Below are 56,050 nucleotides of genomic sequence, written 5' to 3'. Positions count from 1 at the left end.
GCCGATGATCCGGATGCCGCCCTGAAATAATCCCAGGGCATCGACCAGCGCCAGGGTGCCCGCCAGGTCGAGGCCATGAGAAGAAAGCGAGGACAGGGACGCGGCGGTCTCTGGGAGTTCCCCTGGCGCGAAGCCCCTGAGGGTGCCGGGCGGGCCCTGGCCGCGCATGGCATCGACCAGCAGCAGGCGGTCGCTCGCCGTCGCCGCATGGAGGAAGAGATCGACGGGCTGAGCGAGGCAGTCGACGCTGACATCGTCGCGGCCTGCCAGCGCCTCGCGTAACTCGTCGGCGGCGAGCCAGCCGAGCCGGTCCCCGCCATGGGGCGAGCCGAGCCCGAAGAGGTAGGCATGGCCCACCGGCCGGTCGTCGGCCCCGTCCTGCCTGGCCATTTCCGCCCCGGTCTCGCCCTGCTCAGTCTTGGGTGATTCAGTCGCGGGTGACTCAGTCTCGCGTGGCTTATTCTCGCAAGACATGGAAGTCGAGGAAGTGGGTGGCGCAGGAGATGCAGGGGTCGTAGTTGCGGATCACCATCTCGCCGTGCAGCCGCAGGGCGTCGTCGTCGCGCGCCAGGCCGAACCGCGTCAGGCTGGTCACGAGGTCTTCCTCCATTCGCGCCTGGTTCTGGCTGGTCGGCGGGACGATCCGGGCCTCGACCACCCGAGCCTCATCGTCGAGCGCGTAGCGATGCCAGAGAATGCCGCGGGGAGCCTCGGTGCAACCGAAGCCGACCCCGGCCCGGGTCGGCACCTCGACATGGGGCTCGGCGGTGGGGTCATAGTCCTCGGTTAGACGCAGCGCCTCGGCGAGGGCTACATGGATCTCCACCGCCCGGGCCACGATGCTGTGGAACATGTTGCGACTGGGGAAGGCCACGCCGCAGTCGTCGATCAGCCGCCTCAGGTCGGCGGGCAGCCGGTCGAGGTTGTTGTTGAGCCTTGCCAGCGGGCCGACCAGGTAGGGGTGGCCGTCGAGTTGGGCGTGCAGGGCCGTCGAGTGGGGAACCTGGAACTCCCGGAAGTGCTGCTCGAACTCGGCCGGGTCGATGTCGAGCCCCTGGTCGGAGACGATCCGGCCCGCGGTGATGGGGTAGTCCCGGGGATGGCGAAGCGAGACCGAGACGAAGTCCTGGTCGTCCTCGGGGATGGGGAGTCCGGCCGTCCAGGCGATCAGCTCGCGGGCCTCGTCGAGGCCCTCCGACATGCGCTCTCGCAGGGTCTCCATGGTCGCCATGTCGGGGGCATGGAAGAAGCCGCCCGGACAGAGGCCGACCGGGTGCACCGAGCGGCCGCCGAAGGTGCGGATGATCTCGTTGCCGAGCCCCTGGAGCCGCAGGCCGCGACGGACCTCGTCCGGATGGTCCTTGGCCATCGCCGGGGCACTGTCGTAGCCAAGGAAGTCGGGGGCGGCCAGCAGGTGGATGTGCAGGCTGTGGCTCTGCAGCCACTCGCCGCAGTACATCACCCGACGCATCGCCTCCACCCAGGGGGTGGGCGTGACGCCGAGGATCGACTCGATCGCCGCCACCGCGCTCATCTGGTAGGCCACCGGGCAGATGCCGCAGATGCGCGCCACGCTGTCGATCACGTCCTGGGTGCTGCGCCCCTCGAGCAACTTCTCGAACAGCCGGGGCGGCTCGAAGATGCGCAGCTTCAGCGCCTCGATCCGGCCCGCCTCGATGCGGATGTCGAGGGCGCCTTCGCCCTCGACCCGCGCCAGGATGGGCACATGGATCTCGCCGGTTCGCGTGGTGTGACTCATCCCTGTTCCCCCTCGCTGCGCGATCGTTGGATGACCCGTGCCTCCCAGTCCAGGCCCTCGCTCCGGAACGGTTCGGCATGACCGTTGATGAACAACAGGCGCCGGGCAACCTCATCGGCCGGCATGCCGGTATCGGCCAGGTGGGTGGCCAGGGCCGAGACGTTGGCCTGGACGGCGGGCCCGTAGCAGGCGTAGCAGTCGCGTTGCCAGCGCGGGCAGATCGCCCCGCAGCCGGTGCTGGTGACCGGGCCCATGCAGGGCCGGCCCTGAGACACCATCACGCACACGGCCTTTTGTCGCTTGCACTCCATGCACACCGCGCTGTGGTCGACCCGGGGCAGGTGGCCGGCCAGCATCGCCTTGGTGGCGCCGAGCACCTGTTCGCCGCTGACGGGGCAGCCCCAGAGTTCCAGGTCGACCTTGACGGTATCGGCGATGGGGGTCGAGTCGGCGAGCAGGTCGATGTGCTCGGGCTGGGCATAGACCCCGGATACCCACTCGTCGGCGTCATGGAGGTTGCGCAGTGCCTGGATGCCGCCGGCGGTGGCGCAGGCACCGATGGTGACCAGGAAGCGACTGCGCTTGCGGATGCCGCGCAGGCGCGTGGCGTCCTGTGAGGTGGCCACGCTGCCCTCGACGAAGGCGATGTCGACCTCGGCCTCCTCGTCGATCGGCCCGGCCTCGGCGAAATGCAGGATGTCGACGGTCTCGGCCAGGGTCAGCAGGGGCTCACCCAGGTTGAGGAAGGCCAGCTGGCAGCCGTCGCAGGAGCTGAACTTGTGCACGGCGATGCGCGCGCGGCGGGTCTCGTTGGTCATGGTCAGACTCCCCTGTGCGACAGGTAGGGCGCCAGTTCCCGGCAGGTGAAGACCGGGCCGTCGCGACACACGAACTTGGGCCCCAGCTGGCAGCGGCCGCAGGAGCCGATGGCGCAGTGCATGTTGCGCTCCATGCTGAGCCAGATCCGTTCTTCCGGCACCTGGCGCTGGCGCATCGCCTTGATCACCGCCCGCATCATGCCCTCCGGACCGCAGATGAAGACCGAGCAGTGCGCCGGGTCGATGTCGATGCGGTCGAAGAACTGGGTCACCGGGCCGACATGCCAGGGCCAGAGGGTGTCGCCGGTATCGGCGGTCAGATAGACCTCGACGTCCGGGTGCTGTCGCCAGGCATCGTAGCGCTCGCGCCAGATCAGGTCGTTGGAATGCTTGACCCCCTGGATGATGTGCATGCGGCCGAAGCGGCCCCGCCGGTGCAGGACGTACTCGATCAGCGAGACCGACGGCGCGCAGCCGAGCCCCCCCGTGACGATCACAAGGTCGGTGCCCTCGGCCTCCTCCGTCGGCCAGCCGCGGCCGTAGGGGCCGCGCAGGCCGAGCCGGTCGCCGACCCTGAGTTCCCCGAGGTTGCGGGTGACCGAGCCGACCTTGCGGATGGTGTGATCGATCATTTCCCGCTCGTCGGGATCGGAGACGATGGAAATCGGCACCTCGCCCATGCCCGGCAGGTAGAGCATGTTGAACTGGCCCATCGAGAAACGATAGGCGGCCTGCACAGCGGGATCGGTGAAGCGCAGCTGCAGGCTGAACATGTCCGGGGTCTCGTCCTTGCAGCCGACGACCTCGGCCTCGAAGGGCACCAGCGCGCTGGTCATGGCGTGTCCTCCCCGTCTGCAGGCCTAACGGGCGTCGTGGCGGCCGCGTCTTCGGGCGCCCTAGAAAGCGCGGCCAGCTCATCGATCACGTCGATGCCCACCGGGCACCAGGCGATGCAGCGGCCGCAGCCCACGCAGCCGCTGCGGCCGTACTGCTCCACCCAGGTGCCGAACTTGTGGGTCAGCCACTGGCGATAGCGCTGGGGCCGCTCTGCGCGGATGACGGTGCCGTGGATGTAGCTGTGGTCGGGGTCGAAGCAGCTGCCCCACTGCCGGCCGTGGTCGGACGCCTTCCCGTCCAGCGAGAGTTCGTCGACGTGGGTCTGGCAGAAGCAGGTGGGGCAGACCGCGGTGCAGTTGCCGCAGGTCAGGCAGCGGTCGTTCAGGCTCTGCCAGTGCGGGTGCTCGACGGCCGCCTGCAGCATGTCCGGCAGCGAGCCCTCGGGCAGCCGGCGCGTCTGCTGGTGGGTGGCCCGCTCGATCCCGGCCTCCATCTGCTCGAGCTGGTCATGGGTGGCCGGGGTCGTCTCCAGGGCGTCGAGGATGGCCTGGCCCTCCTGGGTGTGGGCCTCCACCACGAAGCCGGCATCGAGCTCGGACAGGGCCAGGTCGAAGCCGTGCTGGGCCCGCGGGCCGTCCCCGGTGGCGGTGCAGAAGCAGGTGGCGGCGGAGCGCATGCAGTTGACGGCGACCAGGAAGAGGTTGCGGCGCCGCTCCCGGTAGTGCGGGTCGGGATGGGCGTCGTTCAGGAAGTGGCGGTCATGGATCGACAGCGCGGCGAGGTCGCAGGCGCGCACGCCGATGACCGCCGTCGGTTGGGCCTCGGGGGGCTGCTCGCGGAAGACCAGCCGGCCGTCGGGCTGCCGCTCGCTCCGCCACAGCGTCTCGCGGGGCGCGAAGGTCAGCGGCTTGATCGCCTGGGGGCCCGTGGCCCAGTCGAAGAAGCGCCCGCTGTCGGAGCGCTCGAGCCGGTAGTGGCCGGGGGCCTGGGCGTCGGTGATCCCCTCGGGGAGCTGCTCGACCCGCGAGAGAGGCTCGAAGAGGATGGCGTGATCGCGCACCCGGGGGCCGATGACCTCATAGCCTGCCTCCACCAGACGGTCGAGGAGGGTCTGGAAGCGGTCCCTCGCCAGGAAGTGCCGTACCTTCATGGTGCCATGTCCCGTGCAATCGTCGTCAGTATGACCGGCGCGCAGGCGCCGGACGGGTCTCAGCAGATGCGGGGCAGGGGGTCGTCCTCGAGCTCCTGCAACAGGCGCTCGCCTCCCCACTCGTTGACCAGCAGCAGCCGGTCGTGATGCGGATCGAGCGTGCCGATCCGCTGCGCCTCCCGCCCCTGGGGCAGCGTCTGCCAGCGCCGCAGGGCCTCGTCGGCCTGGTCCTCGGCCACGATGGCCACCACCCGCCCCTCGCAGGCGATATAGAGCGGGTCGTAGCCCAGCATGTCGCAGGCGCTGCGCACGCTGCCGCGGATCGGCAGTCGCGATTCATCGAGGGTCACCCCCTGGCCCGTGGCGTGGATCACCTCGTGGAGCACGGTCGCCAGGCCTCCGCGGGTCGGGTCGCGCATGAAGCGCAGACCGGTCAGTCCCAGCAGCGCCCGGGTCAGGGGCACCACGCTTGCGCTGTCGGAGGCCAGCGTGCCGCTCAGGCCGAATTCCTCCCGGGCCAGCATCACGGCGATGCCATGGTCGCCCACCGGCCCACTCACCAGCACCGCATCGCCGGGGCGGATGCCCTCGGCGCCCAGCGCCAGGCCGCGCGGGCGCAGGCCGATCCCGGAGACCCCGAAGTAGGCGCCGCCGCAGAGGCCGCGCGGCAGCACCTTGGTATCGCCGGCCACCACCTGGACATCGCAGGCCCGGGCGGCGGTGGCCAGGCTAACGACGATCCGCTCGAGCTGCTCCAAGGGCAGCCCCTCCTCCAGGAAGGCGTTGAGGCTCAGGTATCGCGGCATGGCGCCGGCGACGGCGAGGTCGTTGACGGTGCCGTGCACGGCGAGGCTGCCGATGTCCCCCCCGGCGAAGAACAGCGGCTGCACGGTGACCCCGTCGCTGGTGAAGACCAGCTCCTGGTCGTCCTCCAGGGACAAGGGCAGCACGGCGGCATCGGCGAGGGGGGTCAGCCAGGGGTTGCCCAGGTGGCGGACGAAGACCGATTCGATCAGCTGGCGCATGAGGCGTCCGCCGTTGCCATGGGCAAGGGTGATGGTGTCCGTGTCATATACGGGCTGTGTCACTCACTGCTCCTCATTCCTGGCCAGTCGTGCCGGGCCTGTCCTGTAGCGCCAGAGTCTCCATGACCTGGCCGACGCTGATGGCGGCGTCGTTGCAGGGCAGCCGCTCGTGCAGCAGCACCGTGAAGCCGTCGCCTTCCAGCGCAGCCATGGCCGCCTCGGTCAGGCGGCGGTTCTGGAACACCCCCCCGGTCAGGCCGAGTGTCGTCACCCCCGAGCCTTCCCGGGCCGCCCCGGCCTGCCGACGGAGCACCTGGACCAGGGTGGCATGGACGTCTGCGGCACGCTGGGCGGGGGCGAGGGCAGCGTCAGCCAGGTGGCGGATCAGCGGGCGCCAGTCACAGCGTAGCACCCCGGCCGCGTCGTGATGCTGAGGCAGGTCAAGGCCCTGGCCGGCGCCGTCGGCCCTTTTCTTAGCCAAGGCCTCGAGCCGCATGGCGGCCTCGGCCTCGTGGCTGATCCGGCGAATTGGCAGCAGCAGCGCCGCGGCGGCATCGAAGAGTCGGCCCACGGCGGAACAGGTCGGGGCGTTGATGCCTCGCTCCCAGACCCCTCGCAGCAGGGTCAGCTCATCGTCGGTGCCGGGAACGTCCGGCGTCGCGAGGCCGCTCTGCCAGCTCAAGGTGACGGCGAGGCGCCAGGGCTCACGGATCGCCGCCTCGCCGCCGGGCAGGTCGAAGGGGGCGAAGGAAGCGTGGCGCTGCCAGCGACCGGGGCGTCCGAGCAGGGCTTCGCCGCCCCACAGGGTGCCGTCCGGGCCCAGGCCGGTGCCGTCCCAGGTGAAGACCAGGGTCGGCTCCCGGAAGCGGCCATGTTCCCCGCACAGCGCGGACGCATGGGCATGGTGGTGGGCGACCTCGTCACAGGGCAGGCCGCTGTCGCGGGCCCAGCGGGTGCCGTGATAGCCGGGGTGGGAATCGTGGAGGACCCGCGCCGGGTGCACGCCATAAAGGCTCGACAGGGTCGAGATCTGGCGCTCGAAGGCGCGCTGGGTGCCAAGGCTCGAGAGGTCGCCGATGTGCGGCGACAGCACTAGCCGGTTCCCCCAGGCGAGGCAGATGGTGGCCTTCTGATGGGCGCCTACGGCGAGCACTGGCTGCGATAGGCGATAAGGCAACTCGAGTTCCAGAGGGGCGGCGCCTCGGCCGAGGCGCAGGGGGCGCGCTCGCCCGGCGATGGGCCGACGGACGCCGTCGTCGACGCGCTGCAGGATGGGGCGGTCATGGTGCAGGAAGGCGTCGGCGACCCGGCCGAGGCGCTCTTCGGCTTCCTCTGGGTCGGTGATGATGGGCTCCCCGGCCAGGTTGGCCGAGGTGGCGACCAGCGGACGCCCCAGGGCCTCCAGCAGCAGGTGATGCAGGGGCGCGTAGGGCAGCAGGACGCCGACCTCGTCGAGCCCGGGGGCGATGCCTTCCGACAGGCACGCCCCCAGGCCGTCGGTGAAGCCGCCGGTGAAGCCGGTGAAGAGAGAGTCGGCCCGATTCGGCAACAGCACGACCGGACGCTCGTCCGCGAGGAGGGCCTCGGTGGCCGCCGGGTCTAGCCGGGCATGCTCGCGCACGGCGTCCAGGCCGTCCTCGCCCCGCCAGGGAAACATCACGGCGAGCGGCTTATGCGGCCGGTGCTTGCGCTCGCGCAGGGTCGCAATGGGGGCCGGTCGGCCGGCATCGGCCATCAGGTGATAGCCGCCGACACCCTTCACGGCGACGATCCGGCCCGCGTCGAGGGCCGCAATCGCGGCGGCCAGCGCCTCCTCGTGGGTATCGGGGGCGGCCGTGAGTGTCCGCTCGCCCTCCACGAAGTTCTCTACAAACGTCAGGCGGGGCCCGCACTGCGGACAGCCGATCGACTGGGCATGGAAGCGCCGGTTCTCCGGGTCCTCGTATTCCTTCTGGCAGGCCGGGCAGAGCGGAAACGCCGTCAGGCTGGTGCGCGCCCGATCGTAGGGTAGCCGCTCGATCACGCTGTAGCGCGGGCCGCACTGGTCGCAGTGGGTGAAGGGGTAACGGTAGTGGCGATCGTTCGGGTCGTGCATCTCCGCCAGGCAGGCCGGGCAGACCGGGGTGTCCAGCGGCAGGTGGACCGGGCCCGCCTGTCCGCCTTCGTCATCGCTTGGCTGGATCACGAACGGTCGGGCCGCGTTCGGTCGGGCCGCGCTGGGCCCCGCCTCGATCGTCTCGCGGCTCGCGATACGGGGGCTCGCCAGTCGCGGGGCCTCATCGAGCAGGGCGCGCTCGAACGCTTCCAGCCGACCGGTGGTGCCCCTGGCCTCGATCACCACCTCGCCGCCCCGGTTGCGCACCTGGCCCGCCAGCACCAGCCGGCTGGCCAGGCGCTGGACGAAAGGACGAAAGCCCACCCCCTGGACGACGCCGGCCAGCACCCAGCGGCGCGCCACCAGGTCGGACGTTGGCCCGACCGTGGCTGTCTCGTCAGGGGCTGTCTCATCGGGGGCAGCGTCGATGGCGGTGGCGGCGATCCGCCGAGCGGACGGCGCCTGTGTCGACCGGACGCCGCTCGCCCACCAGATCCGGCAGGCGCCCTCGTCGGAGACCATGCAGGGGCCCACCGGGTGGTTCGGCTGGCAGGCGATGCCGTAGAGCCGGCACTCCGGTGGCCGGATCCGGCCCAGAACCACCTCGGCGCAGTCGCAGCCGGCCGGCATCTCGCCGCGTCGTGCGTAGGCGGCGTCGAACACCTCGGGAAACTGCCGTCGGGCGTCGCGGTGGGCGAGGGCCTCCGTGCAGGCATAGCCCGAGTCGGCAAGGGTGCCGATGCCGCGCCAGTTGGCCGCGGTGATGTCGAACGTCGCGGCCATCAGCTCCCGCGCCCGAGGGTTGCCGTCGGCGTTGACGCACTGCGGATAGGCGTTGTCCAGCCGGGGGGCCTGGTCGAGCGCCTGTCGGAGCACTGCGTGCAGGCCCTCCAGGATCAGGCCGGGGGTGAAGCCGGCCACGGCGGTGGGCAGACCGTGTGACTCGGCGACGAAGCGCCACTGCTCGGCGCCCATGATCGTCGCCACGTGTCCCGGGGCGATCAGCGCATCGAAGCCGGCCCGGCCATCGTCCAGCAGGTGGGCGATGGCCGGCCAGGTCTGGCGGGCGCTGAGCAGCAGCAGCAGGTTGTCCGGCAGGTCCGCTCGCGAGAACAGGGCAGCGAGGGGCGCGGTGGTCGTCTCGAAGCCGGCGGCGAAGAAGACCACTCGCTTGCCGGGATGCCGGCGGGCCAGGGCCAGCACCTCGCCGGGGGAGGCCACCGGCACCACATTGCCGCCCAGGGCCCTTGCCGCCTGAAGGGAGCGTGGCTCCCGCTTTGGGGCATTGCAGGGTACGTGCACCATGTCGCCGAAGGTGGCGACGATGACGTCGTCCTGAAGGCTGAGGGCCACCGCGGCATGGATATCCTCCTCGGGACAGACGCAGACGGGGCAGCCCGGCCCGGGGATCAGTTCCAGGTAGTCGGGCAATACCTTTCGCAGGCCGGCATGGGTGATGGTGCGCTCGTGGCCGCCGCAGACGTTCATGATCCGCAGGCTCCCCGACGGGGGCCGGGGCAGGGCGCGTATCCGCGACAGCCAGTCGCCGGGAGACGGTGTCGTCATGGATGGGCCGGTGAGGCGGGGCGGAAGACTCGCCGGCGCCGCTCGGCCAGGCCGGCCTCGAGCCACTCCAGCCAGGCATCCAGCGGCCCCGACTTGCTGCTCAGCGCCATCACAGGGGTGGCGGAGGCGAGCCTTCGCATGTGCTCCGCCACGGCCTCGACGTCGAAGTCGTCGAGGACCGGCAACAGGTCGGTCTTGGTGACCAGCACCAGGTCGCTTGAGCGGAACATGACCGGGTACTTGAGTGGCTTGTCGTCACCCTCCGGGGTCGAGAGCAGGGTGACGTTGGCATGCTGGCCCAGGTCGAAGCTCGCGGGGCAGACCAGGTTGCCGACATTCTCGATGAACAGGATGTCCAACTCGTCCAGCGGCAACGCATGAGCCGCGCGGTGCACCATGGCCGCATCCAGGTGGCAGGCGCTGCCCGTGGTGATCTGGACCGCGGGCACGCCCTTGGCGCGGATTCGCCGGGCATCGTTCTCGGTCTCCAGGTCGCCCTCGATTACCGCCAGCCGGTAGCGTCCACTCAGCGCCTCGATGGTGGCCTCCAGCAGGCGGGTCTTGCCGGCGCCGGGCGAGGACATCAGGTTGACGACCAGCAGCCCGGCGCGGTCGAAGTGCTCGCGGTTGTGACGCGCGGCCTCTTCGTTGTGGGCCTTCAGGCCCTCGAGCACCTCCACGGTGTGGACGTCATGCTCGGTCGAGGCATGCTGCAGGTGGTCGGGAATGGCGCAGCCGCAGGTCTGGCACACGATGGGGCTCCTATGGGATCGGATGGACTAGGGGCTCGAGGGGGAGGTCGGGCAGCCCGGCGAGGTCGACGCTGACCAGCAGCAGTTCGTCGCCACCAGTCAGTCGGGTCTGCCAGTGGCCACAGCGGGGACAGGTCAGGTCGTTGACGCTGGCGTCGGCCTCCCGCTGGCAGCGGGGGCAGTGGACCCGAACCGGCGAGGTCGTCATCTCGAGCCGCGCGCCCTCGGCGGGGGTATGGCGACTGGCCAGCGGAAAGGCCTCGCGCATCAGCTCGGCCTCGACGCCGGAGAGCGGTCCGAAGCGTACACAGACACGTCGGATGCGCGGCGCGCCATGCTCCGCGGCGACACGGGTGGCCTGGCGGACCAACGACCGGCACAGGCTCAGCTCATGCACCTTCCGGGGCTCCGTCGTCATCCGTGTTGCCGGGGACGTCCATCTCGTCGAGCAGTCGCCAGGTCGCCAGGGCATCATCGGGTTCCAGCCGCTGCAGGGCGTAGCCGACATGCACGATGACGAAGTCGCCTATGGCGAGGCCCTGGTCCTGAACCAGCATCAGGTCGATATCGCGCTCGATGCCGCGGGAAGCCGCTCGCGCCGTGTCGCCGTCGATGCGGGTGATCTGCATGGGTATCGCCAGGCACATGATCGGTGGTCGGGCTCCCTCGTCGGGTGGCGTGAGCATCGTTATATTCACTATAGATGAACTGTTGCCTTTTCGGCATGGCCGTTCCGCGTGTCCGCGTGAATACGTCCGATCCGGGTGATGGACGGCACTTTCTGCTACGATGGCCGCCTTCCATCATGGCTCCCATGGCTCCACCCGACGGCGCTCGGTGTCCTTGCGACTTGTCCCGCTGTCCGCCTTCTCCTGCAGGTCTATCCTCGTGTCTGATTCCTCTGCCGACTTCGCCGCACTGCCGCTGGCGCCGGAACTGTTGTCCAACCTCGCCACGCTTGGCTATCACACCATGACGCCGATCCAGGCCGAGAGCCTGCCGCCGATGCTGGCGGGGCGCGACGTGATCGCCCGGGCGAAGACCGGGTCTGGAAAGACCGCGGCCTTCGGCCTGGGGCTGCTGTCGCGGCTTTCGCTCTCGAACTCCTCGGTGCAGGGTCTGGTGCTCTGCCCGACCCGGGAGCTGGCCGACCAGGTGGCCGGCGAGCTGCGTCGCCTGGCGCGCAGCCTACCCAACGTCAAGGTGCTGACCCTTTGCGGTGGCGCCCCCCTGAGGCCACAGCGCGCCTCGCTGGAGCATGGTGCGCACCTCGTCGTCGGCACACCGGGACGAGTGGAGGAGCACCTGCGCAAGGGGTGGCTCATGCTGGACGGGCTGGAGACCCTGGTGCTGGACGAGGCCGACCGCATGCTCGACATGGGCTTCCAGGCCGCCATGGAGGCGATCATTGCCGAGACCCCGGCGAGCCGCCAGATGCTGCTGTTCAGCGCCACCTATGCCGAGGCCATAAGGCCCATCGCCGAACGCCTCATGCGTGACCCGGTCACGGTGGAGGTGGCCGAGCCACATGACGAGACCACGATCCGCCAGCACTTCTACCGGGTGGCCGACGAATCGGTCCGCTTCGAGGCGCTGCACCGTCTGTTGCTGCAATATCGGCCAGCGTCCAGCGTGGTTTTCTGCAATACCAAGCGCGAGACCGACGAGGTCGCCGATGCCCTCAACGAGGTGGGCTTCAGCGCCCTGGCGCTGCACGGCGACCTCGAGCAGCGCGACCGCGACCGCCTGCTGGTGCTGTTCGCCAACGGCAGCGCCTCGATCCTGGTGGCCACCGACGTGGCGGCCCGGGGGCTGGACATCGATGCCCTTGACGCGGTGTTCAACTACCGCATCGCCCGCGAGCTCGAGGTGCACGTCCACCGTATCGGGCGAACCGGTCGGGCCGGGGGCTCCGGAATGGCCTGTACCCTGGTCGCCGAGCAGGAAGACTACCGGTTGGCGCGACTCGCCGACTTCCTCGGCGAGTCCCTCGAGACGGAGCCGTTGCCCTCCCGCGCGGTGCTGGATCGTTCACCCTTCACCCCGGCCATGACGACGCTTGAGCTCGGTGGCGGGAAGAAGCAGAAGCTGCGCCCCGGCGACATCCTCGGCGCCCTGACCGGCGAGGGCGGGATCGCCGGCGATCAGGTGGGCAAGATCAAGGTGCTCGCCAACAGCGCCTATGTCGCCGTGCGACGCGACGTCGCCCGAGCGGCCCTCGACCAGCTGGGCAACGGCAAGCTCAAGGGGCGCAGCTTTCGTGCCCGTCGCATCAGCCGCTAGCCATCAGGGCGTCCCCACTCATTGCTATCAGGAGGCGTTCATGGCGGAGCCATCATCCCCCGATGACTCGCTTACCCTGACTCTGGGCCATGAGGAGCTGATCATTCGTCAGCGCTACGAGGCGCTGAGCAGCGCCGGATCGATGCGCGTGGAAAGCCCAAGCAGCGGGGCCTCGGGGGTGGCGAAGGTCTCGCACTCTAAGGGCAGCGGCAGGTTCTGCGCCAGCTTCTGGAGGAATAGGCAAGCATCGCACAGGATCGCCTGTCGCGAAGAGGGGCCGGGAGCCCCATAATGGTCGACCCTCATCATCCGCATGAGCCCACACTCTCAGGAGCACACCGAACCCATGAGCCATCAAGCCAAAGGTTATGCCGCCCATTCGGCCGAGACGGACCTCGCTCCGTTCAGCTTCGAGCGTCGCACGCCGCGCCCGGACGATGTGTCCATCGAGATCGACTACTGCGGTGTCTGTCACTCCGACCTGCACTTCGCCCGCAACGACTGGGGCATGAGCAAGTATCCCCTGGTGCCGGGCCACGAGATCGTCGGCCGCGTCACCGCCGCCGGCAGCGAGGTCACCCGGTATAAGGTCGGCGATGTGGTCGGCGTCGGCTGTATGGTGGATTCCTGCCGCCACTGTCGTGCCTGCCAGGATGACCTGGAGCAGTACTGCCTGAAAGGCATGACCATGACCTATGGCAGCCCGGACCGTCATGACGGCACCATGACCCAGGGCGGCTACTCCGACTCGGTGGTGGTCAGCGAGCGCTTCGTGGTCTCGGTTCCCGACAATCTCGATCCGGCCGCGGCGGCACCGCTTCTGTGTGCCGGCATTACCACCTACTCGCCGCTGCGCCACTACGGCGTCAAGGCCGGCGACCGGGTCGGCGTCATCGGCATGGGTGGCCTGGGCCACATGGGCGTCAAGTTCGCCAAGGCGCTGGGCTGCGAGGTCACGCTGTTCACCCGCTCGGAGGCCAAGGTCGGCGAGGCCAAGAAGCAGGGCGCCGATCACGTCATCGTCTCCACCGACGACGACCAGATGGCGGCCGCAGCCGAGCAGTTTGACTTCCTGCTCGACACCGTGCCGGTCCCCCATGACCTCAATCCCTACCTCGCCACCCTGAAGTACGACGGCACCCACATCCTGGTCGGCTTGATGCAGGAAGTGGATCCGGCCCTGATGGGCGGCAACCTGGTGATGAAGCGCCGCGTGCTTGCCGGCTCGCTGATCGGGGGCATGGCGGAGACCCAGGAAGTGCTGGATTTCTGTGCCGAGCACGACATCACCTGCGACATCGAGATGCTCGACATCAAGAACATCAACGAGGCCTACGAGCGCATGAAGAAGGGCGACGTGAAGTACCGCTTCGTGATCGACATGGCCACCCTCAAGGACACACAGCCGGCCTGATCCGCCCGGTGACTCACCCTGCGCCCGCCCCCGGTCCTGCCGCGGGCGGGCGCTGTCGTGTTGTGCCCTGTCGCGAGCAGGCGTCCTGGCCTCGTGGCAAGATGGGCATGTGGAGGGGGGGAGATCGTGCCCGCATGTACGCTTCCGCCTCGATCATGAGAAGATGTATCAGGCGCCTGGTTCGAGGGCGCGTCACCGGCAAGGCAGGGCCCCGTTCAGGCGTTATGAAGATACCGAAGAGACTACAACCGCTGGTCGACGATGGCTTGATCGACGAGGTCGAGAGCCAGTTGATGAGCGGAAAGGAAGCCCAGGTGTTCGTGGTGCGCTCCCATGGCGAGCGACGCTGCGCCAAGGTCTTCAAGGAAGCCAAGCAGCGCAGCTTCAAGCAGGCCGTTCAGTACCAGGAAGGGCGCCGCGAGCGCAACAGCCGCCGCTCCAGGGCCATGGCCAAGAAGACGCGCTACGGCCAGAAGGAGCAGGAGCAGGCCTGGCTCAACGCCGAGGTCGATGCCCTCTACCGGCTGGCCGCGGCGGATGTGCGGGTGCCCAAGCCCTATGGCTTCATCGATGGCGTGCTGCTGATGGAGATGATCAGCGATGCCGAGGGTCTCACCGCCCCGCGCCTGGACGACGTGACCCTGAGCGCCGAAGAAGCCCGCGAGTACTACGCCAAGATCCTCGCCGACGTGGTGAAGATGCTGTGTGCCGGCCTGATTCACGGTGACCTGTCCGAGTTCAACGTGCTGCTGGCCTCCGACGGGCCGGTGATCATCGACCTGCCCCAGGCGGTGGACGCCGCCGGCAACAACAGCGCCGAGTGGATGTTCGAGCGCGACGTGGACAACATGCGCCGCTACTTCGGACGCTTCGCCCCGGAGCTTCTGGCCACCGACTACGGCAAGGAGATCTGGGCGCTCTATGAAGCCGGCGACCTGCACCCGGATAGCCAGTTGACCGGCTGCTTCGAGCACGATACCAGCACCGTTGATGTGGACGAGCTGATGACCGTGATCGATGACGTTCGCGAGGAGGAGGCCGAGCGTCGGGCCGCGCTGGACGGCGACCGGGAGCCCGGCGTGGAGGAGGCCGCGGAGGCCTGGCGGGAGTCCCACGACGAACGATGATGCTGGCGCTACCCACCGCTCTCCCGAAACCCGCCATAAGGCGGGTTTCTGCTGTCTGGCCCTGCCTTCGCCACGAGGTAAAGGAGCCGACCATGCCCCGGACGCCTGCCGTCTTTCGATGTGTCGGGTGATACTTTCTACTGGTTTTTCCCCCTTCCACTACTGGTTTGCCCCCCTTCCACTGGTTGGCGTGAGCATTTGGGGCTGTACTTAATCATCGCGAAAGCGATGAAGCCGCAAAGGGAGAGCCCCGGATTTCCGGGAGGGCTTTTGCCCTGCCGGCGATGACCTGCCTGACGGCGCGGCCACCGCGGTGATGCTCCCTAGCGCGTAAGGGAGGACAGCTGCAATGAAGAACCTGCATGGTGGTATGAAATGGATGGTCGGACCGGGCCTGGTCGCGCTGCTGGCGAGCCTGGCCGGGAGTGGTGTGGTCATGGCCGACCAGGCGATGGTCGATGACGCCCTGGCGGCCACCTGGCCGGGCATGAAGAGCGGGGCCCAGGTGGTCGATTGGGAAGGCAATGTGCTGCAGGAGGGCGACAACGGCTATACCTGCATGCCGACGCCGCCGAGCATGACGGGGACGGCGCCGCTGTGCCTCGACGAGGCCTGGATGCACTGGGCTAAGGCCTGGCAGAGCAAGCAGCCGTTCGAGGCCGGGTCGATGGGCATCGCCTACATGCTGGCCGGCGACGAAGGGGCGAGCAATGTCGACCCCTACGCCGAGGGGATGACGGACGACAACGAGTGGATTAAGGAAGGGCCGCACCTGATGATCATCGCCCCGGCGGCGCTGCTAGAGGGCTACCCGACCGACCCGGACAATGGCGGCCCCTACGTGATGTGGAAAGGCACCGACTACCAGCACCTGATGGTGCCCGTCGGGGCGCGTGACTGAGCGTTCCTGGGCATCCCATTGCATGATTCGCCACGGCCTTTCATGAACCACCACGGCCTTCCATGAACCACCACGGCCTTTCATGAACCACCACGGCATGGCGTGACACCCATGCCCCTCAATGACTACGGCCGGCCCCCAGGGCCGGCCGTAGTCGGAGTGCGGCGGTGGAAGCCCGCATCACGCCTCCTGCTGGATCTCGGCGTTGTGGAAGACGTTCTGCACATCGTCCAGGTCGTTCAAGGTGTCGAGCAGCTTCTCGAACATCGCCACGTCGTCGCCCTCGACCGGGGTCACGGTCTGGGGGACGAACTGGATCTCGTCGACCTCGAATTCGAGTTCGCCGAAGGCATCGATCAGTGCCTGCTTGGCCTTGGCGTACTCCGTATGAGGGGCGAAGACGGTGATGTGCCCTTCCTCGTTCTCGATGTCGGTGACATCGACGTCGGCCTCCATCAACGCCTCCAGCGTGGCCTCCTCGTCATCGCCCGGGAAGGCGAGGATGGCGCAGTGATCGAACATGTGGCTGACGCTGCCCGGCGTGCCGAGCTTGCTCTTGGCCTTGTTGAAACAGGCACGCACGTCGCCGAAGGTGCGATTCGGGTTGTCGGTCAGGCAGTCGACGATGACCATGCAGTTTCCCGGTCCGAAACCCTCGTAGCGCGCCGTAGAGAAGTCCTCGCCGCCCACGCCGCTGGCCTTGTCCAGCGCCTTGTCGATCACGTGGGAAGGCACCTGGTCCTTCTTGGCACGCTCGATCAGGCCGCGCAGGGAAAGGTTTCCCGCCGGGTCGGTGCCCCCCTGCTTGGCGCAGACATAGATCTCGCGGCCATACTTGCTGTAAACCTTGGTCTTGGCGTCGGCCGTCTTGGCCATGGATTCCTTGCGGTTCTGGAAGGCCCTGCCCATTGCATTGTCCTGTGGCGTCGAAACACGAAGCTGGATTCTACGAAACCGACGCGGACGGTAACAGGGATATTTTCCTGCCCGCCGCGGTGTCTTGGCGCCCGTCACGGCTACACTGCCAGGGAACCTCGTTCCCCCTGGAGTCTCATTAGATGGATCACCACGCCTACCGCCATGCCCTGGCCGACTGCCTCGCCGAGAGCGAGTTGCCTTTTGCCCCCGAGGAGTTCGACGCCCGTCGCCGTCGCGTACGACAGGCCATGCGGGGTGCCGGGCTCGAGGCGCTGCTGCTCACCGATCCCGCCGACATCTTCTATCTGACGGGTTATCACACCTTCGAGGTCTCGGTGTTCACCTGCCTGGTGGTCTCGGCCGACCGGCTGGTGTTGCAGGTGCCTTCCATCGAGACCGGTCCGGCCGTGGTCACGGCCAGGGTGGACGAGATACTGGGCTATCGCTGGGAAGGGATGGAGGAGGTCATCGATCCGCTGGCCGAGGTGCTCGCGCCGTTCCAGGCCATCGGCGTGGACGCCTTCGGGGCCGGCCTGCGCCATGGCGTCATCCGCGAGCTGCAGGCCCGCCTCGGTGTCGGGCGCTTCCGCGATGACGGCGGGGAGCTTCTCGACCGACTCCGCATCGTCAAGACGCCGGCGGAGCTCGACTGTCTGCGCGAGAGTGCGCGGATCACCGCCATCGGTCTTGAGGCGGCCATGGCGGTCATCGCCCCCGGCGTCACCGACAACGAGGTGGCGGCGGAGGGCAGCCGGGCCCTGCTGGCCGCAGGCAGCGAGTTCATGAGCCTGCAGCCCATCGTGACCACCGGCCGTCGCATCAGCATCATCCACGTCAACCACAAGCGACAGGTGATTGCCGCGGACGAGCCGGTGTTCCTGGAGTTCGGTTCCGCCTACCAACGCTATACCGCGCCGATGATGCGTACCGCCGTGGCGGGCCGGGCCAGCGCCGAGATGCAGGCGTTGCGCGATGTCTGTCGCGGGATGTTCGAGGCGCTGACCGCCAACATGCGCCCCGGGCACTCCTTCGACGATGCGGCCCGGGCCGCCGAGGCCGTGCTGGCCCCCCATGTTGACCGGGCGTTCTTCTCGGGCGTGTTTGGGTATGCGGTGGGGGCCCAGTTCCCGCCCAGCTGGGTCGAGGGGACCGGCTACATCGCCCGCGGCCAGGACCGCGAGTTCGAGGCCGACATGGTCTTCCACCTGCCGCTCTGCCTGCGGCTGCCGGGCCAGTGGGGCATCGGCCTCAGCGATACCGTGCTTGTCACGCCCGAGGGCGGGCAGCCGCTCACCGACAACGACTGGCAATTGCACGAGCGGGCTTAAAACTCGCGCGAGTGCCCTCACTGTCGAGTACGTTAGCAAGCTATTAATTGAGCTGAATCAGGAGGCAGCATGCAGGTCGTCACTCTCAAGGCCCCGGGCGGGCTCGACAAGCTCGAACTCGGCGAGCAGGCGGCACCCGGCGAACCCGGCCCCGGCGAGATCCGCGTGAGGCTGCACGCCAGCTCGCTCAACTTCCATGACTACGGTGTGGTCGCCGGCGTGATGCCCACCGAAGACGGCCGCATTCCGATGTCGGATGGTGCCGGAGTGGTCGAGGCGGTCGGCGAGGGCGTGAGCGAGTTTGCCGTCGGCGATGCGGTGGTCTCCACCTTCTTCCCGGAGTGGCTGGATGGCCCGGCGCGCCACGGCGACTTTACCACCGTGCCGGGCGACGGCATCGACGGCTATGCCCGCGAGGCGGTGGTGCGCCCGGCGACCAGTTTCACCCGTCAGCCGGAAGGCTGGTCCCACGCTCAGTCGGCAACCCTGACCACCGCCGGGCTGACCGCCTGGCGGGCGCTGGTGGGTGACGGTGGCCTCAAGGCCGGTGATACCGTGCTGGTGCTGGGCACCGGCGGCGTGTCGATCTTCGCCCTGCAGTTCGCCCGCATGATGGGCGCGCGAGTGATCGCCACCTCGTCGTCCGACGCCAAGCTCGAGAAACTGCGCGAGATGGGCGCCGAGCATGTCATCAACTACCGCGACGAGCCCGAGTGGGGCCGCAAGGTGAAGGAGCTTACCGACGGCCGGGGCGTCGACCACGTGGTCGAGGTGGGTGGCCCGGGCACCCTGTCCCAGTCCATCGAGGCGGTGCGCATCGGCGGCCATATCTCGCTGATCGGTGTGCTGACCGGTCGCGGTGGCGAGGTGCCCACGGCCAAGCTGATGGCCAAGCAGGCGCGCCTGCAGGGGCTGATCGTCGGCAGCCGCAGCCAGCAGCAGGAGATGATCCGCGCCGTCGAGGCCAACGGCATGGTGCCGGTGATCGACCGCGAGTTCCCGCTGGCCGAGATCGCCGACGCCTTCCGCCACCAGGAAGCCGGCCGCCACTTCGGCAAGATCTGCCTGACCTGGTAACCCATACTAGTACATCGCTCGGGGCGGATTCGTCGAAAGCTCCGCGAGGGGCGCTGTGAACCCTTCCATGGGCGCTACCGATGCCATCCATGGCATAGGACCCCCTCTACGACCTGTCCCCGACGCCCCTCCAGTATCAAGCTCCGCCCCCTGGCAACAGGGGGCGGCCACTTCGCGTTTCCGATGGGGCCAACGCCTCACGGGTATTATCATCATCGAGGTGGGGTTGCTGTCATGATGTGGTCTCATCCCCGGCACCAAGGAGGCGACACGACGCTACTCCGCACGTGCAACGCCGATACACTCACGCTGGACCTTTAGGGAAGCCCATTCATGGCCTGTGCTGATACATCATCCGAGATACGGCCACCCTTGCCGCCGTTCACCCGCGAGACCGCCGAGCAGAAGGTACGCCTGGCCGAGAATGCCTGGAACGGTCGCGACCCGGAAAAGGTGTCCCTTGCCTATACCCCGGACAGCCGCTGGCGCAATCGTGCCGAGTTTCCCCACGGGCGGGCACAGATCGTCGAGTTCCTGATCCGCAAGTGGGAACGCGAGCATGAATATCGCCTGATCAAGGAGCTATGGGGGTTCACCGGCCATCGAATCGCCGTGAGATTCGCCTACGAGTGGTGCGATGACGCGGGGAGCTGGTATCGCGACTACGGGAACGAGAACTGGGAGTTCAACGAGCAGGGGCTGATGAAAACACGCTACGCGAGCATCAATGACCTGCCGATCACTGAATCCGAGCGTCTGTTTCACTGGCCTCAGGGTCCTCGCCCCCTTGATCACCCCGGACTCAGCGAGCTGGGGTTGTAGCTGCCTCATGACACTCCCCTTTCCTGATATGCCGGAGGACATGATGCGAACCTTCAAGGTCCCGCTGGCCGCACTGGCCCTGCTGCTGACGGGCAGCGTCATGGCCGGTGACATCCAGCGCTTTCCCGATGTCATCGGCGTCGAGGTGGATCGTGCGGGCGAGAACCGCTTCCACTTCGACGCGACCCTCTCCTCACCCTACGACTCGCCGTCGCGCTATGCGGATGCCTTCCGGGTGCAGGGACCGGACGGCGAGGTACTTGGCGTGCGCGAGCTGCTGCATGACCATGCCAACGAGCAGCCCTTCACGCGCCGGCTTTCCGGCGTGCAGATTCCCGCCGATATCGAGCGGGTGACCGTCCAGGGGCGTGACCAGGAACACGGCTACGGCGGTCAGACCCAGACGGTCGTGCTGCCCGGGCGACAGGGCAGCCAGTAATGAGGGGGCCTGGGTCATTGGTCATCCGATGGGCACTGCCCCTCACTTGAACGGACGCTGTCGTCGGCTGTTCGAGTCCGCCTGCCTCCCGGCCGAGGGCCGGGAGGGTGGCGACGCGCAGGTTGAGGGGCCATCCTGAGAGAATTCCGCGGCCTTCGGGCCCCGGTGGCATTCCGCCCGCCGGGCCCCGGCGGCGCATCAGAGGCCTGCATGTTCCGCTTCTTCGAGTCCCTCGTGAATCCCTACCCGGAAGGCGAGCCGGAGGTTCCGCCTCGGGGCCTGCTGCCGTTCATCCTGCACTTCTCGCGGCCGGTTCTGCCGCTGCTGATCGCCATGTCGCTGGTCACCGCCCTGATCTCGGCGGCCGAGGTTCTGTTCTTCCACTACATGGGTGAGCTGGTGGACTGGCTCGCCGGGGCCGAGCGCGAGGGCTTCTTCGCCGACTACGGCTGGCGCCTGGCGGGCATGGCGGCGCTGGTGGTGGTCGGCCTTCCGTTGCTGACCCTGCTGCAGTCGCTGCTGACCCACCAGAGCATCTTCGGCAACTACCCGATGCTGGGCCGCTGGCTGGCGCATCGGCACATGCTGCGCCAGAGCCTGGCCTTCTATCAGGACGAGTTCGCCGGGCGCGTCTCCCAGAAGGTCATGCAGACGGCCCTGGCGATCCGCGAGACGGTGATGAAGCTGATGGACCTGATGGTCTACGTCCTCGTCTACTTCGCCGGCGCCATGCTGCTGATGGGCCAGGCAGAGCCCTGGCTGATGGCGCCGCTCGGCGCCTGGCTGGCCGGCTATGTGGCGATCATGTGGGTGTTCGTGCCGCGGCTCAGGCGGGTCTCCATGGACCAGGCCGATGCCCGGGCACGCATGACCGGACGGATCGTCGACAGCTACAGCAACATCCAGACCATCAAGCTGTTTGCCGACACCCGACTTGAGCAGGACTATGCCCGCGATGCCATGGAGCGCTTCCTGGTCACGGTGCATCGCCAGATGCGCCTCGCCACCCAGCTGACGCTCTCCCTGACGATGCTCAACTCCCTGCTGCTGGCCGGCGTCGCCGCCACGGCCATCGGGGCCTGGTCCCTGGAGGCGGTGTCCCTGGGCGCGATCGCGGTGGCCATCGCCCTGGTGATGCGCATCCGCTTCATGTCCAACTGGATCCTCTGGGAGGTGGCCGGTCTCTTCGAGAACATCGGCACCGTGCAGGACGGCATCAACACCATCGCCCGTACCCCGGCGGTGCTGGATGCCCCGGATGCCCGGGCGCTGTCGGTGTCGCGGGGCGAGATCCGTCTCGAGGGGCTGCGCTTCGGCTATGGGCAGGCGGCGGGGCAAACGACAGGGGAGACCCGGCGCGTCTTCGACGGCCTCGACCTGACCATCGCCCCGGGGGAGCGGGTCGGCCTGATCGGTCGCTCGGGGGCCGGCAAGTCGACCCTGGCCAACCTGCTGCTGCGCTTCTACGACCTGCAGGGCGGACGGATCCTGACCGACGGCCAGGACATCGCCGAGGTGACCCAGGAGTCGCTCAGGCGCCACATCGGCATGGTCACCCAGGACACCTCGCTGCTGCATCGCTCGGTGCGCGACAACATCCGCTACGGCAGCCCCGAGGCCAGCGAGGCGGACATCCGCCGGGCGGTGCACCGTGCCCACGCCGACGCCTTCATCGAGGAACTGGTCGACCTCGAGGGGCGGCGCGGCCTGGATGCCCATGTCGGCGAGCGCGGCGTGAAGCTATCGGGGGGCCAGCGCCAGCGCATCGCCATCGCCCGGGTGCTGCTCAAGAACGCGCCGATCCTGGTGCTCGACGAGGCGACATCGGCGCTGGACTCGGAGGTGGAGGCGGCCATCCAGGAACAGCTCTACGCCCTGATGGCGGGCAAGACGGTGATCGCCATCGCCCACCGGTTGTCGACCATCGCCATGCTCGACCGGCTGGTGGTGATCGACGATGGCCGCATCGTCGAGACCGGCCGGCATGACGAGCTGCTGGCCCGGGATGGGCTCTATGCGGCCCTGTGGCGTCGCCAGTCCGGCGGCTTCCTGGGCCTCGATACCCGCGGTGGGGTGGGGGATCCTCAGCCGGCCAGCCGGCTCTCCAGGTAGTCGAGCAGGCCCTGAAGGGTCTCGAGCTCGTGGTAGTCGCTCTCCGGCACGCTGACGCCGAGGCGCTTCTCGAGGTCGACCAGGATGTTGAGGAAGTCGAAGGAGTCGATCTCGATCTGCTCTCGCCACGGTCGGCCGGGGGGCAAGGCGTCGAGGTCGGCCTCGGGGGCCACCGCCAGGATGGCGTCGGTGACGGTGTCGCGCAGGGTGTCGCGCAGGGTGTCGCGGCTCAGGGGGGCCATAGGCGGTCGGGCTCCGTCAGCAGGTCGGTGAGTCGGGCCAGGAAGCGGGCGCCGATGGCGCCATCGGTGACCCGATGGTCGGCGGCGAGCGACACCTGCAGGCAGGGGGCGGCCACGACCTGACCATCGCGCACCCAGGGCCGTTCGGCGGTGCGCCCGAAGCCGACCAGTGCCACCTGGGGTGGGTAGATCACGCCTTGGACACTGTCCACGCCGAGGTCACCGAGGTTGGTCACCGTCAGGCCGGCATCGGTGAGTTCCGAGCTTCTCAGGCGGTCCTGGCGGGCGCGCGTCAGCAGGTCGCGAAGGGCGGCCATCATGGCGTCCGGGGCCAGCCGGTCGGCATCATGCAGCGCCGGGGCCACCAGGCCTCCGCCGCGCAGGGCGATGGCAACGCCGAGATGCACCCCCTCGGCGGCGCGCAAGGTGCCGTCGATGAACCAGCCGTTGAGTGCCGGCACCTCCTGAAGCGCCATCGCCACGGCGCGCAGCTGCAGCACTGGAAAGATCAGCCGTTCGGCCACCGAGCGTTCTCCATTGTAGGCCGCAAGCCAGGAGAGGGCCGGCTCCACGCAGAGGGTGTTGCCCAGGTAGTAGTGGGGAATCTCGCGCTTGGAGCGCGTCATGGCGGCGGCAATGGCCTGGCGCATGGCAGCGTGGGCCTCATGACCGGCTGTGGGGCGCCCTGCTGGCGTCTGGGGGGCCGGTGCCTCTGGCTCGGGCTCAGGCGTCGCGGCGGCCTGTTCGACATCGGCCAGGGTGATGCTTCCGTCGGATCCGCTGCCGGTCAGGTTCGCCGGGTCGAGCCCCAGCTCGTCGGCCCGCTTGCGCGCGGCGGGAGAGATGCGCAACCTTTGGCCGGGTCCTGAGGCGTCAGGGACGGGTGCTGGCGTCGGCTGTCCAGCCGGTGTCTCCTTTCCGGCTTCCTCGCCCGCGCCTCGGATCACCGCCAGCACCTCGCCCACGGGGACCTTCTGGCCTTCTTCCACTGCCAGCCGCTCCACGATCCCGCTCTCCCAGATCTCCACGTCGATGGCCCCCTTCTGGGTCTCCACCACACAGACTATCTGCCCGCGCTCGACCCGGTCACCCGGCTGAACGTTCCACTCGACCAGGGTGCCGCTCTCCATGTCGGCCCCCAGCGAGGGCATGTGGAACTCGCTCATGCGTGCATCCCTCTCTATCTGCCTATCTTTGCCTCGCCCAGCCTTCAGCCGAGCAACCCGTGAACGGCGACGACGATATCCTCGACCTGGGGGATCGCCGCATCCTCGAGGTGCTTGGCGTAGGGCACGGGTACCTCCTGGCTGCAGACCCGCACCGGCGGGCCATCCAGCTCAAAGAAGGCCTGCTCGTTGATGCGGGCGATGATCTCGGCCGACAGGCTGCCGCTGCGCCATCCCTCGTCGATCACTACCACCCGGTGGGTCTTCGCCACGCTGGCCATGATCGCCGCGTCGTCCAGTGGGCGCAGGGTGCGCAGGTCGAGCACCTCGGCGTCGATGCCCTCAGCGGCCAGCTGCTCGGCGGCCGCGAGGGTCTTGTGCAGCATGCCGCCGTAGGTGATCAGGCTGACCTGACTGCCCTCGCGGCGGATGGCGGCATGGTCGAGCTCCATGGGGTGCGGTTCGCCCTCGACCGTTCCCTCGGCATTCAGCAGCAGGGCATGCTCGAAGATCAGTACCGGGTCGGGGTCTTCCAGGGCAGCCAGCAGCATCCCGCGGGCATCCTCGTGGGTCGCGGGGGCGACGATGCGCAGCCCGGGGATATGGGCATACCAGCCCTCCAGGCTGTGTGAGTGTTGGGCGGCGAGCTGGCGGCCACCGCCGGTGGTCATGCGGATCACCACGGGGACGTTGTACTGTCCGCCGGACATGTGTCGCAGGGTCGCGGCATTGTTCATGATCTGGTCGAGGGCCAGCAGGCTGAAGTTCACCGTCATGATCTCGACGATGGGGCGCATGCCGTTGAGGGCCGCGCCGATGCCGGCTCCGGTGAAGGTGGACTCCGAGAGCGGGGTGTCGCGGATGCGCGCCTCTCCGAACTCTTCCAGCAGGCCGTGGCTGACCGCGTAGGTGCCACCGTAGCGACCCACGTCCTCGCCCATCAGGAAGACCCGCTCATCGCGGATCAGGGCCTCGCGCAGCCCCTGACGCAAGGCCTCGCGGTAGGCGATCGTCTGGGTGGTCATGGGCGCACCTCCCGGGCATAGACGTCGTGGCAGAGGTTCTCCACCGGCTCCCAGGTGCCCTCCTCCGCGAAGGCCACGGCGGCGTCGATCTCCTCGGCCACCTCGCGCTCGATCTCGTCGCGCACCGATGCTCCGAGCAGCCCGCATGCCACCGCGTCCCGGGCGAAGGTCTCGACGGGACAGCGCTGCTTCCACTGCGCCACCTCCTCCTTGTCGCGGTAGCGCTCCGGGTCGAACATCGAGTGGGCGCGGAATCGGTAGGTACGATACTCCAGGAACATCGGCCCCTGGCCGCCGCGCACATACTCCAGCGCGGCCTCGGTGGCCCGGGCCACCGCCACCACGTCCATGCCGTCCACCGCCTCGCTCCGCAGTTGGTAGGCGGCGGCCTTGGCGGCCAGATCGGACTGAGACTGGTGTCGCTCCAGGGCGGTGCCCATGGCGTAGAGGTTGTTCTCGCACAGGAAGAGCACCGGCAACTGCCAGAGGGTGGCCAGGTTGAGCGATTCATGAAACTCCCCCTCGGCCACGGCGCCGTCGCCGAAGAAGCAGGCGGTGACGCTGTCGCGGCCGGCCAGCTTGTCGGCCAGGGCGAAGCCCACCGCCAGCGGCAGGGAGCCGCCCACGATGGCGCTGCCGCCGACGAAGCGTCGGCCGGCGTCGAACAGGTGCATGGAGCCACCGTGGCCTCGGCTGCAGCCCTCCTGCTTGCCGTACATCTCGGCCATGATCTCGCCGGGCGGTAACCCCCGGGCCAGTGCATGGCCGTGCTCGCGGTAGGTGGCCAGTACGTTGTCGATGTCGCGCAGGGCGGGAATGGCGCCGGCAGCGATCGCCTCCTCACCGATATAGAGGTGCAGGAAACCGCGAATCTTGCCGGCGCTGTAGAGCTCGGCGCACTTCTCCTCGAAGCGGCGGATGCGCACCATCTGCCACAGCAGCGCCCGGGCGCGGTCGGGGTCATCCAGGCCGGCGGCGCCGATGGCGGGACGGATGTCGGGGCCTTGTTTGGTGTTTGGGCTTTCTCGAGTGTCCGGGGCGGTCATCGGATGGTCTCCAGGGTCGAGGTGTCACCCTCGGGCAGGCCCAGTTCCCTGGCCTTGAGCAGGCGACGCATGATCTTGCCGCTGCGGGTCCTGGGCAGCGAGGGCTGGATGTCGATCTCCTTGGGTGCCACCGCGGGGCCGAGACGCTGGCGGGCGAAACCGAGCAGCTCGCGGCGCAGTGACTCGCTGGGCTCATGGCCGGGTTTCAGGGACACGAAGGCCTTGACGATCTCGCCTATCATCGGGTCTGGCTTGCCGATCACACCGACTTCGGCCACTGCCGGATGCTCCATGAGCGCCGATTCCACCTCGAAGGGACCGATCAGGTGGCCGGCAGACTTGATCATGTCGTCGGCGCGACCCACGAACCAGAAGTAGCCATCGAGGTCGCGGCGGGCCAGGTCGCCGGTCAGGTACCAGTCGTCGACGAAGCAGCGACGGTAACGCGCTTCCTCGTGCAGGTAGCCACGGAACATCGAGGGCCAGCCGACGCGCAGCGCGAGCTCGCCCTCATCGTCGTGATGGTCAACCGGCTCGACGCTGCCATCAGGCAGGCGGCGCAGCACGGCGGCCTCGATGCCGGGCAGCGGCTTGCCCATGGCGCCGGGTCGGATGGCCATGCTGGCGAAGTTGGCGATCATGATCCCGCCCGTCTCGGTCTGCCACCAGTTGTCATGGATCGGCAGCCCGAAGGCCTCCACGCCCCAGTGCACGGCCTGGGGGTTGAGCGGCTCGCCGACGCTGGCGATGAAGCGCAGCGATGGATAGGTCCGGGAGCGGGCATTTTCCGAGCCACCCTTCATCATCATCCTCACGGCGGTGGGCGCGGTATACCAGACACTGACGGCCTCGCTCTCCAGTATCTGGTACCAGCGCTCGGCATCGAACTCCGCCTCGTCGATCACCAGGGTAGCACCCAGGGAGAGGGGGGCGATGATGCCGTAGGAGGTGCCGGTGACCCAGCCGGGATCGGCCGTGCACCAGAAGACGTCACCCGCGCGCAGGTCGAGGGCGAAGCGGGCAGTGGCGTGATGAGCGACCACGGCCTGGTGGACGTGAACTGCCCCCTTGGGCTTGCCGGTGGTGCCGCTGGTGAAGTGGAGCAGGGCCGGCTGTTCGGGGTCGGTAGCCGGGATCACATAGTCGGGGGAGGCCGAGTCGAGCAGCGGGCCGAGCTCCTGGGTGCCCTCTGGCAGCGCCTCGAGGTCGTCGTCGCGGACCACCAGCACGTGCTCGAGGCATGGAAGCTGGTCACGGATCGCGGCCACCTTGCGACGGTAGAGGCTGGTGGTGGTCACCAGCACCCGGGCCTCGCCCAGGGTCATCCTGGTCGCGATGGGCTCGGGGCCGAAGGCGGAGAACAGTGGAGTGACCACGGCACCATGTTTCAGCGCTCCCAGCGCTGCGAGGTACAACTCGGGAATCCGCCCGGCCAGCAGGAAGACGCCGGCACCGTGGGTCACCCCCAGGTCGTCGAGCACATTGGCGAAGCGGCTGCTGAGGGCGGCCAGCTCGCGGTAGCTGATCTCGCGTCGCGCCCCTGCCTTGCCGAGCCAGTGGATCGCGGTGCGTTCGCCTGTCTCGCCGAAGGCATGGCGGTCCACAGCCTCGTGGGCGATATTCAACCCGCCTCCGTCGGGCAGGCCGTCGAGCCACTCCCGGGCCTCGTCCCAGGAGAAGCTCGCGCAGGTCTTCGGGTAATCGTCCAGTACCGCTGTCTGGGCCTCGCGGCGACTCTTGCGGAGAATCTCCATGAGTGGCGACCTCGTGAATTCTTGTCTTCTTCCAGCGTAGTCCGCGGGTCTGTTCCCGCCCGCCCGCCATGGTGCCGGCTTGACCTGAGACAAGTCGTGCCGGGAGCTATCTCGACACGACACGACACGACACGACACGACACGACACGACACGACACGACACGACACGACACGACACGACAGTCAGTCAGTAAGTAAGGAGAGGTCTCCCTTGCCCGCGTTCAAGCAGACCCACGGGGGGAGCGGCCCTGCCTCACCCCAGCCAGGCCAGCGCCAGCCCCGCCACCATCGAGGCGACCATCGGCAGGGCGACCCGCTTGCCGAGCGGCCTGGTGCCGAGGACCGTGGCCAGTCCCGACTTCATGAGGTTGTTGGCCGTGGCGGCGATGACGATTCCCAGCACCGCGGTGGAGGGGGTGATGCGCTCCAGCGACATGCGAGTCAACGACAGGGTGATGGCGTCCACGTCGGCCATTCCCGAGGAGGCCGCCAGTAGGTAGATGCCGGCCTCGCCCAGCCAGTCGCGCAGCCACTCGCCAAGCATCATGATCAGCGCCAGCAGCCCCCCGAACAGCAGTGCGGTACGCAGTTCCAGGGGGTTCTGGATCGGTGTCGGAATGTCGACCTTGAGGGCCTGTCGATGGCGGCGCCAGAGATGGATCGCTGGCAGGTAGAGCATCAGTCCCATCACCGTGATCGGCAGCAGTAACCGGGGCAGCAATCCCGGGCTGATCACTGCGGCATAGATCAGGATCCGCGGGAACATGGTGCCGCAGGCCAGCAGGATGCCGGCGGCCAGCATCGCCTCGATCTCGCGGTTCTGGCGGGACATCCGGGCGAAGTTCAGGGTCAGTGCCGTGGAGGAGGAGAGGCCGGCGAAGAGCCCGGTGAACAAGATGCCCTTCTCGGCGCCGCCCACACGCATGGCGAAATAGCCGACGAAGGAGATCGAGGCGATCAGCACCACCATCCACCAGATCTCGTACGGGTTTAGTACCTGCGAGGGCCCGACGCCACGATCGGGAAGCAGGGGGAGCATCACCACGCTGATCAGCAGCAGCTTGAGGCCGGCGTCGAGTTCGTGGGCCTGCAGCTTGTTCAGCAGGCCATGTATCTCGTGCTTGTTGTCGAGGATCACGGCGGTGATCACCGCGCCGGCGGTGGCGAGTGCCAGGTCGATACCTACCGCCACCGCTCCGAAGCAGAAGGTCAGCAGCAGGCCCACCAGGCCGGTGATGCTGTAGTCATGGTGCTGGGTCAGTCTCGCACGCCAGGCGACCAGGCTGATGGCGGCCAGTGCCACGAAGATGAGCGGGAAGGCCCAGTCGGTGAGGGTCTGCGAGAGCATGGCGGCGATGCCGCCGAGCAGGCCGACGAGCGAGTGGGTGCGGATCCCCGCAATGCGCTCGCCGGACTTCTGCTCCCGGGCGACCCAGCCGCGCTCGATGCCGATCAGCGCGCCCAGCAGCAGCGCCACGCCCAAGCGGATGGCGGGTTCATTGGCGGTGAGGAAATCGCTGGCGACATCATCCATGGCAAGGGCTTTCCGGTGTCGTCCGGTGATCGGCGAGTGTCTTCAGGGTGGCCGCTGCGGGCCGCCGCTTCAATGCCTTCCTTCGGGAGTGGCATACCGGTGTGAACGGGCGAAGGCGCTAGCAGGACCGGCGACCTTATGGTAAGAACAATGAAAAACAATTCGGCACAACGGTGTGCCCGCTCGACACAAGGAACATCGTTGGCATGACAGGCTCCCCAGGCGTGGCCGGCGAACGGCAATTTCGGGCCCGGCGACAAGCCATCGGTATCTACCTGTTGGCGATGCTGGCGCTGGCCGCTTTCCTTGTCTGGGTGCTCATCGACCACCGTCAGCGTGCGCTCGATGGCGCCCGGGCCCGCACCGGCGCGAGGGCCGACCTGGTGGCCGAATGGGTGTCCAGTACTTTCCATGCCAGCGAACATTCGCTCTCGAGCCTGGTGCAGTTGCTCGAGACCCCTTTCAGCAATGCGCTGTTGGCACGCCAGGACAATGACTCGGCCATCCAGGCGCTGCTTCGCCAGGACAGTAACCAATATCCCTTGATCGAGCGTATCGGTATCGTCGATTTGGGAGGGAGGCTGCTGGCCTCTTCCAGCTCTCTATCCCCCCCCGGATTTGATGTCACCGGTTCGCCCTATTTTCAGGCCTTCGAGCAGGATGACGACCTGCATGAATGGGTGTCCCCGCTCTACCGGCCGGCCGTGAACCAGGGCTTCCTGATGGCGCATGCCCGTCGCCTGGAATGGTTTGGCGGCAGCCCCCGTGGCCTGGTCGTGATGTGGCTGAACCCGGCGATCTTCGGGGAGTCGCTGGCGCGGCTGGGCATGACCCGAGGGGAGAGCATCGCCATCCTCGACACCGACATGCAGCTGATCACCCGACGGCCTGCCTTCGATGATCGTGGCCCCATGGGAGTGCTCGGCGTGCCGGTTCGGGAGCCGCAGACCCGGGCCTTCCTTGATAGCGGCGAGGCATCGACGACCCTGCGTGCCGTCTCGCCGCTGGATGGCGGCGAGCGGCTCTATGCCATGCAGCGTGTGGCCGATCTGCCCCTGCTGGTGGTGGTCGGCGAGGAGCTAGAGGTGCTGCTGGTCGGCTGGTGGCAGCGGATCTGGCTGTTGGGCGGCGTCTTCCTGGGGACGGCAGCGCTAGGCGGGTGGCTACTGCAGCACTATCTCGGTCTGCGGCGCCTGGGAGCCGAGCTTCGCTGTCGCCTGGTGGAGCGTGAAGAGGCCCGGCGGTCGTTGCAGGAGCGCGAGGCGCGGTTGAAGGCCCTGGTCGGCTCGATCCAGGACATGATCTTCGTCTTCGACGCCGAGGGGCGCTTCGTCTATGTCCATTCCGTGGAGCGGGATCAACTGATCGCAGACGTCGACGATATGTTGCAGCGCCACTACCGCGACGTCCTGTCGCCGGACGTGGCACGACAGTTAGACCAGGCCCTGGACGAGTTGCGGGCCAGCGGCGAACCCGTGGAGCTCGAATATCGCGTCTCCCTGGGCGGCGTGCCTCGTGATTTCCATGCGGTCATCAGCCCGCTGGCCGAGGAGGGTGGGGCCTTCAGCGGCGTGCTGGCCGTGGTGCGCGAGGTGACCGGCGCCCGGGCGGCCGAGGCCCAGTTGCGCATCTCCGCCATGGCCTTCGAGACCCACATGGGGATGATGATCACCGATCATCAGGGCGCGATCATCAGGGTCAACGAGACCTTTACCCGCATCACCGGCTACCAGGAGTCTGAGGTGCTGGGGCACAATCCCAGCCTGCTAAGCTCCGGACGTCATGACGATGCCTTCTACCAGGAGCTCTGGAAGAGCGTGCAGCAGAGCGGCAGCTGGCAGGGCGAGATATGGAACCGGCGCAAGAGCGGAGAGGTCTTCCCCGAGTGGCTCACCATCAGCGCGGTGCGCAACGAGGCCGGCGAGCTGACCCACTATGTGGCGACCTTCAGCGACATCACCCGGCGCAAGGCGGCCGAGAAGGAGATCCACCAGCTCGCCTTCTACGATCCCCTGACCGGGCTGCCCAACCGCCGCTTGATACTGGATCGCCTGGAGGGCGAGCTGAATGACAGCGACCGCACCGGCCAGTTCGGTGCGCTGCTCTTCTTCGACCTGGACAACTTCAAGCAGGTCAACGATATCCATGGCCACCTGGCCGGCGACCACCTGCTTCAGCAGGTCGCCTGGCGGCTGGGGAAGTTGCTGCGCAAGACCGATACCCTGGCGCGGTTGGCTGGCGACGAGTTTGCCATATTGTTGCACGACATCGGCCGCAACCAGACTCAGGTGGCGGTGGTGGTGGAGCGGATCGCGCACAAGCTGCTTGGCGTGCTCCAGGAACCGGTTCGCCTGAATGAAGACGAGGTGGAGGTGGAGGTGGAGGTGACCGCCAGCCTGGGGATTACCCTCTATCTTGATCACGAGACGACCCTGGAGCAGATTCTCCAGAAGGCCGACATAGCGCTGTTCAATGCCAAGCAGGCGGGGGGCGACACCCTGCGCTTCTTCGACCCCGCCACGCAGGAACAGCTGCAGCGGCGTGCCCGGCTCGAGGCGGACCTGCGCCAGGCACTGCCTCGGGGCGAGTTGCTGCTTCACTATCAGCCCCAGGTGAGAGACGACGGCAAGTTGGTCGGGGCCGAGGCGCTGGTGCGCTGGGAGCATCCGACGCGCGGCATGATATCGCCTGGCGACTTCATCCCCCTGGCCGAGGAGAATCGGTTGATCCTGCCCATCGGCGCCTGGGTGCTGGAGGCCGCCTGTCGACAGCTGGCGGCCTGGGCCGCCGACCCCGTCATGGCCGACCTGACGCTCTCGGTCAACGTTAGCTCCCAACAGTTTCGCGAGGGCGGTCTTGCCGAGAAGGTGCTGGCCATCCTGACGCGAACGGGAGCCCGGCCTGAGCGACTCAAGCTCGAGGTGACCGAGAGCCTGTTCGTCCGCGACCGCGACGACGCCCGCGAGACCATGCTGTCACTCAAGGAGCACGGCGTGACCTTCGCCCTCGACGACTTCGGTACTGGCTACTCTTCGCTTTCCTACCTCAAGCGCCTGCCGCTGGATCAGCTCAAGATCGACCAGTCCTTCGTGTTTGACCTGCTGGAGGACGAGGCCAGTGCGGCCATCGTCGCCAGCACCATCGCGCTTTCCGAGAGCCTGCAACTGCAGGTGATCGCCGAGGGGGTCGAGACCGAGGCCCAGCGGGCCTGGCTGATGGCACACGGCTGCCGGTTCTTCCAGGGCTACCTCTTCAGCCGACCGGTGCCGGTCGAAGACCTGGAGGCGGCGATACATGCGACATGATCCATGCCGCCTCGTCGATTGATCAGGCTGGCGGCCCCACGGGGCCGCCAGCTTTCATTTGGGGCCGGGCCCCGTCACCCCTTCAGATGCTGGCGGGCCTCCTCGGCGCTCTCGTAGATGTGCGGCGAGACGGCTCGCTCCTCCAGGGCATGGCCGAGCTTGCGGCGCATGAAGCCGCTGGTGGTGTAGCGGGTCACCCGGGTGTAGAAGCGCTGCTCGAGGCCGCGCACCATTTCGGTGTAGGGAGCGAGGAGGGCGTCGTCGATGCGGAAGTGGTCGTAGTTGACGATGGCCAGGACCCGTCGGCCCAGGGGCTCGAGGCGGCGCTCGACCTCCTGCTCGATGGCGTCGATGTCCGCTCGGGAGGCGACGCGCAGGTGCTCGAAGTTGATGAAGAGCACGTCTCCGGCCTCGTCGAGGCTGAACCGCTGCGCCAGAGGCTGCTCCAGCAGTTCCTCGACGAGCCCCATGGTGGCTTCGCGGAAGATGCGCTCGTCCATCCGGCGTGGCGGCTCGGGCATCCGCGGGGTGAAGTCCATCAGCGCCAGCACGTCGCGCTCCAGGTCGACCCCCGGGGCGATCTCGGTAAGGACGAGTCCCTCCGGGGTGAGCTCGAACACGGCCCGTTCGGTGACGTAGCAGACGGGCTTGCCGTCCGCGGCGGCCAGGGTCCCGCTGAAGGTGCGATGCTCCACCTCGGCGACGAACTTGCTCTGCCCCCCCGCAGGCAATCTCAGTGCCCCGTCGACGATGGCGAGCGCCTCCTTGGTGGCCACAAAGGTACCCATGAACACCACCTTGCGGGCGTTCTGGCTGATGTTGATGAAACCGCCGGCGCCGGCCAGTCGCGGGCCGAATCGCGAGACATTGACGTGGCCTGCGACGTCGACCTGGGCCATGCCGAGGAAGGCGATATCGAGCCCGCCGCCGTCGTAGAAGTCGAACTGGGCCGGCTGGTCGATGATCGCCTGGGTGTTCAGCGCCGCACCGAAGTCGAGCCCGCCCGCCGGCAGGCCGCCGATCACTCCCGGCTCGGCGGTAAGGGTAAGGTGTTCCAGCAGGCGCTCCTCGCTTGCCACCGCGCCGACGCCCTCGGGCATGCCGATGCCCAGGTTGACCACGCTGTTGGGTTTGAGCTCGAAGGCCGCGCGCCGGGCGATGATCTTGCGCGCCGAGAGCGGCAGCGGCTCGGGCGTCGCCATGGGCGCGCGGATCTCGCCAGAGAAGGCCGGGTTGTAGGCGGTGCTGAAGGTCTGCCAGTGGTGGGCCGGATCCTCGCAGACCACCACGCAGTCGACCAGGATGCCGGGGATCTTCACGTCCTTGGGGTGCAGGGTGCCGTGCTCGGCGAGGCGCTCCACCTGCACGATCACCACGCCCCCGGAGTTGCGCACCGCCGTGGCGATGGCCAGCGCCTCCAGGGTCAGGGCCTCGCGCTCCATGCTGACGTTGCCCAGGGTGTCGGCGGTGGTGCCGCGCAGCAGCGCCACCTGCAGTGGCAGGGCCCGATAGAAGAGGTACTCCTCGCCGTCGATGGGCAGCAGTGACACACGTTCCTCGGTGGTGGCGTCGTTGATCCTGCCGCCGCCCAGGCGCGGGTCGACGAAGGTGCCGAGGCCCACCCGGGTGAGGGTGCCGGGCTTGCCGGCGGCGATGTCGCGGAAGAGGTGCGAGATCACCCCCTGGGGCAGGTTCCAGGCCTGGATACGCCCCTCGATGGCGAGCCGCTGCAGGGCGGGCACCAGCCCCCAGTGGCCGCCGATCACCCTCGCCACCAGTCCCTCGTGCCCCAGGTGGTTGAGTCCGCGGGTCTTGCCGTCGCCCTGGCCGGCGGCGTACATCAGGGTCAGGTCGCGGGGCTCGCCGGTCTCCAGGAAGCGTTCCTCCAGGGCCACGGCGAGCCCCTCGGCGAAGCCGATGCCGACGAAGCCGCCGGTGGCCAGGGCATCGCCGTCGCGGATCAGGTTCACGGCCTCGCGGGCGGAGACCACCTTGCCCTTTTCGGCGAAGGGCTGGCGGGAGAGCAGGGGATGGGGCATGGCGGGCGTCCTTCTTGTGATTTTTCCTCACGGTAGCACGCCCCATGGCGTGCCGGCAGGGCTTGCCAGACGGGAGGTGGGTGGAGAATACTGTATATGAATACAGTATTTATGGAGATGCCCATGACCTCGCCGACGTCCTCCCCCCTGCGGGTGATCGGCCGCGCCGTTCCGGTGCCGGGTGGCGCGGCCCAGCCGCTGATGGGTTGCCGGGTGCGGGCCGGCTTCCCGAGCCCCGCCGATGACCACCTGGACGTGGAGATCGACCTGCATGCCCATGTGGTGCGCCGCCCGGCCGCCACCTACTTCGTGCGGGCCGAGGGCGACTCCATGCTCGGCGACGGCATCCACGACGGCGACCTGCTGGTGGTGGACCGCAGCCTGGAACCGCTGCCCGGGCGGGTGGTGGTGGTCGCCGTGGATGGAGAGCCCACCGTGAAACGCCTGGCGCGTCGCGGCGAGCAGACCTTCCTGGTGGCCAGCAACCCGAGCTTCGCGCCGATTCCCCTGACGGGGCGCGAATGCGAGGTGTGGGGAGTGGTCACCCATGTGATACACGCCCTGGCGGGGGGCGGGTCGTGATCGCCCTGGTCGACTGCAACAACTTCTATGTCAGCTGCGAGCGGGCCTTTGCCCCCCGCCTGGAGGGGCGGCCGGTGGGCGTGCTCTCCAACAACGACGGCTGCGTGGTGGCGCGTTCCAACGAGCTCAAGGCGCTGGGGGTGGCCATGGGGGCGCCCATGCATCTGCTGCCGCCGGCCATCCGCCGCCAGGCGGTGCTGCTCTCCAGCAACTATGCGCTCTACGGCGACATGAGCCGCCGGGTCAACCTGATCCTTGACGAGTTCTCGCCGGACGTGGAGGCCTACTCCATCGACGAGAGCTTCGTGGGCTTTTCCGGCTTCGCCCCCGATGGTCTGGAGGCGCATGCCCAGCGGCTTCGCGAGACGGTACGCCGGGATACCGGCATCCCGGTCTGCGTGGGGCTGGCCCCCACCCGGGTGCTGGCCAAGGTGGCCAACCACGCCGCCAAGAAGCAGGCGGCCTTCGAGGGCGTCTGCCGGCTCGAGGCCGAAGGCCACGCTACCCGCGCCCTGCTCGAGGCGCTGCCGGTGACCGAGCTGTGGGGCGTGGCGCGGCGCACCGCCGAGCGACTGGCGCTGATGGACATTTATACCGCCTGGCAACTGCGCGAGGCTAACCCCAAGCAGGTCCGTCGTCACTTCTCGGTGGTGCTGGAGCGCATCGTCTGGGAACTGCGCGGTCGCCCGGCTATCGTGCTCGATGACATCAATGAGCCGCGCCAGCGCATCATGGTATCGCGCTCCTTCGGGCGGCTGACCGGCGCTTTTGCCGACCTGCAGGAGGCGGTGCGGCAGCATGCCGCCCGGGGTGCCGAGAAGCTGCGCGGTCAGGGCAGCCAGGCCCGAGCGGTGATGGTCTTCCTGCGCACCAACCCCCATCTCGCCGGCGAACACCAGTACCGCAACAGCGTGGTGGTGCCGTTGCCGGCCCCCGGCGACGACAGCCGTGAGCTGCTCGAGGCCGCTTCCCGGGGGCTCGCGGCGATCTTCCTCGAGGGGATGCGCTACCAGAAGTGCGGGGTGATGCTGCTAGACCTGGTGGAGGCCGACCGCCACCAGCTCTCGCTGCTGGCGCCGCGCAGCGAGGTCGAGCGTGGTCGCAGCCAGCGGTTGATGGCGGCGGTGGACCGGCTCAACCGCGAGATGGGCCGCGACACCGTGCGCTTCGGCCTGCCGCGCCAGGGTACCGCCTGGGCGCTGCGTTGCGAGCGGCGAACCCCGCGCTATACCACCCGCTGGGACGAGTTGATGCGCGTCAGGACCGGCTGAGGGGCCCTTCGGCGGGTGACGTTCGCCGTGGGCGACCGGTCACGGCGACAAGACGGCCTCGCGCCCGGCGGCGAGGCGGGCCTGGCGAATCAGCCACAGGCCGACCAGGGCCACGCCCGCGAGCATGGCGAAGACCGGTGTGTAGCGGTCGAACAGGCCGTGCAGCGCCGTGACCAGGGGGAGACCAAGCAGCACGCCACCATAGGTGAAGACCAGACAGCCCCCGGCGGCGTCGGCGATTCGACTCGCCGGTGCCAGTTGGGTGATCTCGGCCATGAAGACGCCGTTCCAGCCCAGCGAGGAGAGGCTGAGCAGGCACATCAGGGCGGTGACCAGGGCGTGCGGCCAGGCCGGCGTCATCGACGACACCAGCAGGGCGCAGGTGGCGGTGGTGCAGGCGATCACGGCGAGGGTGGTCAGGCGGTCACCCAGCCGGTCGCCGACCCAGCCCCAGCCGATGCGGCCGGCGATGCCGCAGACCTGCACGGCGGACATCACCAGGCCGGCCTCGACCAGGCCGAAGGCCAGGTCCTCGACCAGCAGGGCGACGGTGAAGGCCGAGACCGATAGCTGGAGCATCGAGAAGCACAGGCTGAGCAGCGCCACGTAGCGCAGCGAGTGCTGGCGCCAGACCACCAGCATGCCGGCGAAGGGCGTGCGCAGCCAGCGCGTGTGTCGCTCGCGCTGGTCGTCCCAGCGTGGTCGGGCGAACTGCAGGGCGGCGATACCGGCGAGCGCCAGGCCCACGAGCAGCAGCAGCCCCGCCTGCCAGCCGACCACCAGGGCCAGGAAGGGCGCGCTGGCGCCGGCGATCACTCCCCCCAGCGGCACCCCCGACTGCTTCAGCGAGAAGATCAGACCGCGCCGCTCGGGTGGCGTGAAGCGCACCAGCAGCAGGGAGGCCGAAGGGTTGGTCAGGCCGTAGCCCAGGCCGGCAAGCAGCGACGCAACGGCGAAGCTCGACAGGGCGGGGATGGCCATCAGTCCGGCACCGCCACCCAGCAGGGCCAGAGAGAGCTGGCTGGTCCGGCAGGGGCCCAGGCGCCGGGTCAGTGGGCCGCCCACCAGGGATGTCAGCATGGCGCCGGCGAAGATCAGGCTGACCTGCAGGCCCACGGTGGCCGAGGAGACCCCCAGGGCCCTGGCCACCTCCGGGGCGATGGCTGCGGGAAAGAGTGCGACAAGTGAGGAAAAGGCCAGGACCAGGGTAGTGGACAGAAGGACGATCGGCACGGTGGTCAGGTCACCCGTTCCCGGGGCACCTGCCGCAGGTGGCTGGCAGTCTGCCCACCGGGCAGCGCGGCGATGGCATCGGCCGCCTCCAGCAGGCGCGTCAGGTCGATGCCGGTGTCGACATTGCCGCCGTTGAGGGCATAGACGAGGTCCTCGGTGGCGGTGTTGCCGGTGGCGCCCGGGGCGAAGGGGCAACCGCCCAGGCCGGCGCAGGCGGCATCCAGGGTGGTGGCGCCATGGTGGATGGCAAACAGCGCGTTGGCCACGCCCATGCCGAAGGTGTCATGGCCGTGGAAGGCCCAGCTCAGGCGCGGCCCGTGATGGCGCTCGACCAGTCGGCTGAAGTGGTTGGCCACCTGATAGGGCGTGGCGCGTCCGGTGGTGTCGCAGAGCGCCACCTCGAGGTGCAGATCGCCGCACAGGTCGCGTGCCCGGGAGAGGACGCCATCGACCTGATGCCAGGCGATGGTGCCTTCATGGGGACAGTCGAAGCTGGTGCCGAGGTCCAGGCGCAGGCAGGCGTTGCCCTTCTGCTTGAGCAGATCGACGATGCGGGCGAGATCCTCCAGCGACTGCGCCACGCTGCGCCGCACATTGCCCTGGTTGTGGGACTCGGAGACCGAGACCACGAACACCAGCTCGCGAACGCCCTGGGCCAGGGCGAGCTCGGCGCCGCGCAGGTTGGGCACCAGCGCCGAGAAGCGCATGGCGGCACGGTCGGCGAAGGCGGCGACCAGCTGGTCGGTGTCGGCCATCTGCGGGATGGCCCGGGGACTGACGAAGGAGCCGATCTCCATGCGCGTGACGCCGGCATCGATCAGCCGCTGGATGCAGCGGATCTTGTCGTCGGTGGGCAGGGGTTCGCGGATCGACTGGAAACCGTCGCGCGGGGCTACCTCGACGATGTCTACCCGCTCGGGGGGCGATAGCAGGCTCATGACGTCTCCTCTTGACGCAACCAGTTGATGACGCCCCCGGCGGAGAGGATCTCGCGCTGGCGGGGACTCAGCTCATGGGTCAGGGTCAGGGTCTCGCCGCCCTCGAGGGTGGCAACGACCTCGCGGCCCGCCGCGAGCTGATCGCGCCAGGCCTCGATGCGCAGCGTCTGACCCTGCTTCAGGCGTGCCCGGTCGGCGGGGTCGGCGAAGGTCAGCGGCAGCACTCCGAAGCATGGCAGGTTCTGCCAGTGGATGCGGGCGATGCTCTCGGCCACGACCAGCTGCAACCCCAGCAGGCGAGGGACCAGGGCGGCATTCTCGCGGCTCGAGCCCTGGCCGTAGTTGGCGCCGCCGACGATCGCGTGGCCGGCTTCGCCCCGCTCACGGGCCCGGGCGACATAGCCGGAGTCGACGGCCTCGAAGACATGCTCGGCCGAGGCGAAGACATTGCTCCAGAGCGGCAGCACGCGGGCCCCGGCGGGCATGATGTCGTCGGTGGAGATGTTGTCACCCACCGTGAGCAGCACGGGGATCTCCAGGGTCTCCGGCAGCGGCGCGATCAGCGGCAGTGGCGGGGTATTGTCGGTGGCCAGCAGTTCGACGGTACGTGCCTGCTCGGGGGGCAGCGGCGGCTCGAACCAGTCATCGTTGACGCGCATGTCGCCCGGCTCGCGGGGCCGCGGGTAAGGCATGTCGAGGCGGCGCGGGTCGGTGATCACCCCGTGAAGCGCCGAGGCGGCCGCGGTCTCGGGGCTGCACAGGAAGACGCTGTCCTCGCGGGTCCCGGAGCGCCCGGGGAAGTTGCGCGGCACGGTGCGCAGGCTGTTGCGCCCGGCGGCCGGCGCCTGGCCCATGCCGATGCAGCCGTTGCAGCCGGGCTGGTGCAGGCGGGCCCCGGCCGCAACCAGATTGCCCAGATGCCCCTCGTCGATCAGCGCGGACAGGATCCGGCGAGTCGAGGGGTTGATGTCCAGCGAGACGTTGCCGGCCACGCTTCGACCCGCGACGATCTCGGCGACCACGGCGATGTCGCGGTATCCGGGATTGCCCGAGGAGCCGATGTAGGCCTGGTGAAGCGGCTCGCCGGCGACCTCGGCCACCGGCACCACCCGGTCGGGGCTCGAGGGCAGGGCGATCAGCGGCTCGAGGCGGGACAGGTCGACCACCTCGTCGCGGTCGTAGCGGCAGCCGGGCTCGGCGGCCAGCGCCACCCAGTCGGCCTCGCGTCCCCGCGAGCGCAGGAAGTCGCGGGTCACCTCGTCGCTGGGGAAGACGCTGCTGGTCGCCCCCATCTCGGTGCCCATGTTGGCCAGCACGTGGCGGTCCATGGCGTCGAGCGTGGCCAGGCCGGGGCCGTGGTACTCGAGAATGCAGTTCTTGGCCCCCGCCACGCCATGCCGGCGCAGCAACTCGAGGACGATGTCCTTGGCGCTCACCCAGTCGGGCAACTCGCCCTCCAGGCGCACGCCCATGATCTCGGGCATCGCCAGGTAGAGCGGCTCGCCGGCCATGGCCATGGCGACCTCGATGCCGCCGGCACCGATGGCCAGCATGCCCAGCGCCCCGGCGGCCGTGGTGTGGCTGTCGCAGCCCACCAGGCTCTGGCCCGGCACGCCGAAGCGTTCCATGTGCACCGGGTGGCTGATGCCGTTGCCCGGGCCGCTGTACCAGACGCCGAGGCGTTCGCAGGCGCTCTTCAGGAAGAGGTGGGCGTCGGCGTTGATGTTGTCCTGCTGGAGCAGGGTGTGGTCGATGTACTGCACGCTCGTCCTGGTATGAACGCGCTCGATACCCATGGCATCGAGCTCGAGCATCACCAGGGTGCCGAGGATGTCCTGCAGCAGGGCCTGGTCCATGTGCAGGGCGATCTCGCTGCCTGGGATCATCTCGCCGCCGACCAGGTGGGCGGCGATCAGTTGATGGCTCAGGGTGTCAGCCATGGGTAGGGTCCTTCCGGGCGTCGTCGGGGTGCAGCAGGCGCTGTACGCTGCCCAGGGTGTCGAACAGGAACTGCAGGCCCAGGGCGGCGAAGCCGATCGGCATCAGGGCGTAGGGAATCACCATCGGCGTGCCCAGCGAGCTCGAGACGCGCTCGCCGTACTCGAGAGCCTGGAGGGCCATGATGCCGCCCCGCCAGACCAGCACGCCGCAGAACACGGTTCCCAACAGCCCGGTCAGGATGTCGATCATGCTGCGACCCCTGGCCGGCAGCTTGTCCTTGAAGAAGGAGATACGGATGTGCGCGTCGTGTCGCTGGGCCTCCGCGGCGCCCATCACGGCCATGTACACCAGCAGGAAGGAGTTGATCTCCAGACTCCAGTTGGTGGGGGCCGAGAAGGCATAGCGCATGATGGTGTCGTAGGCGATGGACAGCATCATGAACATCAGCACGGCCATGGAGGTCCAGCGCAGGACGGCCATCAGGCCGTCCCAGCTGCGCATGACGATCGCGGTCATGGGATATGTCCTCAGGCCTCGCCCAGCGCCAGGGCGATCGCACGGCTGCCGACCTCCTCGCCGACCTCGCCCTTCCAGTGGTCCCAGACCTCGTGGCTGGAGTCGTTGAAGGTGGTGGTGTCGGCCTCGGATGGCTCGATGATCTCGACGCCGGCCTCGGCGATCTGCGGCCAGTACTCGTCGGGATAGATGCCCAGGTTGCAGTGGCTGATGAAGTTCTCGTCATACCAGTCGGCGGCCTGCTGGTAGACGGCGCGGGTATCGTCGTCCAGTCCGTCCCAGGTGTCGCGGAGCATGAAGGGCGCCACCGTGAAGCCGGTCATGGGCAGCTTGTAGCAGTAGTGCAGCTGCTCCTGGAGGCTGCGGCCGATCACCGTGGAGATGTTGAACACGCCGGCATCCACGGTGCCCCGCTGCAGGGCCATGTAGGTCTCGGAGGAGGGAATGCGCGTGGCGCCGATGTCGTACTTCTCCAGGGCCTTGGTGGCCTCGAAGCTGACGATGCGCACCTTCTTGCCGCGGACCTCATCCAGGCTGCGGATCGGGCTGGCCTCGGTGCTCCAGATGTACTCTGGCTCGAGGATGCCCCCGCCGGAGCTGAGCATGTAGAGGTTCTCCTGGGCCAGCACCTCGTTGATCAGCTCCATCAGCGGGCTGCCCTTGGCTAGGCGCTCGGGATGGCGATAGAGCTCGCCGACCACGCCGGGCAGGCCGGTGATGCCGAGGATCGGCACCGAGCGGGTGATGTAGGAGGTGGTGTGGAACATGAAGTCGATGCTGCGCGCGCGCAGCGCCGGCAGCTGCTCGTCGGCCTTGAGCAGCTGGCCGGAGTCGTAGAACTCCACGTTGAGCACGTCGCCGCCGTTCTCCTTGAGGATCTCGACGAAGCGGTTGGAGCCGTAGGTCAGCGCCTTGTAGGAGGGCGGCAGGTAGGTCACCCCGGTGGCGGTGGTGGCCGCCATGGCACGCGGGGAGAACAGGCTGTGCCCGCCGAACAGGGTGGCGCCGGCGGAGGCGAAGGTGCCGTACTTGAGCAGTTGGCGGCGAGTGAGGGTCATGGTGAGTCTCCTGCTTGTTGTTGTGTCTGTTTGTTGTGACTGGGGGTCACTTCACTGGCGTTGCAACACCGGGGCTACATCAGTCCCGGCAACCACAGGCTGAGGCTGGGGAAGAACACGAACAGCATCAGCACGAGGAACTGGACGGCGACGAAGGGCAGGGCGCTTTTGATGATCTCCTCCACGGAGAGCTCCGGACAGACGCCGCGTAGGGCATAGAGGTTGAGTCCCACCGGCGGGGTGACCACGGCGATCTCCAGGTTGAGCACCATGATGATGCCAAACCACAGGGGGTCGTAGCCCAGCGCCGAGATCAGCGGCAGCAGCACCGGTGTGGTCACCACGATCAGCGAGACGGCGTCGACGATCATGCCCAGCAGGATCAGCAGCAGCATCACCGCCAGCAGGATGGCCCAGTCGGGCAGGCCGCTGGCGGTGAGCGCCTCGGTGAGCATCTGGGGCACGCGCACCATGTTCAGGTAGTCGCCGAAGATCTTGGCGCAGCCGATGATGAGCAGGATGGCCCCGCTGATGCGGGCCGTGGTGCCGAGGATGCCGAGAAACCCCTTCCAGCTGAGGCTCCTGAAGATCAGGGTGGCGATCAGGAAGGCACCGAGGGCGCCGATGCCGGCGGCCTCGCTGGGCGTGGCCAGGCCGGAGTAGATCGAGCCCAGCACGGCGACGACCAGCAGCGCGGAATGCCAGATGTTGGCCAGGCTCATCCAGCGCTGCTTCCAGGTGAAGCGCTCATGGCTGACCGGCGCCTCTTCCGGGTTGAGTCGCACGCGCACGTATATGAACACCGAGAGCGCCAGGGCCAGCACGATGCCGGGCACGATGCCACCGATGAAGAGGTCGGCTACCGAGACGTTGGAGACCGCCCCATAGATGATGAAGGGCACGCTGGGCGGGATCAGCATAGCCAGCGCGCCCGCGCTGACCACGGACCCCGCAGCCAGTGAGCGGCTGTAGCCGCGCGCCAGCATCTGCGGCACGGCGATGGAGCCCACCGCGGCGACACCGGCCAGGCTGACGCCAGATACCGCGCCGAACATGGCCGAGGCGCCCACCGAGGAGATGGCCAGGCTGCCGCGCAGCCAGTTCAGCCAGCGTACCGCGGCCGTGAACAGGCTCGAGCCTACCGGGGTGGCGCCCAGGAAGTTGCCCATCAGGATGAACAGCGGCAGGGCGATCAACTCGAAGGCGTTGAGCTGGCCGAACAGCGACGACGGCGCGAAGAAGAATGCCAGTGAGCCCCGCGCCATGTAGAGGCCCAGCAGCCCCGAGAGCCCGAGAGCCAGGAAGATCGGGAAGCCGATGGTGATGAGGCCAATGAGCAGCAGGACAACGAGAACAGGATCCATCAGGTCACTCCACTCAGATCACGTGATCGGCACGAAGGCCGTCAAGCGACTCGGGCCCGACCCCGAGCCAGTCGGCCAGGATCTCGTCGGTATGCTCACCCAGTGCCGGGCCCACATGGCGGATGCGCCCCGGGGTCTGGTTCAGGCGTGGGAACACGTTCTGCATCGGCAGGGGCTTGCCGTGGCGGTCGGGGACCTCCGTGATGGCCTCGCGGGCCCGGATATGGGGGTCGGCCAGCATGTCGGGGGCGGTATAGACCAGTCCGGCCGGCACGCCGGCTTCTGCCAGGCGATCGACGATGTCCTGAGCGTCATGGCTGCGTGTCCAGCCCGTCACCACCTCATCGATGGCCTGCTGGTGCTCGCCGCGAGCTCGATGGGTGGCGAAGTCGGGGTGGTCGGCGAGGCCGGGCTGGCCCATGGCCTCGCAGAGGCGTCGGAAGACGGTGTCCTGGTTGGCACCGATGATCACGTCGCGGCCATCGCGGGCGGGGTAGGCGTTGGAGGGGGCGATCTTGGGCAGGAAACTGCCGCTGCGCTCACGCACCTTGCCCGACCGGGCGTACTCGGGGATCAGGTTCTCCATCATCGCCAGCACCGACTCGAAGATGGCGCTGTCGACCACCTGGCCGCGGCCGCTGCGCTCGCGCTGGTGGAGGGCTATCAGGGCCCCCATGGCGGCATGCACTCCGGCCAGGGTGTCGCCCAGGGAGATGCCCACCCGCACCGGCGGGCGGTCGGGATAGCCGCTGACGTAGCGAAGGCCGCCCATGGCCTCGCAGACGGAGGCGAAGCCCGCGCGGGAGGCATAGGGGCCTTCCTGGCCGAAGCCGGTGACCCGCACCATGATCAGCCCCGGGTTGTCCAGGGAAAGCACGTCGTAGCCCAGCCCCCAGCGCTCCATGGTGCCGGGACGGAAGTTCTCTATCAGTACGTCGGCCTGGCTGGCGAGTTCGCGCAGCAGCTCCTGGCCGCGGGGCTGGCGCAGATCCAGGGTCAGCGACTTCTTGTTGCGGGCGATCACGTTCCACCACAGCGGCTCGCCGGTCTCGCTGTCGGCTTCGCCCCACTCGCGCATGGCGTCGCCCTTTCCGGGGGGCTCCACCTTGATCACCTCGGCGCCGAAGTCCGCCAGTACCTGGCCACAGTAGGGGCCGGCGATCAGCTGGCCGAGCTCGAGCACCTTGAGGTCGTCGAGGGGAAGGTCGGTGAGAGAAGTCGGGTCGTTCATTGTTGTTGTAGTCCTTGACGTGATGTCGGTCGTCGGAAGCCCTTGGGCGCTTCGTGGCTCGCCATCTCGGACTCGGCGAGGCTCAGGTGCAGTTCGCGGGCAGCGAGCAGGTGCGCATGCATCACGCTCTCCGCCCAGGCGGGGTTCCTGGCCCCGATGGCCTGCAGGATCTCGCGATGATGGTGCATGCTGCGCCGCAGGGCATCACGGTCGTAGGTGTCGAAGTTGCGGCGGATCACCGAGGTGCGTACCACCATGTCGAGCATCGTGTATAGGCGCTGGTTGTTGCTTGCCTGCATCAGCTCCCGGTGAAACTCATGGTTGAGGTCGGCGATCTCGTTGCGGGCCTCCGCGGTCACCTGCTGCGGTTCGGCCAGGGCCTCCATACGCGAGGCCAGGGTCTCGAGGTGTGCCAGGTGCGCGTCGTCCATGTGCCGACAGGCCATGCCGGCGGCCATGGGCTCGAGGACCAGGCGCAACTCGAAGACCTCTCGCGCGTCACGCTCCGTCCAGGCCACCACTCGCGCGCCGTGATGGGGAATTGCCTCGAGCCACCCCTCCGATACCAGTTCACGCAGCGCTTCGCGCACCGGGGTACGGCTCACCTCCAGCTCGCGGGCCATGCTGGTCTCGCGAATGTAGTCATGGGGGCGGTAGATGCCGTCGAGGATGCGCTGCTTGATGGCCGCGTGCACCTGGGCCGTCGCGGTTCGATGGGCACCGTCGGGGGCGGACGAACTGGCCTTTGCCACCGGCATTTCCTCGTAATTGTATGCAATTAGGAGAATAGGGCAGTAGGTAAAGCCAGCACAACGTCGACTTTAGGCTAATGTTGCATGCAACTTTCCGGCTGCGAGGTCGCTTCGGGTTCGTCGCCGGCTCGTTGCGGGCTCATCTCCTCGAAGAGGCGTCGGCGGGTGGTGTCGAGGTCGAAGAGGATCTTTCAATGCCGGCCGGCAGGCCGCTAATGCCACGCTGAGAGGTGTTGCGCCATGAAACGACGTTACCCCAAGGCACGACCCGGGAGGGCTGCCCGGGACGCCTATCGGCGGCTGCCGGAAGGCGCCAATGATGATTGTTCCCGGCTAGAAATGGCCTCTTCGGTCCGCTTTTGCCTGCGGGCCACCTTGACCCCCTCGATCCAGTAGCCGTCGACGTCCTTGACGAAGACCACGTCCTTCATCACACCCAGCCCGCGGCTGGTTTTCAAATTTATCGTCTTGGAACTCAAAAGTAGACCAAGCGGCCTTTAAGAACTAAGATCCCAGCCGAGTTTATTGAGTATATTGGCCTTCGGTGCAGGAGAGACTTTAATGAATCGATTGAAGTTTATTGCAGCAGTTGCGGTGGCAGTAGGTTTTTCGTCCGCCCAGGCAGAAACACTGCCTCTACCTGACGGCGTGATTAGCCTCGCTTCACCCGAGGGCGGAGCGATGCTATTTGGTGCTGAGGCTAACACAGACTATTTTCCTCTTAGCATCCACTTTGCCACGCAAGACAACCCTGCGTATTGCGGGCCGGCGACGATTGCGATGGTGTTAAATGCACTGGATGTGCCGCGTCCCGCTTCAGACATGACTCTTGGTCTCGGGATGTTTGACCAGGAAAATATCTTCACACCTGCGGCAGAATCAGTGATGCCGGCCACGGCGATCGTGAACCCGCCCTACGGCATGACCATCAATCAGTTCGGCGGCGTGCTTGCAGCGCACAACCTTGATGTGGAGGTCGTCCACGCCGCGGACTCCGACCTCGACACCTTTCGGGACGCCGCCATCACTCAACTCAAGGACGACGATCATTTTATTCTCGTGAACTATCTTAGGAAAGCTATCGGCCAGGAGGAAGGTGGACATATCTCCCCCTTGGGTGCCTATGACGAAGATACGGATCGGTTCCTCATTCTCGACGTTACCCGATACAAATATCCGCCCATTTGGGTCGAGGCGACAGCCCTATTTGACGCCATGAATACAACTGACTCTGCAAATGACGGTAAGACGAGGGGATATGTAAGCGTCAGTCGTTGACTTGACCAGGATTTAACTTGGATTGCCGTTGCGTAACCGGGCTGTTCATGAGGCTATCGTAAACTACCCCGCTGATTTCCACGCCAATCCGTCGTTCCTTGATGTAAGGAAATTTCGGCGGATCGCCAGTTGTTCAGGGAAGGCGCATTAAGGAACCGCTGAACAATTCGGTACTGGTCAGCTGAACCGTTCAGCCTGGCCAGATCATCGTCTCAGCGGTCAAGACATGACCACCTCACCTGTTTTTCCTGGCAGCATTGCCGCTGCTGCCCTCGAAGAGACCGGTGGCGTTGTCCAGCAGCTCGCGCTTCCAATGGCTCACCATGGACGGTGCACCTCGAAGCGAGCAGCTAGTGCCGAGGTGGTCTGGTCGCCCTTAAGCGCGGCGAGGGCTACCTTGGCCTTGAACTCGCCGCTGTAATGCCGACGTTTCTTGCTCATGATCAGGGTCTCCTGGTCCGAATTTCGGGGACCACTTCAAACCACTCATCCTTGACATGCGCCAACCGAAGGGACCAGGGAAACTGGCCGCAGCCTTCACGTCTGGAGATTCCGCAACGTTTCGTTCGCCAGCGCACGGTGAGTGCGTGCCATGAGGTTCATCATCGGATCGAGTGTGGCAACGGACAATGCCTGATACAGGATGTTGCACTATGCGCTGCAGGGAACGCAGCGCCACCTTCGCTTAGTAGACCGCTCGTTCGACAGTCCCTCGTTCTTCCGCCCGCGCTTCGTTCCTGGCATCGGCACGCCACCAGGTGCTATTCGCGCCGCGTCATCTCTTACCTCGGCCAGACAGGTGCCGATATCGAGGAAAGTGTCATGAAATCCATCTTTGCCCTGACAGTTGGAACGATAGCCTTTTTCCTGGCGATCACCGCTCAGGGTTCGCCTACCACGCAAATTTTCCTTGCTTTCGTGGGTCTGGCGCTATGTGCGGTGGCAATGAGTTCGGGGTCTACTAGAGGTGAGTTGAATGCATCCAGGCACGCCAAGCCGAGCAGACCCAAACTGTACGGGTTCAGTGATCGCCGCCAGTCGAGCCTGGCCATCGACGGCATCAAGGGCGTCCCAGGCCGGGCTCCTTCGCTTCCTGCACCCGAGAGGTCGAGGCGGATCCACGAGGGCGCGAGCCCGTCCATGCGGAACCGTCAAGGAGAACCGCGCGCCGCGACCCTCGTCCAGCGTCGGTAGTGAGGCAAGGTAGCGGCTCAGTTACGCAGTCTAAGTGGGCACCAATGGGGAGCGGGTAGGGCGATTCAGTCTGATGATTTCAGTAGCCCCTAAAAAGGGCGGTTGTTTGAAAAACAATCAACGGAAATCAAAGGGCGCCCCAGGCTGGGCGCCTTTGCCGTGTGGGCGTTTGATGATTTTCGGACCAGTACGCGCGCGTGAGTTTCTATTCACGCCCACTTTACAAAGGCCGCCGCCTTCACGTACTGGCGTCACGCGCGACCTTCACGCACCGGGGAGGCGCCAGCATGTTGACAAATGTTGACATGCCGAAGGCGTCAGCGACCTGACGAAACCTAACATCGGCGCCCACTCGTGGCGCGTGCCGATGTTCGCAAATGTTAGCATTGGGCTGGCCATCCCTGGCCCAGTCTGCGCCCCTAGCCGATAACGTCTAGCCTTACCGGACCGATTCAGCAAAGGCGGGAATTACTATGCTAGGATTTTTGAAAAGGATGTTCACTGATAAGACAGCCACTCAAAAAACCTCAAATGGGGTTGCTAATAGTGAAGTGGAAAAGGTCGACAGCCCTAGCCCTACCAGCCAGCAGTTCTCCTTGAGTAGTGAAGAAGCGCTTAAAGTTTCAGGTAAGCAGGGCATGGTGGATGGAAAGCAAACCTATGCCTATGCCGAATCGCACAAGCACGATCTGGAGATGATGCTGAGGTGCTGCCGCAAGTCCGCTCTGAGCCCATAGTCACAAATGCTGCAAAATGCATGAAGGTCGGCTTTGTACGCGGGAGTAAGAAGACGATTGAAAAGTTCTGTTTGATGCGCAAACTTGACCGACAATCATTTTCCTAAGCCAATCATTCTCTTGAGGCTCCCATGCAATCCCAGCCAATGGCATTCAAAAAAAAGATATCTGATCCTACCAAACGACTAACAGCGCATGTCTGCACCATTCCCTCTGCAACAGTGACCCAAGCCATGGCAGCGGCTGGCAGCGACGCGGTCATAATTGATTTGGAACATGGTGCGATCGATTACGCGACAGCCCATGCGATGATCGCAGCAACTGCTGGTACGTCATGTGCTCCGCTTGTCAGGGTCACAGAAAACGATGCGGCACAAGTAAAACGTGTGCTGGATCTTGGTGCTGAAGGTATTGTGTTTCCGTTGATCCGCAGTGCCGAAGATGCTGTACGGGCTGTCGCCTCGCTTCGTTACCCGCCAAATGGCACGCGTGGTTTCGGGCCATTCCTCGCACACTCCCGTTGGGGTACATCACTAATGGACTACCGCGAGGCTGTCGATGGTAGCCTGGTTTGCTGTTTGCTGGTCGAGACACGGGATGCGATTGAAAACATTGAGGCAATATGTGCGGTGCCGGGGATCGATGCCATTATTCCGGCGCAGTTTGACCTATCGACAGATTTGGGCATTTCTGGCCAGTTCGACCATCCGGATTTTCTTGCGGCCATTGCAAAGGTCGAAGAAGCCGCGAACACGGCCGGCATCCCACTGGGTAACGTTGGCCTCGCAAAGCCTCAGGCTGATGCGCTTTTCGCAAAGGGTTACCGCATCATCGCAGGCTTTGACATTCTGTGGCTCAAGGCGATGGCTGCGGAAACACAATCATGGACACAATAGGCCGTACCTTGCCGGATAGCCCGCTCTGGACCATGCCCGCATGGTTGAGCCGTTTCTAGGTGCCGAACTGTTGTTGAGGTTGTGCTGGTACGCACCATGGGTACGCACTTGAGGCCGCGTACTGGCTGGGCAGGGGTGGTTTGATTCCTGAGCCGTTGGCGCCTGCGACCGGAGCAGCCCCTTTCTTATATCGCTAACCCAGAAATTTTCTCGCGCGTGCTCGCGCGAGCTGGCTAGCGGCCGGTGACTTCCTGATGCTTAGAACCTATTTGGAACCTAGAAGGCCAACGACTTGGAACCTAGAAGGCCAACGACGAAAAACGGCCACTGCGATGTTTCGCTAAGTGTCCGTTATTAAATGTATTTCTGGTGCCGCAAAGAGGATTCGAACCTCCGACCTACGCATTACGAATGCGTTCACCCCGTATTTCAGCAGAAACTAACAGAAACAAGAAACGCCTTACATACAAGTAAAAACAGTAGCTTGCCTTAATTCTCCGTTTGCTGCTTGTTGCCCTTCAGTGCCCGTTCTATCCTTCATCTGCTACCTATTTGCTACCTGGAAAATGGAGCCGGGCATGGCAGGCGAAAACAAGCTGAAGTTGACAACCAAGGCGCTGGAGCATCTTTCCAAGCAGCCGCCAGTCGATAACGTCTTCGACACCGAGCTACCTGGTTTCCATATTCGGCCCGGCAAGCGTGGCCTGACCTTCCGGCTCTTCTACCGTTCCAAGGTCAGCGGCAAGCAGCGAATCCTCACCCTCGGCCGCTACGGTGCGCCGACGACAGCGGCCGAGGCGCGCAAGAGAGCCACGGATGCACTGGCGATCGTCTCTCAGGGCGGCGACCCCCGCGAAGTGCTGGAGCAGGCCAAGGCCGAGGAGCAGCGCCAGCAGCAGCAGACCCTTCGCGCCTACCTGGCCGGCCCCTATGCGGCCTATCAGCGTCGTATGAAGGATGGCGAAGCCAATCTGCGGCGGATCGAGAAGGATTTTGCCGACTGGCTCGATCAGCCGATGGGGTCGCTCAAGCATGCCGACGTGGAGCGCTGGCAGGCCGCTGAGGAGGCCAAGGCGAAGCCGCGTGCCTATGGCACCCTGAAACGCTCCTACGATGCCCTGTGCGGTCTGCTGTCGCATGCGGCCGAGCGCAAGGTGATACCGGCGCATCCCCTCAAGGGCATCAAGTTGCAGAAGCCCGCCATGACCGAGGACGACATGGCCGAGCAGGCGGCTCAGCGCCGCTACCTGGAGCAGGAGGAGGTCGAGGCGTTGTTTGCCGGCCTGGACGCGTACCAGCAGAAGAAGCGGGAGGAGCGTCGTCGCAGCCGCGCCCACGGCAAGGCGTATCTGCCCGACCTGGATGGGGTGGCCTATGTGGATCACGTCATGCCGTGGATTCTGACCATGTACTACACCGGCTTCCGGCCGGGCGATCTGTTCGGCCTGCGTTGGGATCACGTCAACCTGACGTTCGCCACGATCCGCAAGGTGGTCGAGAAGACAGCGCACAAGCGCCCCGAGCCGATGACCTTCCCGCTATCCAGCAAGGCCGTAGAGGTGCTGGCCACCTGGCATCGACAGCAGGGCGAGCCGAAGACTGGCCTGGTCTTCCCCTCGTCGCGCAACGGCAAGCGCATGAGCGCGACCGCGATGCAGAAGCCGTGGGCGGCCGTGCGCCAACTGGCCGGCCTGCCCGATGACCTGCTGCTCTACAGCCTGCGCCACAACTTCGCGTCCCAACTGGTCATGGCCGGTGCCGACCTGCTGGCCGTCTCCAAGCTGATGGCCCATGCCGACATCCAGACGACCATCGCGCACTATGCCCACCTGCGGCCCGATCACACGCGGGACATGGTGGAGGCGTTTGCTCACCAAGCGCCCGGACACAATACTGACAAATCCGACACACCCGTTAAGGAGGGTTCGTCGCTGGCAAGGATTCTATAGGGCTGGCGCTGGCCTAGGAGGCGATACTTATGGATGAAGAGTTGATGGCGATCCAGGCCGATCTGGATAGCGTGCTAGACCGGTTGGCCGAGTACATGAGCAGTGACAAGCTCGAGTCAGTAATTGAGGCGCATCCTTCCAGCCGCAAAGATGCTGCGCGTGTCGCCTTACACTATGCATCCACGCATCACTTAATCTGCTCTATCGAGATTTCAAGGATTGCAAAGTTTGGTCCGTCCTCTAATGCCGCCTCGGCACGGCTGGGTGTTCAAACCGAAGGCTTGCCAAGCGAGCATGTTGAGCTGCTGGAAGCCCTTATGGCTGTTGTCGATTCTGGGGGTACCAGTTGGCCTCTGGAAGATGAGCATTTAGAGGCATTGCGTGATGCCGTTACAGCATGGGCAGACAAGGAATGTCAGTTCATAGGAGAGTCAGCTGGACTGACTCTTACGCCTAAACGTGAAGTTGACCGACGAAAGCGGGCGCGCACAGCCGCTGCACGCGACGCCTATAACCTTCATAATAGCGACCCCCGGAAGTACCCCGTTGATGAAGCGCTTTTTGAGGAGGCTGGTAAGCGCTATGGCATGTCTTCACGTACAGTTTCCCGCGCTTACTATTCCCAGAATTTTCATAAGCCCCCCGCCTCTCGCGAGCGATTGAAACGCGCAATTTTGTCAATCATGGACAAAACGTGACAAATACTTTGTCCACCTGATTGGGGAGTCTAGAAGAGTCAACCAGCAATCTGGAGACTCTTCGATGTCTACCAAGCACCAAGACCCCAGCAACATCCTGGCCAATGCCCTGACCCGCTATCGCGACGGCTTCGATCCGGCACTGATCGAATTGCCCGAGCTGGCCGTCTTCCCCGGCCTAATCCCCGCCCAGCCCACCACCGCCCGTAAGGCCCGTTGCACCGGCACCCTGCTGGGTCGGCCGGCTCCGCGTTTCGTGCGTCGTGGTCGTGCCATCCGCTACCGACTCAAGGACGTACTCGACTGGCTGGCCGAAGGCGAGAGTTCCTCCAGCACCGCCGAGGCGTCCGTGGCCGCGCTTGCGCAGGGGGTGATCTGATGGACATCACCCGTACCGACGCCACCTCTCAATGCCTCCGCATCCTGGCCCGGCTGCGTGAAGGCCCCGCGACCACCTCGGAGCTGATGCTCGAGTTGAACGTACTGCGCCCTGGCGCCCGCATCTCGGAGTTGCGCGAGAAAGGCCACGACATCCGCACGCACCTCATCGATGAGTTTGACCCGTGGGGCCGACCGCATAGCCGCATGGCGCACTATTACCTGCCGACCTCGCCAGTGGAGGGTGCCGACGATGTTTGAACTCGCACACATGCTGGCGGCTGCCTGGCGCCGCCTGGTGAACAGAAGTGGACGAAATGGACAGGGTGGACGCAGGGAGGGCAGATCATGACGGCTCAACGGAAAGCGCCCGGCTGTGGGGGCCGGGCGCGCTTCGATAGCATCATCGAGTTGGATCACCGCCATCATACCATCGACAGCGCCCTGATGCTGGCGCTGGGCGACCTGTACGGCGGCGGTATCGTGCTGCGCGGCCGTGGCCAGTGGCAGCGTTTCACCCCGCCCGGCAAGCGCGACCTGAACGGCTACGCGGCGATCCTCGGCCATGAGGTCGCGTTGCTTGGCCGCTGGGATACCGGCGAGCAGCACCTGGTCGTGCTGGGCGATGAGCAGGCCACCGAGGCTGAGCGAGAGCAGCGGCGACAGAAGGCGCGGCAGGAGGCCCAGACGGCCCGTGAGCGCCAGCAGGAAGCCCTTGCCCGGCAGCAGGCCCAGGCGACTGAGCGCGGCATGCCGATATGGCACGGGGCGCTGCGAGGGCACCAGCACCCCTACCCGCTGCGCAAAGGCGTCGGCAACGGCTGGACGCGCCAACACCGGCAACTGCTGATGGTGCCGCTGACCGATGGACGGGCACTGATCAACTGGCAGTTCATCGCACCCGATGGCACCAAGCGCTTTTTGACCGGCGGCCGCAAGCAGGGCTGCTATCACCCCATCGGGGCCTTCGACACTGATCGGCCGCTGCTGATCTGCGAGGGCTGGGCGACCGGCATGACGCTGCACGCGGCGACCGGCTCGGCCGTTGCCTGCGCCATGGATGCCGGCAACCTGCTGCCCGTCGCGCGCTACCTGCGCAGCCGCTATCCCGGCGCCAGCCTCATCGTGGCCTGCGACAACGATCACGCCACCGAGGGTAATCCCGGTGTCACCAAGGGGAAGGCCACCGCCGACGCCGTAGGCGGAAGGGCCATCTGGCCGGCCGTGGACGGTATCGAGGGTGCCAGCGACTACAACGACCTGGCTCTGCTGGGCAGGGAGGTGACGGCATGAGCATCGAAGCGATCCGCCAGGAGGTCGAGCAGACCGCCGAGGATATGCAGCCCCTACCGCTACCGAACAGCCTGCCGCCCGTGGCGCCATTCGACCCCGAGCTGCTGCCCGAGGCGATCCGCGATCATGTGATGGACGTGGCCGACCGACAGCAAGGCCCGGCCGACTTCGTGGCCGTGGCGGCGATCTGCGGGCTGTCGGCGCTGCTGGGACGCAAGGTGCTGATGCGGCCCAAGCAGCACGACGACTGGACTGTCACCCCGACCCAGTGGGGCGCCATCATCGGTCGGCCCAGCGCGATGAAGTCGCCCTCCCTCAAGGAGGCGCTGCGTCCCCTGGCCACCATCGAGCGGGACGCCCGCGAGCGCTTCAAGCAGGAGGCCGAGCAGCATGCGGCCGAGTCGCGGTTGCGGGACATCGAGAAGAAGGACATCGAGGCCAAGGCCAAGAAGCTGGCTAAGGAGGGGCGACGCTCTGATGCCGTGGCGCTGCTGGCCGAGTCTGACGCGGGAGATCCCCCGCCGACGCGACAGCGGCTCATCGTCAATGATGCCAGCGTGGAGAAGCTGGGGGAGCTGTTGAACGAGAACCCCAACGGCATGCTGCTGGCGCGCGATGAGTTGGCCGGCTGGCTCAGCAAGATGGCCCAGGATGACCACCAGGCCGACCGTGCCTTCTACCTGGAGAGCTTCGACGGCAATGGGCGCTTCACCTATGACCGGATCGGGCGCGGCACCATCGACATCGAGAGCTGCACCCTGTCCGTCATCGGCGGCATCCAGCCGAGCAAGATCGCACCGCTGGTCCGAGGCGCCACCCGAGGCACCGCCGACGATGGCCTGATACAGCGCATGCAACTGGCCGTGTGGCCCGATGACCGGCATCGCTGGCGCTGGATCGACAGGGCGCCCGATGCCCAGGCCCGTGAGCGCTACCACCAGGCGTTCTACCGTGTTCACGGTATGGCCTTCCCGACCAAGGACGGCGAGCCACCCTGCTGGCGCTTCACCCCCTCGGCCCAGGCGCTGTTCATCGAGTGGATGGAGGAGGTGCAGCGCTATGCCCGCCAGCCTGACATTGCTCCGGCCCTGGAGAGCCACCTGCTCAAGATGCCCAAGACCGTGGCCGGGCTGGCGCTGCTGTTCGAGGTGCTGGACGGCAGCGAGGGCAGGGTGGAGGAGCAGGCCACCGCCCGCGCCCTGGAGTGGGCGGACTATCTGCGCAGCCATGCCGAACGCCTCTACAGCGCCAGCATGAATGGTGGCATCGAGGGCGCCCGGCTCATCCATACCCGCCGTGACAAGTTGCCCGTCTCCTTCACGGCTCGGGACGTGCAGCGCAAGGGATGGGCGGGGCTGGATACCCGCGAGAGCGTGCGCGATGCCCTGGAGGCGCTGATCGAGTACCAGCACCTCAGCGCCTTGGACGTGCCGCCGAGCGTGCAGGGTGGGCAGCCGACGACGCGCTACACCTGGCATCCGGCGCTCGCGCCGAGGGAGGTGTGACCATGGGACGCTGGCTCAAGAAAGTGCAGAACACCCCGGACAGCCGGCCGACACAACTGACACAACCCGGTTCTGTCGGTTCTGTCAGTGCCCCATCCGGCGCTTTTGCGAAAAATGACCCGGTGCCGGCCGTTGATCCGGCCGGCCCGGCCAGGGACATCGACACCATCATCGAGGTGATGACGCAGCAGGTAGGGCGACCGTTGGGCGATGAGTTGATCGGGCTGATGCGGGAGACCATGCGCCCGATGAGCCGACAAGCGCGTGCCGACCTGGCGGCGGCTATCGACGACTGCTTCGAGCGTGTGGAGAGCGAGCAGGCAGGGCGCCATCAGGCCACCGAGCTGATGAGGGAGCCGGTAACCCAGGGTGAGGCACTGGGCAGCTTCAGCGAGGCCCTGGAGTGGATAACGGCTCGATGCTCACTTGAGACAGGTGACACGTCCTACCTGGCCAAGCACCTGATGCTGATGTCTCAGCCGGCTATGGCCTCGGCTGCCGAGCGCTATGTGGCCACCTGGCAGGCCGCTGCTGAGGGTGAGCCAGCGCTGCATCGCCGCGCCAATGCCGGCAGACGGGCCGCTAATGCCTTCCTGAGAGGTGCTGACCAATGAAGCGACGTCATCTCCCAAGGCGCGACCATCCAAAGCCGTCCAGGACGCCTACCGGCGATTGATGAGCGGCAATGATGATTCTTCCCGA

51 protein-coding genes and 1 tRNA gene (2 of these 52 cut by a window edge) are annotated in these 56,050 nt (G+C 66.8%); 23 read left to right on the top strand and 29 right to left on the bottom strand.

Features of this window, described 5'->3' with window-relative positions:
* From ABE960_RS06050 to ABE960_RS06005, 10 genes are all read right to left on the bottom strand, one after another.
* Nucleotides 1-390, bottom strand: partial view of a hydrogenase maturation protease gene (locus ABE960_RS06050; RefSeq protein WP_349761324.1) — the 5' portion only. It extends 108 nt beyond the left edge of the window; only the first 390 of its 498 coding nucleotides appear in the window; it begins with the start codon at nucleotides 388-390; its stop codon lies beyond the left edge, outside the window.
* A 67-nt stretch (nucleotides 391-457) separates the two neighbouring features.
* The gene (locus ABE960_RS06045; RefSeq protein WP_349761323.1) at nucleotides 458-1,759 is read right to left on the bottom strand and encodes a Ni/Fe hydrogenase subunit alpha; all 1,302 of its coding nucleotides are present in this window, start codon (nucleotides 1,757-1,759) and stop codon (nucleotides 458-460) included.
* Nucleotides 1,756-2,577 carry an NADH-quinone oxidoreductase subunit B family protein gene (locus ABE960_RS06040; RefSeq protein ID WP_349761322.1) on the bottom strand — a complete coding sequence of 274 codons (822 nt, stop codon included), beginning with the start codon at nucleotides 2,575-2,577 and terminating at the stop codon, nucleotides 1,756-1,758. The genes ABE960_RS06045 and ABE960_RS06040 overlap by 4 nt, the downstream gene beginning before the upstream one ends.
* Before the next feature lie 2 nt (nucleotides 2,578-2,579).
* Nucleotides 2,580-3,413, bottom strand: coding sequence for an FAD/NAD(P)-binding protein (locus ABE960_RS06035; RefSeq protein WP_349761321.1), 834 nt, complete (start codon nucleotides 3,411-3,413; stop codon nucleotides 2,580-2,582).
* On the bottom strand, nucleotides 3,410-4,564 hold the full coding sequence (locus ABE960_RS06030; RefSeq protein WP_349761320.1) for a 4Fe-4S dicluster domain-containing protein: 1,155 nt from the start codon (nucleotides 4,562-4,564) through the stop codon (nucleotides 3,410-3,412). Before ABE960_RS06030 ends, ABE960_RS06035 begins: the two co-directional genes overlap by 4 nt.
* 59 nt (nucleotides 4,565-4,623) lie before the next feature.
* Nucleotides 4,624-5,652, bottom strand: a complete 1,029-nt coding sequence (gene hypE, locus ABE960_RS06025; RefSeq protein ID WP_349761319.1) for a hydrogenase expression/formation protein HypE — start codon at nucleotides 5,650-5,652, stop codon at nucleotides 4,624-4,626.
* 10 nt (nucleotides 5,653-5,662) lie between these two features.
* The gene (gene hypF, locus ABE960_RS06020) at nucleotides 5,663-9,250 is read right to left on the bottom strand and encodes a carbamoyltransferase HypF (protein ID WP_349761318.1); all 3,588 of its coding nucleotides are present in this window, start codon (nucleotides 9,248-9,250) and stop codon (nucleotides 5,663-5,665) included.
* On the bottom strand, nucleotides 9,247-10,002 hold the full coding sequence (gene hypB / locus ABE960_RS06015) for a hydrogenase nickel incorporation protein HypB (protein ID WP_349761317.1): 756 nt from the start codon (nucleotides 10,000-10,002) through the stop codon (nucleotides 9,247-9,249). Before hypB ends, hypF begins: the two co-directional genes overlap by 4 nt.
* Before the next feature lie 10 nt (nucleotides 10,003-10,012).
* Nucleotides 10,013-10,399, bottom strand: a complete 387-nt coding sequence (locus ABE960_RS06010) for a hydrogenase maturation nickel metallochaperone HypA/HybF (protein ID WP_349761316.1) — start codon at nucleotides 10,397-10,399, stop codon at nucleotides 10,013-10,015.
* The gene (locus ABE960_RS06005) at nucleotides 10,392-10,688 is read right to left on the bottom strand and encodes a HypC/HybG/HupF family hydrogenase formation chaperone (protein WP_349761315.1); all 297 of its coding nucleotides are present in this window, start codon (nucleotides 10,686-10,688) and stop codon (nucleotides 10,392-10,394) included. The genes ABE960_RS06010 and ABE960_RS06005 overlap by 8 nt, the downstream gene beginning before the upstream one ends.
* Before the next feature lie 202 nt (nucleotides 10,689-10,890).
* Here ABE960_RS06005 and dbpA point away from each other — a divergent pair, with 202 nt between their 5' ends.
* Nucleotides 10,891-12,285 carry an ATP-dependent RNA helicase DbpA gene (dbpA, locus tag ABE960_RS06000; protein WP_349761314.1) on the top strand — a complete coding sequence of 465 codons (1,395 nt, stop codon included), beginning with the start codon at nucleotides 10,891-10,893 and terminating at the stop codon, nucleotides 12,283-12,285.
* A 114-nt stretch (nucleotides 12,286-12,399) separates the two neighbouring features.
* On the opposite strand, the gene ABE960_RS14850 is transcribed toward dbpA, so the two are convergent.
* The gene (locus tag ABE960_RS14850; protein ID WP_432765344.1) at nucleotides 12,400-12,600 is read right to left on the bottom strand and encodes a hypothetical protein; all 201 of its coding nucleotides are present in this window, start codon (nucleotides 12,598-12,600) and stop codon (nucleotides 12,400-12,402) included.
* Nucleotides 12,601-12,631: 31 nt separating this feature from the next.
* On the opposite strand from ABE960_RS14850, the gene ABE960_RS05990 reads away from it, so the two are divergent.
* From ABE960_RS05990 to ABE960_RS05980, 3 genes are all read left to right on the top strand, one after another.
* Nucleotides 12,632-13,699: an NAD(P)-dependent alcohol dehydrogenase gene (locus ABE960_RS05990; protein ID WP_349761313.1), complete on the top strand. Its 1,068-nt coding sequence runs from the start codon at nucleotides 12,632-12,634 to the stop codon at nucleotides 13,697-13,699.
* Nucleotides 13,700-13,923: 224 nt separating this feature from the next.
* Nucleotides 13,924-14,826, top strand: a complete 903-nt coding sequence (locus ABE960_RS05985; protein WP_349761312.1) for a PA4780 family RIO1-like protein kinase — start codon at nucleotides 13,924-13,926, stop codon at nucleotides 14,824-14,826.
* Between the two features lie 349 nt (nucleotides 14,827-15,175).
* Nucleotides 15,176-15,727, top strand: a complete 552-nt coding sequence (locus ABE960_RS05980) for a hypothetical protein (RefSeq protein WP_349761311.1) — start codon at nucleotides 15,176-15,178, stop codon at nucleotides 15,725-15,727.
* 180 nt (nucleotides 15,728-15,907) lie between these two features.
* Here the strand turns inward: ABE960_RS05980 and ABE960_RS05975 are convergent, their stop codons facing one another.
* Nucleotides 15,908-16,636, bottom strand: coding sequence for a YebC/PmpR family DNA-binding transcriptional regulator (locus ABE960_RS05975; RefSeq protein WP_349761310.1), 729 nt, complete (start codon nucleotides 16,634-16,636; stop codon nucleotides 15,908-15,910).
* A 149-nt stretch (nucleotides 16,637-16,785) separates the two neighbouring features.
* On the opposite strand from ABE960_RS05975, the gene ABE960_RS05970 reads away from it, so the two are divergent.
* From ABE960_RS05970 to ABE960_RS05950, 5 genes are all read left to right on the top strand, one after another.
* Complete coding sequence (locus tag ABE960_RS05970) at nucleotides 16,786-17,973, top strand: M24 family metallopeptidase (protein ID WP_349761309.1); 1,188 nt, start codon at nucleotides 16,786-16,788, stop codon at nucleotides 17,971-17,973.
* 69 nt (nucleotides 17,974-18,042) lie between these two features.
* On the top strand, nucleotides 18,043-19,050 hold the full coding sequence (locus tag ABE960_RS05965; RefSeq protein WP_349761308.1) for a zinc-dependent alcohol dehydrogenase family protein: 1,008 nt from the start codon (nucleotides 18,043-18,045) through the stop codon (nucleotides 19,048-19,050).
* 372 nt (nucleotides 19,051-19,422) lie between these two features.
* Nucleotides 19,423-19,872 (top strand): nuclear transport factor 2 family protein, encoded by a 450-nt coding sequence (locus tag ABE960_RS05960; RefSeq protein WP_432765343.1) that lies wholly within the window; start codon nucleotides 19,423-19,425, stop codon nucleotides 19,870-19,872.
* A 43-nt stretch (nucleotides 19,873-19,915) separates the two neighbouring features.
* Complete coding sequence (locus ABE960_RS05955; protein WP_349761306.1) at nucleotides 19,916-20,311, top strand: hypothetical protein; 396 nt, start codon at nucleotides 19,916-19,918, stop codon at nucleotides 20,309-20,311.
* A gap of 210 nt (nucleotides 20,312-20,521) precedes the next feature.
* Nucleotides 20,522-22,423 (top strand): ABC transporter ATP-binding protein, encoded by a 1,902-nt coding sequence (locus ABE960_RS05950; protein WP_349761305.1) that lies wholly within the window; start codon nucleotides 20,522-20,524, stop codon nucleotides 22,421-22,423.
* Here ABE960_RS05950 and ABE960_RS05945 read toward each other — a convergent pair.
* The 6 genes from ABE960_RS05945 to ABE960_RS05920 all read right to left on the bottom strand — a co-directional run bounded on the left by ABE960_RS05945 (nucleotide 22,396) and on the right by ABE960_RS05920 (nucleotide 29,190).
* Nucleotides 22,396-22,665: an acyl carrier protein gene (locus ABE960_RS05945; protein WP_349761304.1), complete on the bottom strand. Its 270-nt coding sequence runs from the start codon at nucleotides 22,663-22,665 to the stop codon at nucleotides 22,396-22,398. The genes ABE960_RS05950 and ABE960_RS05945 overlap by 28 nt on opposite strands.
* Nucleotides 22,653-23,831 carry a dihydrolipoamide acetyltransferase family protein gene (locus ABE960_RS05940; RefSeq protein WP_349761303.1) on the bottom strand — a complete coding sequence of 393 codons (1,179 nt, stop codon included), beginning with the start codon at nucleotides 23,829-23,831 and terminating at the stop codon, nucleotides 22,653-22,655. The genes ABE960_RS05945 and ABE960_RS05940 overlap by 13 nt, the downstream gene beginning before the upstream one ends.
* Before the next feature lie 44 nt (nucleotides 23,832-23,875).
* Nucleotides 23,876-24,856 carry an alpha-ketoacid dehydrogenase subunit beta gene (locus ABE960_RS05935; RefSeq protein ID WP_349761302.1) on the bottom strand — a complete coding sequence of 327 codons (981 nt, stop codon included), beginning with the start codon at nucleotides 24,854-24,856 and terminating at the stop codon, nucleotides 23,876-23,878.
* Nucleotides 24,853-25,902 (bottom strand): pyruvate dehydrogenase (acetyl-transferring) E1 component subunit alpha, encoded by a 1,050-nt coding sequence (pdhA, locus tag ABE960_RS05930; protein WP_349761301.1) that lies wholly within the window; start codon nucleotides 25,900-25,902, stop codon nucleotides 24,853-24,855. Before pdhA ends, ABE960_RS05935 begins: the two co-directional genes overlap by 4 nt.
* Nucleotides 25,899-27,656: an acetate--CoA ligase gene (gene acsA / locus ABE960_RS05925; RefSeq protein WP_349761300.1), complete on the bottom strand. Its 1,758-nt coding sequence runs from the start codon at nucleotides 27,654-27,656 to the stop codon at nucleotides 25,899-25,901. The genes pdhA and acsA overlap by 4 nt, the downstream gene beginning before the upstream one ends.
* Before the next feature lie 253 nt (nucleotides 27,657-27,909).
* Entirely contained in the window at nucleotides 27,910-29,190 is a 1,281-nt protein-coding gene (locus ABE960_RS05920) for an MgtC/SapB family protein (RefSeq protein ID WP_349761299.1), read from the bottom strand.
* A gap of 206 nt (nucleotides 29,191-29,396) precedes the next feature.
* On the opposite strand from ABE960_RS05920, the gene ABE960_RS05915 reads away from it, so the two are divergent.
* The gene (locus tag ABE960_RS05915) at nucleotides 29,397-32,495 is read left to right on the top strand and encodes a bifunctional diguanylate cyclase/phosphodiesterase (protein WP_349761298.1); all 3,099 of its coding nucleotides are present in this window, start codon (nucleotides 29,397-29,399) and stop codon (nucleotides 32,493-32,495) included.
* Between the two features lie 74 nt (nucleotides 32,496-32,569).
* On the opposite strand, the gene ABE960_RS05910 is transcribed toward ABE960_RS05915, so the two are convergent.
* Complete coding sequence (locus tag ABE960_RS05910; protein ID WP_349761297.1) at nucleotides 32,570-34,534, bottom strand: acyl CoA:acetate/3-ketoacid CoA transferase; 1,965 nt, start codon at nucleotides 34,532-34,534, stop codon at nucleotides 32,570-32,572.
* 96 nt (nucleotides 34,535-34,630) lie between these two features.
* On the opposite strand from ABE960_RS05910, the gene ABE960_RS05905 reads away from it, so the two are divergent.
* Entirely contained in the window at nucleotides 34,631-35,116 is a 486-nt protein-coding gene (locus tag ABE960_RS05905) for a LexA family protein (RefSeq protein ID WP_349761296.1), read from the top strand.
* Nucleotides 35,113-36,387 carry a Y-family DNA polymerase gene (locus ABE960_RS05900; protein WP_349761295.1) on the top strand — a complete coding sequence of 425 codons (1,275 nt, stop codon included), beginning with the start codon at nucleotides 35,113-35,115 and terminating at the stop codon, nucleotides 36,385-36,387. The genes ABE960_RS05905 and ABE960_RS05900 overlap by 4 nt, the downstream gene beginning before the upstream one ends.
* A 39-nt stretch (nucleotides 36,388-36,426) precedes the next feature.
* On the opposite strand, the gene ABE960_RS05895 is transcribed toward ABE960_RS05900, so the two are convergent.
* From ABE960_RS05895 to ABE960_RS05860, 8 genes are all read right to left on the bottom strand, one after another.
* Nucleotides 36,427-37,620 (bottom strand): MFS transporter, encoded by a 1,194-nt coding sequence (locus ABE960_RS05895; RefSeq protein WP_349761294.1) that lies wholly within the window; start codon nucleotides 37,618-37,620, stop codon nucleotides 36,427-36,429.
* Between the two features lie 5 nt (nucleotides 37,621-37,625).
* Nucleotides 37,626-38,558, bottom strand: coding sequence for a hydroxymethylglutaryl-CoA lyase (locus ABE960_RS05890; RefSeq protein ID WP_349761293.1), 933 nt, complete (start codon nucleotides 38,556-38,558; stop codon nucleotides 37,626-37,628).
* Entirely contained in the window at nucleotides 38,555-40,498 is a 1,944-nt protein-coding gene (locus ABE960_RS05885) for an aconitate hydratase (RefSeq protein ID WP_349761292.1), read from the bottom strand. Before ABE960_RS05885 ends, ABE960_RS05890 begins: the two co-directional genes overlap by 4 nt.
* Nucleotides 40,491-41,015 carry a TRAP transporter small permease subunit gene (locus ABE960_RS05880; RefSeq protein WP_349761291.1) on the bottom strand — a complete coding sequence of 175 codons (525 nt, stop codon included), beginning with the start codon at nucleotides 41,013-41,015 and terminating at the stop codon, nucleotides 40,491-40,493. Before ABE960_RS05880 ends, ABE960_RS05885 begins: the two co-directional genes overlap by 8 nt.
* 11 nt (nucleotides 41,016-41,026) lie before the next feature.
* Entirely contained in the window at nucleotides 41,027-42,073 is a 1,047-nt protein-coding gene (locus ABE960_RS05875; protein ID WP_349761290.1) for a TRAP transporter substrate-binding protein, read from the bottom strand.
* Between the two features lie 74 nt (nucleotides 42,074-42,147).
* Nucleotides 42,148-43,437 (bottom strand): TRAP transporter large permease, encoded by a 1,290-nt coding sequence (locus tag ABE960_RS05870; RefSeq protein ID WP_349761289.1) that lies wholly within the window; start codon nucleotides 43,435-43,437, stop codon nucleotides 42,148-42,150.
* Between the two features lie 13 nt (nucleotides 43,438-43,450).
* Complete coding sequence (locus tag ABE960_RS05865; protein WP_349761288.1) at nucleotides 43,451-44,668, bottom strand: CaiB/BaiF CoA transferase family protein; 1,218 nt, start codon at nucleotides 44,666-44,668, stop codon at nucleotides 43,451-43,453.
* Nucleotides 44,665-45,420 carry a GntR family transcriptional regulator gene (locus ABE960_RS05860; protein ID WP_349761287.1) on the bottom strand — a complete coding sequence of 252 codons (756 nt, stop codon included), beginning with the start codon at nucleotides 45,418-45,420 and terminating at the stop codon, nucleotides 44,665-44,667. The genes ABE960_RS05865 and ABE960_RS05860 overlap by 4 nt, the downstream gene beginning before the upstream one ends.
* Before the next feature lie 561 nt (nucleotides 45,421-45,981).
* Here ABE960_RS05860 and ABE960_RS05855 point away from each other — a divergent pair.
* Nucleotides 45,982-46,698 carry a phytochelatin synthase family protein gene (locus tag ABE960_RS05855; protein WP_349761286.1) on the top strand — a complete coding sequence of 239 codons (717 nt, stop codon included), beginning with the start codon at nucleotides 45,982-45,984 and terminating at the stop codon, nucleotides 46,696-46,698.
* A 318-nt stretch (nucleotides 46,699-47,016) separates the two neighbouring features.
* Here ABE960_RS05855 and ABE960_RS05850 read toward each other — a convergent pair whose 3' ends face one another.
* Entirely contained in the window at nucleotides 47,017-47,139 is a 123-nt protein-coding gene (locus tag ABE960_RS05850; RefSeq protein ID WP_349761285.1) for a transposase, read from the bottom strand.
* Nucleotides 47,140-48,386: 1,247 nt separating this feature from the next.
* On the opposite strand from ABE960_RS05850, the gene ABE960_RS05845 reads away from it, so the two are divergent.
* Both ABE960_RS05845 and ABE960_RS05840 read left to right on the top strand, forming a co-directional pair.
* On the top strand, nucleotides 48,387-48,629 hold the full coding sequence (locus ABE960_RS05845; RefSeq protein ID WP_349761284.1) for a hypothetical protein: 243 nt from the start codon (nucleotides 48,387-48,389) through the stop codon (nucleotides 48,627-48,629).
* Between the two features lie 131 nt (nucleotides 48,630-48,760).
* Nucleotides 48,761-49,525, top strand: coding sequence for an HpcH/HpaI aldolase family protein (locus ABE960_RS05840; RefSeq protein ID WP_349761283.1), 765 nt, complete (start codon nucleotides 48,761-48,763; stop codon nucleotides 49,523-49,525).
* Between the two features lie 367 nt (nucleotides 49,526-49,892).
* Here the strand turns inward: ABE960_RS05840 and ABE960_RS05835 are convergent.
* Nucleotides 49,893-49,959 (bottom strand) — tRNA-Ser (locus ABE960_RS05835).
* A 144-nt stretch (nucleotides 49,960-50,103) separates the two neighbouring features.
* Between ABE960_RS05835 and ABE960_RS05830 the strand changes: the two genes are divergently transcribed.
* The 8 genes from ABE960_RS05830 to ABE960_RS05795 all read left to right on the top strand — a co-directional run.
* Complete coding sequence (locus ABE960_RS05830; protein ID WP_349761282.1) at nucleotides 50,104-51,474, top strand: site-specific integrase; 1,371 nt, start codon at nucleotides 50,104-50,106, stop codon at nucleotides 51,472-51,474.
* A gap of 29 nt (nucleotides 51,475-51,503) precedes the next feature.
* Nucleotides 51,504-52,172, top strand: a complete 669-nt coding sequence (locus ABE960_RS05825; protein ID WP_349761281.1) for a hypothetical protein — start codon at nucleotides 51,504-51,506, stop codon at nucleotides 52,170-52,172.
* A gap of 64 nt (nucleotides 52,173-52,236) precedes the next feature.
* The gene (locus ABE960_RS05820) at nucleotides 52,237-52,551 is read left to right on the top strand and encodes a hypothetical protein (protein ID WP_349761280.1); all 315 of its coding nucleotides are present in this window, start codon (nucleotides 52,237-52,239) and stop codon (nucleotides 52,549-52,551) included.
* Entirely contained in the window at nucleotides 52,551-52,811 is a 261-nt protein-coding gene (locus ABE960_RS05815; RefSeq protein ID WP_349761279.1) for a helix-turn-helix domain-containing protein, read from the top strand. The genes ABE960_RS05820 and ABE960_RS05815 overlap by 1 nt, the downstream gene beginning before the upstream one ends.
* Nucleotides 52,812-52,898: 87 nt before the next feature.
* Nucleotides 52,899-53,843, top strand: a complete 945-nt coding sequence (locus ABE960_RS05810) for a toprim domain-containing protein (RefSeq protein WP_349761278.1) — start codon at nucleotides 52,899-52,901, stop codon at nucleotides 53,841-53,843.
* Nucleotides 53,840-55,348, top strand: coding sequence for a YfjI family protein (locus tag ABE960_RS05805; protein ID WP_349761277.1), 1,509 nt, complete (start codon nucleotides 53,840-53,842; stop codon nucleotides 55,346-55,348). Before ABE960_RS05810 ends, ABE960_RS05805 begins: the two co-directional genes overlap by 4 nt.
* Before the next feature lie 122 nt (nucleotides 55,349-55,470).
* Nucleotides 55,471-55,962, top strand: coding sequence for a hypothetical protein (locus tag ABE960_RS05800; RefSeq protein WP_349761276.1), 492 nt, complete (start codon nucleotides 55,471-55,473; stop codon nucleotides 55,960-55,962).
* A gap of 61 nt (nucleotides 55,963-56,023) precedes the next feature.
* Nucleotides 56,024-56,050 carry the start of a hypothetical protein gene (locus ABE960_RS05795; protein ID WP_349761275.1) on the top strand. Its footprint extends 126 nt past the window's final position, so only the first 27 of its 153 coding nucleotides appear in the window; the start codon lies at nucleotides 56,024-56,026; the stop codon falls past the right edge of the window.

This window comes from Halomonas aquatica, from assembly GCF_040196335.1.
In the GTDB taxonomy this organism is placed as follows: Bacteria; Pseudomonadota; Gammaproteobacteria; order Pseudomonadales; family Halomonadaceae; genus Halomonas; species Halomonas aquatica.
This window is presented reverse-complemented; position numbering and strand designations above follow the sequence as displayed.

What these genes read in the sequence shown, in the direction of transcription:
- ABE960_RS06045 (WP_349761323.1), bottom strand. Translation starts at nt 1,759, where the DNA reads ATGAGTCACACCACGCGAACCGGCGAGATCCATGTGCCCATCCTGGCG.
- ABE960_RS06040 (WP_349761322.1), bottom strand. Translation starts at nt 2,577, where the DNA reads ATGACCAACGAGACCCGCCGCGCGCGCATCGCCGTGCACAAGTTCAGC.
- ABE960_RS06035 (WP_349761321.1), bottom strand. Translation starts at nt 3,413, where the DNA reads ATGACCAGCGCGCTGGTGCCCTTCGAGGCCGAGGTCGTCGGCTGCAAG.
- ABE960_RS06030 (WP_349761320.1), bottom strand. Translation starts at nt 4,564, where the DNA reads ATGAAGGTACGGCACTTCCTGGCGAGGGACCGCTTCCAGACCCTCCTC.
- hypF (WP_349761318.1), bottom strand. Translation starts at nt 9,250, where the DNA reads ATGACGACACCGTCTCCCGGCGACTGGCTGTCGCGGATACGCGCCCTG.
- ABE960_RS06005 (WP_349761315.1), bottom strand. Translation starts at nt 10,688, where the DNA reads ATGCTCACGCCACCCGACGAGGGAGCCCGACCACCGATCATGTGCCTG.
- ABE960_RS14850 (WP_432765344.1), bottom strand. Translation starts at nt 12,600, where the DNA reads ATGCGGATGATGAGGGTCGACCATTATGGGGCTCCCGGCCCCTCTTCG.
- ABE960_RS05990 (WP_349761313.1), top strand. Translation starts at nt 12,632, where the DNA reads ATGAGCCATCAAGCCAAAGGTTATGCCGCCCATTCGGCCGAGACGGAC.
- ABE960_RS05985 (WP_349761312.1), top strand. Translation starts at nt 13,924, where the DNA reads ATGAAGATACCGAAGAGACTACAACCGCTGGTCGACGATGGCTTGATC.
- ABE960_RS05980 (WP_349761311.1), top strand. Translation starts at nt 15,176, where the DNA reads ATGAAGAACCTGCATGGTGGTATGAAATGGATGGTCGGACCGGGCCTG.
- ABE960_RS05975 (WP_349761310.1), bottom strand. Translation starts at nt 16,636, where the DNA reads ATGGGCAGGGCCTTCCAGAACCGCAAGGAATCCATGGCCAAGACGGCC.
- ABE960_RS05970 (WP_349761309.1), top strand. Translation starts at nt 16,786, where the DNA reads ATGGATCACCACGCCTACCGCCATGCCCTGGCCGACTGCCTCGCCGAG.
- ABE960_RS05965 (WP_349761308.1), top strand. Translation starts at nt 18,043, where the DNA reads ATGCAGGTCGTCACTCTCAAGGCCCCGGGCGGGCTCGACAAGCTCGAA.
- ABE960_RS05955 (WP_349761306.1), top strand. Translation starts at nt 19,916, where the DNA reads ATGCGAACCTTCAAGGTCCCGCTGGCCGCACTGGCCCTGCTGCTGACG.
- ABE960_RS05950 (WP_349761305.1), top strand. Translation starts at nt 20,522, where the DNA reads ATGTTCCGCTTCTTCGAGTCCCTCGTGAATCCCTACCCGGAAGGCGAG.
- ABE960_RS05945 (WP_349761304.1), bottom strand. Translation starts at nt 22,665, where the DNA reads ATGGCCCCCCTGAGCCGCGACACCCTGCGCGACACCCTGCGCGACACC.
- ABE960_RS05940 (WP_349761303.1), bottom strand. Translation starts at nt 23,831, where the DNA reads ATGAGCGAGTTCCACATGCCCTCGCTGGGGGCCGACATGGAGAGCGGC.
- ABE960_RS05935 (WP_349761302.1), bottom strand. Translation starts at nt 24,856, where the DNA reads ATGACCACCCAGACGATCGCCTACCGCGAGGCCTTGCGTCAGGGGCTG.
- pdhA (WP_349761301.1), bottom strand. Translation starts at nt 25,902, where the DNA reads ATGACCGCCCCGGACACTCGAGAAAGCCCAAACACCAAACAAGGCCCC.
- acsA (WP_349761300.1), bottom strand. Translation starts at nt 27,656, where the DNA reads ATGGAGATTCTCCGCAAGAGTCGCCGCGAGGCCCAGACAGCGGTACTG.
- ABE960_RS05920 (WP_349761299.1), bottom strand. Translation starts at nt 29,190, where the DNA reads ATGGATGATGTCGCCAGCGATTTCCTCACCGCCAATGAACCCGCCATC.
- ABE960_RS05915 (WP_349761298.1), top strand. Translation starts at nt 29,397, where the DNA reads ATGACAGGCTCCCCAGGCGTGGCCGGCGAACGGCAATTTCGGGCCCGG.
- ABE960_RS05910 (WP_349761297.1), bottom strand. Translation starts at nt 34,534, where the DNA reads ATGCCCCATCCCCTGCTCTCCCGCCAGCCCTTCGCCGAAAAGGGCAAG.
- ABE960_RS05905 (WP_349761296.1), top strand. Translation starts at nt 34,631, where the DNA reads ATGAATACAGTATTTATGGAGATGCCCATGACCTCGCCGACGTCCTCC.
- ABE960_RS05890 (WP_349761293.1), bottom strand. Translation starts at nt 38,558, where the DNA reads ATGAGCCTGCTATCGCCCCCCGAGCGGGTAGACATCGTCGAGGTAGCC.
- ABE960_RS05885 (WP_349761292.1), bottom strand. Translation starts at nt 40,498, where the DNA reads ATGGCTGACACCCTGAGCCATCAACTGATCGCCGCCCACCTGGTCGGC.
- ABE960_RS05880 (WP_349761291.1), bottom strand. Translation starts at nt 41,015, where the DNA reads ATGACCGCGATCGTCATGCGCAGCTGGGACGGCCTGATGGCCGTCCTG.
- ABE960_RS05875 (WP_349761290.1), bottom strand. Translation starts at nt 42,073, where the DNA reads ATGACCCTCACTCGCCGCCAACTGCTCAAGTACGGCACCTTCGCCTCC.
- ABE960_RS05870 (WP_349761289.1), bottom strand. Translation starts at nt 43,437, where the DNA reads ATGGATCCTGTTCTCGTTGTCCTGCTGCTCATTGGCCTCATCACCATC.
- ABE960_RS05865 (WP_349761288.1), bottom strand. Translation starts at nt 44,668, where the DNA reads ATGAACGACCCGACTTCTCTCACCGACCTTCCCCTCGACGACCTCAAG.
- ABE960_RS05855 (WP_349761286.1), top strand. Translation starts at nt 45,982, where the DNA reads ATGAATCGATTGAAGTTTATTGCAGCAGTTGCGGTGGCAGTAGGTTTT.
- ABE960_RS05850 (WP_349761285.1), bottom strand. Translation starts at nt 47,139, where the DNA reads ATGAGCAAGAAACGTCGGCATTACAGCGGCGAGTTCAAGGCCAAGGTA.
- ABE960_RS05845 (WP_349761284.1), top strand. Translation starts at nt 48,387, where the DNA reads ATGTTCACTGATAAGACAGCCACTCAAAAAACCTCAAATGGGGTTGCT.
- ABE960_RS05840 (WP_349761283.1), top strand. Translation starts at nt 48,761, where the DNA reads ATGCAATCCCAGCCAATGGCATTCAAAAAAAAGATATCTGATCCTACC.
- ABE960_RS05830 (WP_349761282.1), top strand. Translation starts at nt 50,104, where the DNA reads ATGGCAGGCGAAAACAAGCTGAAGTTGACAACCAAGGCGCTGGAGCAT.
- ABE960_RS05825 (WP_349761281.1), top strand. Translation starts at nt 51,504, where the DNA reads ATGGATGAAGAGTTGATGGCGATCCAGGCCGATCTGGATAGCGTGCTA.
- ABE960_RS05820 (WP_349761280.1), top strand. Translation starts at nt 52,237, where the DNA reads ATGTCTACCAAGCACCAAGACCCCAGCAACATCCTGGCCAATGCCCTG.
- ABE960_RS05815 (WP_349761279.1), top strand. Translation starts at nt 52,551, where the DNA reads ATGGACATCACCCGTACCGACGCCACCTCTCAATGCCTCCGCATCCTG.
- ABE960_RS05810 (WP_349761278.1), top strand. Translation starts at nt 52,899, where the DNA reads ATGACGGCTCAACGGAAAGCGCCCGGCTGTGGGGGCCGGGCGCGCTTC.
- ABE960_RS05805 (WP_349761277.1), top strand. Translation starts at nt 53,840, where the DNA reads ATGAGCATCGAAGCGATCCGCCAGGAGGTCGAGCAGACCGCCGAGGAT.